We start from the raw sequence: 54,737 nt of genomic DNA, 5'->3' as shown, positions 1-54,737 counted from the left end.
GATCATCGGCGACGGTCCGGTGATCCCGCTGGATCACGCGATCGAGTACCGCTCCGCGGACGCTTTCGACGTCCGGGCCCCGCCCCTCGTGCGTACCGGGCTGCGGCGAAGCTCAGGCGGTCTTCTCGTGCGGCGCCGAGCCGGGCCCGCGCTGCTTGGTGAGCCGGGAACGCGGCACCAGCGTCGGGTTCACGTTGGACCTGACGACATCCTCGGTGATCACGACCTGGCCGACGTCCTGCCGCGACGGCACCTCGTACATCACCGACATCAGGACCTCCTCCATGATCGCCCGCAGGCCACGCGCCCCGGTGCGGCGCAGGATGGCCTGGTCGGCGATGGCCTCCAGCGCCGGGAGGTCGAACTCCAGCTCCACGCCGTCCAGTTCGAAGAGGCGCTGGTACTGCTTGACGAGCGCGTTGCGCGGCTCGACCAGGATGCGCAGCAGGGCCTCGCGGTCGAGGTTGTGCACCGAGGTGATGACCGGCAGGCGCCCGATGAACTCGGGGATCATGCCGTACTTGACCAGGTCCTCGGGCAGGACGTCCGCGAGCAGTTCGGCGGCGTCGCGGTCACGCTGGGACCTGATGTCGGCGCCGAAGCCGATGCCCCGGGCGCCGGACCGCGCGCGGATGATGTCGTCCAGGCCCGCGAAGGCGCCGCCGACGATGAACAGCACGTTGGACGTGTCGATCTGGAGGAACTCCTGGTGCGGGTGCTTGCGCCCGCCCTGCGGCGGCACGGCCGCCGTGGTGCCCTCCAGGATCTTCAGCAGGGCCTGCTGCACGCCCTCGCCGGAGACGTCGCGCGTGATCGACGGGTTCTCGCTCTTGCGGGCGACCTTGTCGATCTCGTCGATGTAGATGATCCCCTGCTCGGCCTTCTTGATGTCGTAGTCGGCCGCCTGGATCAGCTTCAGGAGGATGTTCTCGACGTCCTCGCCGACGTAGCCGGCCTCGGTGAGCGCGGTCGCGTCCGTGATGGCGAAGGGGACGTTCAGCATCCGCGCGAGCGTCTGGGCGAGCAGCGTCTTGCCCGAGCCGGTCGGGCCGAGGAGCAGGATGTTGGACTTGGCGATCTCGATGACCTCGTCACGCGAGCTGCCGGAGTCCGCCTCGCTGGCGCGGACGCGCTTGTAGTGGTTGTAGACCGCGACGGAGAGCGCCTTCTTGGCGTCCTCCTGGCCGACCACGTAGCTCTCCAGGAAGTCGTAGATCTCCCGGGGCTTGGGCAGCTCACCCAGCTCGGAGTCCGGCGACTCGGCCAGCTCCTCCTCGATGATCTCGTTGCACAGGTCGATGCACTCGTCGCAGATGTAGACCCCCGGGCCCGCGATGAGCTTCTTCACCTGTTTCTGGCTCTTGCCACAGAACGAGCACTTGAGCAGATCGCCGCCATCACCGATGCGTGCCACGAGGTGCTTCCCCTTCGCCTGCGCACCGCCGGGGAGACGGCGCACTGATGCTTTCTGAAGACGACGGTACCTTGTTGCCCCGGGGAGTGGCCCCCCTTGACGGGAATCCCCCTCCACGGGGCCTTCCCGTCAAAAGGGGGCGGCCAGTCACTGTCCTGGTTGGTGCTGGTGGTACCGGTCGTACCGGCTGCTTGCTGGGTCGTGCGGGTGGTGCTGGGTGGTCCTTGGTTGCGCTTGGTGGTGCTGGGTGCCGCTACGGGCACGGACGGTGAGCGGTCACCGCCCCGTACCCGGGTCCGTGCTCAGACCGCGGTCGAGGAGCGCGTCGTGACGATCTGGTCGATCAGGCCGTACTCCACGGACTCGCCCGCGGTGAGGATCTTGTCGCGCTCGATGTCGTCCCTGATCTGCTCGATCGGCTGGGTGGAGTGCTTGGCCAGCATCTCCTCCAGCTGCGTCCGCATGCGCTGGACCTCACGAGCGGCGATCTCCAGGTCGGACACCTGACCGCGTCCCGTCTCACTGTACGGCTGGTGGATGAGAATCCTGGCATTCGGCAGCGCCATGCGCTTGCCGCGGGTGCCCGCCGCCAGCAGGACGGCCGCGGCGGAGGCCGCCTGGCCCATGCACACGGTCTGGATGTCCGGCTTGACGAACTCCATCGTGTCGTAGATCGCCGTCAGCGCGGTGAACGAGCCGCCGGGGCTGTTGATGTAGATCTGGATGTCGCGGTCCGGGTCCATCGACTCCAGGCAGAGCAGCTGGGCCATGACGTCGTTGGCCGAGGCGTCGTCGATCTGCACGCCGAGGAAGATCACGCGCTCCTCGAAGAGCTTCGCGTACGGGTCGTACTCGCGCACGCCCTGCGAGGTGCGCTCGACGAAGCGCGGGACGACGTAGCGGGCCTCGGCCGGCAGCCGGTCGTAGAGGCCCGAACCGGGGAAGTTGTTCATCTGGTGTGTACCGCCTTGGGATGGGCTGACTGTCTCGGCTGGGATCTCGGCTTCGCGTGCGGGGTGGGCGGGCTCAGGCGCCCGTGCCGCCGCCGCCCGCGATGTCCGCGGCACTGGTGATCACGCGGTCGAGCAGGCCGTAGTCCCTGGCCTCCTCGGCACTGAACCAGCGGTCCCGGTCCGCGTCGCGCTCCCACTGCTCCTCGCTGACGCCGGAGTGGTAGGCGGACAGCTTGGCCATCTTGCGCTTGGTGCGCAGCAGCTGCTCGGCGTGGATCTTGATGTCCGTGGCGGAACCGGCCAGCCCGGCGGAGGGCTGGTGGATCAGGATCTCGGCGTTCGGCAGCGCGTACCGCTTGCCGGGGGCGCCCGCCGTGAGGAGGAACTGGCCCATGGACGCCGCGAGCCCCATGGCGATGGTCACCACGTCGTTCTTCACGTACTGCATGGTGTCGTAGACGGCCATGCCGGCGGAGATCGAGCCGCCGGGGCTGTTGATGTAGAGGAAGATGTCCTTGTCCGGATCGGCGGCCAGCAGGAGCAGCTGGGCCGTGATCCGGTTGGCGATGTCGTCGTCGACGGGCTGGCCCAGGAAGATGATCCGCTCGTCCAGCAGCCGGTTGTAGACCTGATCACCGAGGCCACTGTTCAGCGGTTCCGCCATGGCGGAAGGCATCGAGAGCGTCACGTATCCACCTGCTCATTCTCGGACGGCCGGCGGCATCCGCCTGGCCGTCACTCGACGTCCGGGTTGTATCTACGGACCCTAACGCGCGGGTTCGGCGGACCCATCCCGACCAGGGAACTGTTCGCTGTGAGCGCAGGGTCCCGGCCCCCGTGCGCTCCGGGGCCGGGACCTGGTCCGGCTCATGTCCGCGCCGGGCCCCGGCGGTGCGCCGGGCCCCGGGTCCGCGGGCGGGGGTCAGGACTTGTCGCTGTCCTGCTCGCCGCCCTCGGCGGCGGTCTCGGCGGTGTCCGCCGCGTCGGCGGTGACGTCGGCCTGCGCGTCGGCGTCGGTGGCGGCGTCCTCCTCCTCGTCGTCGAGGCGGACCGGCTCACCGTTGGTGTCCTTGACGGTGACGGACTCGACGACCGTGGCGAGCGCCTTGCCCCGGGTCACCTCGCCGACGAGCATCGGCACCTGGCCGCCCTCGACGACGGCCTTGGCGAACTGGTCGGGGCTCATGCCGGAGGACTGCGCGCGCCGCATCAGGTGCTCGGTCAGCTCGTCCTGACTGACGTTGAGGTTCTCGGTGCGGGCGATCTGGTCCAGGACGAACTGGGTCTTGATGCCCTTCTCGGCCTGCTCGCGCAGCTCCTCGTCGAACTCCTCGGCCGTCTTCTCCTGGAGGTTCAGGTAGGCGTCGAGGTCCATGCCGAGCTGGGGCAGCTGGTGGTGTTCCAGGTTGTGCTTGCGGGTCTGGATCTCGTCCGCGAGGAGCTTCTGCGGCATCGGGACCTCGACCAGTTCGAGCAGCGCGTCGAGCACCTTCTCCTGGGCCTCGGTGGCCTGCTGGTACCTGCGCTCGTCGGCCAGGCGGCGGCGGCTGTCGTCGCGCAGCGCGTCCAGGGTGTCGAACTCACTGGCGAGCTGGGCGAAGTCGTCGTCTAGTTCCGGGAGTTCGCGGGAGGAGACGGTCTCGACCGTGACGGTCACCTCGGCCTCGCGGCCGGCCGCGGAGCCGCCCTTCAGCTCGCTGGTGAACGTCGCGGTGCCGCCGGCCTCCAGGCCCGTGACGGCCTCGTCCAGACCGTCCAGCATCTGGCCGGAACCGATCGTGTAGTTGACGCCGTCGGCGACGCCGTCCTCCAGCACGTCGCCGTCGACGCGGGCCTCCAGGTCGATCTTCACGACGTCGCCCTCGGCGGCGGCGCGCTCGACCACGGTGGTGGTGGCGAAGCGGTCACGCAGGCGTTCCACGGCCTCGTCCACGTCCTCGTCGGGGATCTCGACGGCGTCCACCGTGACCTCGATGCCGGAGTAGTCCGGGATCGTCAGCTCGGGGCGGATGTCCACCTCGGCCGTGAAGGTCAGCAGTTCGTTGTCCCGCAGCTCGGTGATGTCCACCTCGGGCTGGCCCAGCGGGTTCAGCTCGCCCTCGGAGACCGCCTCGCTGTAGAACTTCGGCAGCGCCTCGTTGACGGCCTCCTCCAGCACGGCGCCGCGGCCGAACCGCTGGTCGATGATGCGGGCCGGGATCTTGCCCTTGCGGAAGCCCGGCACCGTCACCTGCTGGTTGATCTTGCGGTACGCCGCGTCGAGGCTGGGCTTGAGTTCCTCGAAGGGCACCTCGACAGTGAGCCGAACCCGGGTGGGGTTCAGGGTCTCCACGGCGCTCTTCACGGTCGGTCTCCTTGGGGCTGACATCAGGGGAAGCACTTTTTGGGAAAAATCCTGGGAGCGCGGCGGAGGGGCGAGGTCGGTGGGGCGCCGATCGCGCCCCGCACGCGGACACACCACAGGCGCGCAGGCAGGCTACTCATAGTACGTGGTCGGGGTGGCCGGATTCGAACCGACGGCCTTCCGCTCCCAAAGCGGACGCGCTACCAAGCTGCGCCACACCCCGTCCGGCTCACGATGCGACACGTAGCGTACAGGGCCGCGCGCGGTCGGGTCCCCCGGGGCGGCGCCGACGGGACAGCGGCACGGAGCGGGCTCGGCACCGGTACGGCGCCGGGGCGGCTGCTACGATACGTGTCGCGCGCCGGGCGGTTCGGCAGGCCGGAGGAGTCCGACCGACCGTCACCACGAAGCCGGCGCCAGGCGGGCGTAGCTCAATGGTAGAGCCCTGGTCTTCCAAACCAGCTACGCGGGTTCGATTCCCGTCGCCCGCTCTTCACCGAGGCCCGGTTCCCCCGCGGGGGAACCGGGCCTCCTGCGTGCGCCGGCGGCCCGCCTACTCGCCGCCGAAGGAGCTGTTGATGGAGTCGTCCACGGAGTTGACCCCGTCGGTGATCGACTCCAGGAAGTTGTTTATGGGGTCGGCGGCGCCCGTGGAGGCGAGGGAGAAGCCGAAGAGGATGGCCACGATCGCGGGGCCCCACTTCATGGACCCGCTCCTGATCATGAAGAACAGGATCACCCCGAACAGGAGGGCCAGAGAGAACGAGATAACCACAACTGATCACACCTTACGGAAGGTTCGCCTCTGCTCCATCAACAGCTTGACCACGGCCGCGGCCACGCAGGAACCATCGTGCCATCAACTACGCCCCAGGTGGAGTGCGGTGACACTCCGTCCACCGCGCTCCGGCCACCTGCGGGCCTCCGGGGGCCGGCGAGGCCGCGTTACCGATCCGTTAACAGGCGGGTGCGCGTAGCCGGGGAATACGGGGGCAACAGAGTGGGCTCGGTGAATTACCCCGAGGCGCTCCGGAGCATGATTTCCCGGAAGAACACCCGCCCGTCAACCGGGGCGGCCACACCGGCGATTACAGCCCTTTTACACCCTCTCTTCACGGGGCGAACCATCCCACAACGGGCACCTTCCCGCCGCAATCCACACCGGGGTCGCGAATCGTCACCGAAATCTCCATGGGAAACACCACACCCCGCGACGCGGAATGTACGGATGCCCGGAGAGCCGCTATCGTGCGAACAATGTTGCACGTCCGTAATCAACAAGCGTCGCCGCACGCCGCCACGGCGCGCGCGGCCGACCCCCCACCTGCTGTCGCGGACGACGGTGCACGGGCCAGGCGCAAGGAGCGCGATCCGTTCTTCGACAACGCGAAGTACCTGGCCATCGTGCTGGTGGCGATCAGCCACGCCTGGACCCCGCTGCGTGACGACTCCCGCGCGGCCTCCGCCCTCTACACGTTCGTCTTCACCTTCCACATGCCGGCGTTCGTCCTCATCGCCGGCTACTTCTCCCGCAGCTTCACCGCCAGGCCCGACCAGCTGAAGCGGCTGATCACCGGCGTCGGGGTGCCGTACCTGGTCTTCGAGGTGCTGTACATCCTCTTCGCGCGGGCCGGGTGGGGCGGCGGCGACTCCGACCTCCCGCTGAGCCTCCTCGATCCCTACTACCTGACGTGGTTCCTGGTCGCGCTGTTCATCTGGCGTCTGACGTCACCGGTCTGGCGGGTCGTGCGCGCCCCGCTGCCGGTCGCGCTGGCCGTCGCGTGCATCGCGTCGATGTCCCCCCACTTCGGCAACGACCTGAACATCCAGCGCGTCCTACAGTTCCTCCCGTACTTCGTCATCGGCATGCTGATGCGCCGCGAGCACTTCACGTGGATGCGGCGCACGGAGGTGCGGGTGCTCGCCGTGCCCGTGCTGCTGCTCGCGCTCGCCGTGTCCTACTGGTCCGTGCCGCGCCTGGACCAGAGCTGGCTGTACCGCACCAACTCGGCGCAGGAGATGGGCGAGGCGGCCTGGGCCGGGCCGGTGATGACGCTCGCGATGTTCGGCGCCGGGCTGCTGCTGACCGTGGCGTTCCTGTCCCTCGTGCCGACGCGGCACACCTGGTACACGACGCTCGGCGCGGGCACGATCTTCGGCTACCTGCTGCACGGCTTCGTCATCAAGGCGTCGCGCTGGTGGGACTGGTACGACGTGGACGGCATCGACTCCCCCGCCGGTGTCGCCGTGGTGACGGCTGTCGGCGCCGTCGTCGTGACCCTGCTGTGCACCGCGCCGGTCAGGCGGCTGCTGCGGCCCCTGGTCGAGCCGTCGATGGACTGGGCGTTCCGGCAGCCGCCGCCCGCGAGGCAGGGCGGTGAGCGCGCCGTGGGCGACGGTCCACTGGGCGAGCGCGCCGCGAGCGAGCGGCGGACGGTGAACGCGGGCGGCTGAGCCGCGTACGCCCGCCCGTCAGCCGGTGGTCACGCCGTGGTCCGCCAGGTACGCCAGCGGGTCCACGTCCGTGCCGTAGTCCCGTCCGGCCCTCACCTCGAAGTGGAGGTGGGGGCCGGTGCTGTTGCCGGTGTCGCCCGTCTCGCCGAGCGCGGTACCGCCCCTGACGTCCCGGCCCTCGGCGACGGCGATGTCCGACAGATGGGCGTAGAGCACGTGATGGCCGTCCTCCATGCGGACGGTGACGAGGTTGCCGTAGTCCCCCGACCACCCGGCGGTGACCACGGTTCCCGGGCCGACCGAGCTGACGGGGGTGCCGACGGGCGTCGCGAAGTCCACGCCGGTGTGGTAACCGGCCGCCCAGTCCCCCGGATCGCCGTACGAGGCGGAGACGGGGTGGCCGCTGACCGGGGCCGTCCAGCCGTCGGGCGCCGGCCCGTCGCCGGCCCGGCGTCCACGGGCGCGGCCGAACGGTTCCTCCCACCGCCCGTACGGCGCCCACCGCTCCGCCGGGGTGAAGGACCCGGGAGCGGCGGTGTCGGGCGGCGCGGGCAGCTCGGGGAACCAGGAGAGCGGCGGGAGTTGGGGAAGCGGGGGGAACCCGGGCGCGTCCGGTGTCTCCGGGAGGCTCGCCCGCGGCGGCCCGTACGCCCGCTCCGCCGTCACGGCGCTCCCCCGGGGCGCGCCGTCCTCGACGGCCCCTGCCGCGAGGGCGCCCCGGCTCCCGTCGCCGCCGTCGCCGCTCAGGAGCGTCCACGGCCCCGCTATCGCCAGCGCCCCGGCGAGCGTGCCGCCGACCACCCTGCGGGTCAGGCGCGCGGCGGACGGGGAGAGCCGCGCGGGGCGGCGCTCGTGACGGTGTCTCGGGAGTGGCCTCATGACTCCGAGCCAAGGCCAGCGCGGGGCCGCCCGCATCCGCCCGGACCGGCGCGGCACGGCCGATCGGCCGACAGGGGCGCGCGCGCCCGGCGCGCGGCGGTCCGGTATCCACCCTGTTCAGCCCGGCGGGTCGGGGCGGCGCGCCGTGGCGCGGGCAACCGCCCCGCCGGGTGATCACTCCCGCCCGGTCATCCGCGGCTGATCATTTCCGGCTGATCAGCAACAGCGCCCGGTCGTCGTTCACATCGCGGGCGACGGCCTCGACGAGGTGCCAGGCCGCGCCCTTGAAGCCGGTGGCGACATACCGGTCCGCCTCGCCGGTGAGGCGGTCGATGCCCTCGGTGAGGTCGCGGCCAGGACGCTCCACGAGCCCGTCGGTGAAGAGCATCAGGACGTCGCCCGGCCGCAGCGTGCCCTTGGCGGGGTGGAACTCGGCCTCGTCCCACACCCCGAGCAGCGGCCCCTCGGCGGCGATCTCCTGCCAGCGCCCGGTGCCCGCGCTGAGCTGGACGCCGGGGAGGTGCCCGGCGGACAGCAGCTCGTAGTCGCCGCTCTCCAGGTCGAGGACGAGGTGGACGGCGGTGGCGAAGCCCTCGTCCCAGCTCTGCCGCAGCAGGTAGCCGTTGGCGGCGGGCAGGAACGCGTGGGGCGGCAGCGAGCCGAGCAGGCCGCCGAACGCGCCGGACAGCAGCAGCGAACGGGACGCGGCGTCCATGCCCTTGCCCGAGACGTCGGCGAGGACCACTTCGAGGACGCGCCGGCCGGGGCCGGTGCGCGCGGCGACGACGAAGTCGCCGGAGAACGACTGGCCGCCCGCCGGGCGCAGCGACATCTCGCGGTGCCAGCCGTCCGGCAGGGCGGGCAGCGCGCTCTGCGTCCTGATGCGCTCGCGCAGGTCGAACAGCATGGTGCCGCCGCGGCGCCACGGGACGCCGACACGGCTGCGGAACTGGGCGATCAGCAGCCCGGTCAGCGCCACCGCCGCGACGACGAGGATGCTGCCCGGCGTCACCGGGTCGGGCGTGCGCCGGTCGGTCTCGATGAACGCGGTCTCCAGCACCAGCGCGGTGGCGACGACGGCGTACAGGCCGAGCAGGCTCGCGGGGCGCAGCAGGAGGCCGCCCGCGACGAGCGGCAGGACCAGCGATTCGGGCGGGCACCACTCGGGCCAGGCGACGGTGGCCCCGGCGAGGAGGGGGACGAGGAGGAGCAGCGCGGCGAGGGCGGGCCAGTCGGAGCCGCTGCCCCTGAACCAGTCCACGGCGACGCGGCGCACGGTCGTGCGCAGGCGGTGGACGGCCTTGTGCGCGCGGTCTCCGCGGGCGCTCCGGGGCCGTTTCTCGCTGCGGCGTGCCATGACCTGGGACCTTATCCACCCGTTCGGCGGCACGTCGAACCTTTGGGGCGATCCGGTGGAGATACGGCGTGGTGCCGGTACGGGAAATGCGTCGCCATCCGCCGTGGGCCCTGTTAGGGATGGCGGTATGACGACAGAGACGACGGGCACGACCGCGCTTCGTGTGCTCGGGGCGGCCGACTGGGAGTCCTGGTACCGCTCGCTTGAGTGGGCGTTCGGCGGAGGATTCGAGCCTGCGGAGGAGCGGGCGGCCTGGCGAGAAGTGACCGAATTTGATCGGTCGTTCGCCCTGTGGGACAAGGACCGGATCGTCGGGTCGTTCAGTTCATTCTCCTTTCAGCTTTCGGTGCCCGGGGGCACACAGGTGCCCGCGGCAGGTGTGACGATGGTGCACGTGGCCCCCACGCACCGGCGGCAGGGGCAGCTGCGGCGGATGATGCGCGCGGGGCTCGACGCGGCGCGGGACGCGGGGGAGCCGCTCGCCGTGCTGACGGCCTCGGAGCCCGCGATCTACGGGCGCTTCGGCTACGGCGTGGCGAGCCATGTCCTCGACGCGACGCTGGACGTCGCGCGGACAGGGCTGCGGCTGCCGCCCGGCACGGAGGACGTACGGCTGAGCCTCGCCGACCCGGCCGACGTCATGGACCGCTGCGAGGAACTCTACGCCCGCCTGGTGCCTGCCCGTCCCGGCATGATCGTCCGGCGGCCGGCCTGGCGCGGCATGATCCTGCTCGACGCCCCGGCCGCGCGCGGCGGCGCCTCCCCCCGGCGCTGCCTGCTGGCGGAGCGCGACGGCGAACTCGTCGGCTACGCCCGCTTCGCCACGACGGCGCGGTGGGAGGCGACGGTCCCGGACGGCACGGTCCTGGTGAAGGACCTCGACGCGGCCGACCCGGCGGCGTACGCGGCGATGCTGCGCTTCCTGACGGAACTCGACCTGATGTCGACGGTGCGGCTGCCCAACCGCCCGGTGGACGACGCGCTGCTGCACCTCGTGTCGGACCTGCGCCGCTCGCGGCTGCGCGTCTTCGACCGGCTGCACCTGCGCCCGGTGGACGTCGGCGCGGCGCTCGCGGCCCGCGCGTACACGGCGGACGTCGATGTCGTGCTCGACGTGACGGACGCCTTCTGCCCCTGGAACGGCGGCACCTGGCGGCTGGGCGGCGGGCCCGGCGGCGCGGTGTGCGAGCGGACGGGCGACGCGCCGGACCTCGCGCTGGACGTGCGGGAGCTGGGCGCCGCCTACCTGGGCGGCACGTCCCTGGCGTCGCTCGCCGCCGCCGGGCTGGTGCGGGAACTGCGGCCCGGGGCGCTGACCGCGGCGGCGACGGCGTTCTCGTCACCGATCGCCCCCTGGCTGCCGCACGCGTTCTGACGGCGGGTGACGGCAGGGCGCCGGCGGCCTGCCGGGCCGGTTCGGGCGACGCGGCGGAACGTGACATCGTGCCGGGCGTCTCGCGCACGGCGGGAGCGCCCGGACGAACCCCGGGCCTGCCAGGACGCCCGGCCACTCGCGGCCGCCGGCGCCCGCGCCCCGTTCGGGCAGGACGACGACACGACGGGCACACATGTCCAGGCGTCCCCATGCCGGACATCGCGAGACGGCGGGAGCGGCCGGCCGGACCCCCGGCTCCCGGGACGTCCGGCCGCCGGCGGTCGGCCGGGGCGTGCGAGCGCGGGACGCCGGATCGCGGCTCTGCCGACCGCGTTCGTTGAGGAAGACGAAGCGGCCGGGCAGGACATTCGGCGTCGAGGAAGCCTGGAGGCGCCCGTGTGCCGGGTGTCGTGGGAACGGCGGGAGCGGCGGGCGCACTCCCGAGCCCGTGCACCGGAACCGGGAGTGCGTACGCCGCCCGGTGGCCGGGCCGTTGGCGCGCCCCCGCGTCGCGGGTCCGGCCAGACGCGGGCGGGGCCGCGGGGGCCGTTCAGGGGCGATGCTGGCAGGCGGGGCACCAGAAGAGGTTGCGTGCGGCGAGGGGGGCCGTGCGGATCTCGGTGCCGCACAGGAGGCACGGCTGGGCGGCGCGCCGGTAGACGTAGACCTCGCCGCCGTGGTCGTCCACGCGCGGCGGGCGGCCCATGGCCTCGGGGGTGTGCTCGGGGCGCACGGTGTCGATGCGGTTGAGGCGTACGCCCTCCCGCATCAGCGCGACCAGGTCTGCCCAGACGGCGTCCCATTCGGCCCGGGTGAGATCGCGGCCCGCCCGGTAGGGATCGATCCCGTGCCGGAACAGGACCTCGGCGCGGTAGACGTTGCCGACGCCGGCGACCACCTTCTGGTCCATCAGCAGCGCGGCGACCGGCGTGCGGCTGGCGCTGATCCGGCGCCAGGCGCGGCCGGGGTCCGCGTCGGGCCGCAGCGGGTCGGGGCCGAGGCGGTCCTCGACGGCCCGCTTCTCCGCGTCGGTGATCAGGGCACAGGTGGTCGGGCCGCGCAGCTCTGCGTGGCCGGTGTCGTTCCACAGGCGCAGGCGGAGCTGGCCCACCGGCGGGGGCGGCGGGCCTTCGCCGAAGGCGACCTTGCCGTAGAGGCCGAGGTGGATGTGGACCCAGCTGGTGGCGTCGCCGCCCGCACCGCCGGGGGCGGGGGACCAGCCGAGGAAGAGGTGCTTGCCGTGTGCCTCGGCCGCCGCGAGGGGGCGGCCGTCCAGCAGCGCCGCCCCGTCGGCGAACCTGCCCTGCGGGCTGTCGGCGCGCACCGGCCGCCCGCCGCCGAAGGCATGGCCGAAGTCGGCGGCGAGGCGGTGGATGGTGTGGCCCTCCGGCATGCGCCCGTCAGCCCTGAGCCGCCTCGCCCGGCAGCGCCGGGAGGGTGCCGTCCGTCTCGTAGGCGGTCAGCATGGCGATGCGGCGGGTGTGCCGGGCGGCGCCGGAGTACGGGGTGCCGAGGAAGGCCGCGACGAACGCCGTGGCCTCCTCCTGGCTGTGCATGCGCGAACCGACGGCGAGGACGTTCGCGTTGTTGTGCTCGCGCCCGAGGCGCGCCGTCTCCTCGCTCCAGCCCAGGGCGCAGCGGACACCGGCGACCTTGTTGGCCGCGATGGCCTCGCCGTTGCCCGAGCCGCCGATGACGACGCCGAGCGAGCCCGGCTCCTGCGCGACGCCCTCGGCGGCGCGCAGGCAGAACGGCGGGTAGTCGTCCTCGGCGTCGAAGACGAACGGGCCGCAGTCGACGGGCTCGTGGCCGTTCTCCGTGAGCCACTCCGCGAGGTGGGACTTCAACTCGTAGCCGGCGTGGTCGGAACCGAGGTAGACGCGCATGGGGACGAGTCTGTCATGGCCGCCGGCCGGCGAGACGCCAGGCCGCCGGAAGGGCTCCCATGGCCAGCGCGGCCTTCAGGGCGTCGCCGATCAGGAAGGGGACGAGGCCGGTCGCGGCGGCCTCGGACAGGCTCATCCCGGCGTCGAGCGCGAGGTAGGGGACGCCGCAGCCATAGGTGATCGCGGTGCCGACGGCCATGGTGCCCGCGGTGCGCGGGACGGTGCGGTCGCCGCCGCGTCCGGCGAGGGCGCCGACCGCCCAGGCGGCGAGCGTCATGCCGATGATGTAGCCGAACGTCGCGCCGCCGGGGCCGGACGTGCCGCCCTGGAACCACGGGACGCCCGCCATGCCGACGAGGGCGTACAGCACCATCGACGCCAGGCCGCGGCTCGCGCCGAGCGAGGCGCCGACGAGCAGCGCGGCGAACGTCTGGCCGGTGACCGGCACCGGCGAGCCGGGCACGGGGAGGGTCAGCTGGGCGGCGATGCCGGTGAGGACCGCGCCGCCGACGACCAGTGCCGCGTCACGCACCCGCGCGCGGGGCGCCGTGGCGGCGGGGAGCAGGTCGGCCAGAACGGCAGTGCTCATGGGGACTCTCCTGGAGAACGGGGGAAGAACGGGGACGGTGACGGGAACGGGCACGGGCGGGCCGTGGACCGCCGACTTGACGTCATCGTGACGCTATCGGACGCGACGGCCCTCTCCGGCGTGAGTTTCACGACACCCGGCCGTTGCTGCTGCTAGCGTGTTGTTGCAACTGCTTCGCAACTAATGGAGATGGGCAACGGCATGGCCACCTACAGCCTCCCCGAACTCCCCTATGACTACGCTGCGTTGGAGCCGGTCATCAGCGGCGAGATCATCGAGCTGCATCACGACAAGCACCACGCGGGCTACGTCAAGGGCGCGAACGACACGCTGGAGCAGCTGGCCGAGGCCCGCGACAAGGACCAGTGGGGGTCGATCAACGGCCTGGAGAAGAACCTCGCGTTCCACCTCTCCGGCCACATCCTCCACACCATCTACTGGCGCAACATGACGGGCGACGGCGGCGGGGAGCCGCTGGAGAAGGACGGCACGGGCGAGCTCGCGGACGCGATCGCCGAGTCGTTCGGCTCGTTCGCCCGGTTCAAGGCCCAGCTGTCGAAGGCCGCCGCGACGACGCAGGGCTCCGGCTGGGGCGTGCTGTCGTTCGAACCGGTCAGCGCCCGGCTGATCATCGAGCAGGTGTACGACCACCAGGGCAACGTGGGGCAGGGCTCGATCCCGATCCTCGTCTTCGACGCCTGGGAGCACGCCTTCTACCTCCAGTACCGCAACCAGAAGGTCGACTTCGTCGAGGCCATGTGGCGCGTCGTGAACTGGCAGGACGTGCAGGACCGTTACGCCGCCGCCAAGGCGCGCGCCACCGGACTGCTGCTCGCTCCCTGACGCCCTTCCGGGAGCCCACGGACCCCCGGCCGTCTGGATCGTCTTCTCACGGATCGCCGATCCTTCGGACAGGCGGGCGGGAAAGCGGGCGGCCCCGCGCGGAGGCATCGCGCGGGGCCGCCCGTGTCTGTGGGGCCGGGCCGCTCGCTCAGTCGAACTGCGGGCCGACGTCCCGCGTCCGCTTGATCTCGTAGAAACCGGGCGTCGAGGCGACCATCAGGGTGCCGTCCCAGAGCCGCGCCGCGGCCTCGCCCCTGGGCGCGGGCGTCACCACCGGGCCGAAGAACGCGATCCGCTTCCCGTCGGACCCCGGCACCGCGATGACCGGCGTGCCGACATCCTGGCCCACCAGGTCGATGCCCGCCTTGTGCGACGCGCGCAGTTCGGCGTCGTACGCGTCCGTGTCCGCCGCGTCCGCCAGCCCGGCGGGAAGGCCCGCCTCGGCCAGGGCGGCGACCAGGGTGTCCCGGGTCCTCGGCAGGCCCCCCGGGTGGAAGCGGGTGCCGATCGCCGTGTAGAGCGGGCCGAGGACCTCGCTGCCGTGCTCCTGCTCGGCGGCGATGCACACGCGCACGGGTCCCCAGCCGGCGCGCATGGCGTCCGCGTACTCCTCGGGCATCTCGTCGAGCCGGTCCTCGTTGAGCACGGAGAGGCTCATCACGTGCCAGCGGACCTCGACCGGACGTACCTTCTCCACCTCCAGCATCCAGCGCGACGTCATCCACGCCCAGGGGCACAGCGGGTCGAACCAGAAGTCGGCGGGCGTCTTGTCGGACATGTCAGGCTCCTCAGCGGTACGGAAGCGGGCACGGAACTCGCGGGGTCAACGACGCCGCGCGCCGTCGCATTCCACCGTGCGGGCCCGGCGCCGCCCGTGACATGCTGGCACGCGCCGAAGCGCCGACGCGCCAGGAGCCACGAGAGGAAGCACCGCAGTGCCCGGAGAGAACCTGACACGCGACGAGGCCCGGGAACGGGCACGCCTGCTGCGCGTGCACGGCTACGAGGTGGCGCTCGACCTCCGCTCGGCCGTCGCGCCGGCGCCGGCGGCCGGGCCGCGGACCTTCAGGTCCACCACGACGATCCGCTTCGCGTGCGCGGAGGAGGGCGCGGACAGCTTCGCCGACCTGCTGGCGCCGCACGTCCACTCCGTGACGCTGAACGGCGAGCAGCTGCCCGTGGACCGCGTCTTCGACGGCGCGCGGGTGGCGCTGCGCGGCCTCGCGGCGGAGAACGAGCTGGTGGTCGACGCGAGTTGCGCGTACAGCAGGACGGGTGAGGGGCTGCACCACTTCTCCGACCCGGAGGACGGCGAGACCTACCTCTACACGCAGTACGAACCCGCCGACGCGCGGCGGGTGTTCGCGAACTTCGAGCAGCCCGACCTGAAGGCGCCGTTCCGCTTCCGCGTCACCGCGCCCGCGCACTGGACGGTGCTCGGCAACGGCGCCGAGGAGTCCCGCGAGGAGCTGTCCGGCGGGGACGCGGCCACCTGGACGTTCGCCGAGACGAAGCCGATCTCGACGTACATCACGGCCGTCGTCGCCGGGCCGTACCACTACGCCGCCGACCACTACACGCGCGAGCTGCCCGACGGCACGACGCTGGAGATCCCGCTCGGCGCGCTCTGCCGCAAGGGGCTGGCGCGGCACTTCGACGCCGACGACGTCTTCCTCGTGACGAAGCAGGGGCTCGACTTCTTCCACGACAACTTCGGCTACCCCTACCCCTTCGGCAAGTACGACCAGGCGTTCGTCCCCGAGTACAACCTCGGCGCGATGGAGAACCCGGGGCTCGTCACGTTCCGCGAGGAGTTCGTCTTCCGGGGCAGGACGACGCGCGCCGCCTACCACGGGCGGGCCAGCACGGTGCTGCACGAGATGGCGCACATGTGGTTCGGCGACCTCGTGACGATGGAGTGGTGGGACGACCTGTGGCTCAAGGAGTCGTTCGCCGACTTCATGGGCGCGTTGTCGCTGACCGAGGCGACCCGCTTCGACGAGGGCTGGATCTCGTTCGCCAACCGGCGCAAGGCCTGGGCGTACCGCGCGGACCAGCTGCCCTCGACGCACCCGGTCACCGCCGACATCCGCGACCTCCAGGACGCCAAGCTCAACTTCGACGGCATCACGTACGCGAAGGGCGCCAGCGTCCTCAAGCAGCTCGTCGCCTACGTGGGGCGCGACGCGTTCCTCGACGGCGCGCGCCGCTACTTCGAGCGCCACGCGTACGGCAACACCCGCCTCACCGACCTGCTGTCCGTGCTCGCCGAGACGTCGGGCCGCGACATGGCCGGCTGGGCCGAGTCCTGGCTCCAGACGGCCGGCGTCAACTCGCTGACCCCCGAGGCGCTGTACGGCGCGGACGGCCGGATCACCGAACTGGCCGTCCGCCAGGAGGCCCCGGCGTCCCACCCGACGCTGCGCCCGCACCGCGTGGCGATCGGCCTCTACCGCCGCGTGGACGGCGCGGGCCCGCTGCTGCGCTACGCGCGGGCGGAGACCGACGTGACCGGGCCGCGCACGGTCGTGGCGGAGCTGGCGGGCGAGGAGCGCCCCGAGCTGATCCTCGTCAACGACGAGGACCTCACGTACTGCAAGGCGCGCTTCGACGAGGACTCGCTCGACACGCTGCTCGCGCGCCTCGGCGAGGTCGAGGACCCGCTGGCCCGCGCCCTGTGCTGGTCGGCGCTGTGGAACCTCACGCGCGACGGGCTGCTGCCCGCCCGCGACTTCCTCGGCCTGGTCCGCGACTTCAGCGGCGCGGAGAGCCAGATCGGCGTCCTCCAGATGGTCCACGCGTGGGCGCTGTCGGCCCGCGACCACTACACCGCGCCGGAGCGGCGCGCGGAGGCGGGCGCCGGACTGTCCGCCGTCGCGCTGACCGAGCTGCGCCGCGCCGCGCCCGGCAGCGACCACCAGCTGGCCTGGGCGCGCTTCCTGGCGAGCGCGGCGGACTCGGACGCGGACTTCCAGCTGCTCGGCGGGCTGCTGGCCGGCACCGCGCGGATCGACGGCCTGGACGTGGACCAGGAGCTGCGCTGGACGTTCCTCGGCCCGCTGGCCGCCACCGGGCGGATCGGCGAGGCCGAGCTGGACGCCGAGCTGGCCCGCGACGACACGGCGTCCGGCAAGCGCCACCACGTCCGCTGCCTGGCCGCCCGCCCGTCCGCCGGGGTGAAGGCGCGGGCGTGGGAGGACGTGGTGGAGTCGGACGCGCTGTCGAACGCGCTGGTCGAGGCCACCATCGACGGCTTCGCGCAGCCGGGGCAGCATGAGCTGCTCGCGCCGTACACCGGCCGGTACTTCGAGGTCATCGAACGGGTGTGGCGGACGCGGACGATCGAGATCGCGATGGCGATCGTCCGGGGTCTGTTCCCCGCGCTCCAGGGCGACCGGGACACGCTGGACGCGGCCGACCTGTGGCTGACGGAGCACAAGGAGGCGCCGCCCGCGCTGCGCCGGCTCGTCCTGGAGGCGCACTCGGACCTGGCGCGCGCCCTGCACGCGCAGGCGGCCGACCGGCGCTGAGGGGTACCGGCGGGCGCGGCCTGCCGTGTGCGTCGCGGTTTGCCGACCGGTCCGTGACAGAGGTGGGCCCGCGGGTGGCGGCGGGGAATCGGCGGGGCATGAGCGAAGAACTCCCGCCGCGCTCCCCGCCGGCCGCCGCTCCCCCGTGGGCCCCCGGCGCGCGGGACGCGGGGAGCGCGGCGGACGAACGGGCGTTGTCCGCGCGTCAGTTGCGGGAGCGAGGCGTCCCGGCCGCCATGGCGCGCTGCCTGTGCCGGCCCGGCGGCCTGTGGCAGTGGTGATGCCGCGCTGACGGCGTACGCGCCGGGGCGCGCGGGTGCGTTGACATGCGGACCGTGTACACGGTCCGGGGGCGGAAGGGCGGGTTCCGGGGCGCTGTGCAATGCGCATTTCCCGGGGTTTCCCGGACAGACTTATCGTCAGATTATCCCGCCAAAGGAATATAACTTCATTCCCGATACAAGATCTTCTTCGTCAAGTCCCCCCATACTTTGATCACTTCCGTATGATGACCGGTCGTCCTGCTGAGGTAATTCCGAACAAGGATGCCCATGTCACTGAGACCACCCCTGAGACCCCTGTCCCGTGTATCCCTCGCGGCCGGCCTGGTGGCCGCGCTGGCCCTCACGGGCGCGGTCCCTGCTCTGGCGGCGGACGACACTCCCCGCTCGGTGCCGGACAAGCCGCTCGGCGAGAAGTTCTCCACCCAGGACGCGGCGCTCCTGGCCGAGGCCAAGACGGCGGGCGAACCGTTCGTCACCATGCTGATCGCCGCCGAGCCCGGGGAGACCGGGGAGGTGGCCGAGACGCTCGGCGACCTCTCCGGCGCCTCCGTCGGCTACACGCAGGACGACATCGGCTATGTGCGGCTCACCGTCCGCACCGGCAAGGCCGACGCCGCCATCGCGGAGGCCACGGCGCTCTCCTCGGTCCACGCCATCGACATGAACGACCACCTACAGGTCCCCGACCCGCAGCCCGAGCCCGCCCAGGGCCGCGGCCACGGCTCCGGCGGCTCGCGCGACTACCCGGGCCCGGACGAGGACACCCGCGCGGACAACCCGTACCAGCCCGCCGGGGAGACCGGCGCCGTCGACTTCGTGCGCCACAACCCGCGCTACGACGGCCGCGGCGTCACCATCGGCATCCTGGACACGGGCATCGACCTCGGGCACCCGGCGCTCCAGGAGACCACCACCGGCGAGCGCAAGATCACCGACTGGGTGACCGCGACCGACCCGATCATCGACGGCGACGCCACCTGGCGCGCGATGACGACGGCGGTGAACGGCCCCTCGTTCACCTGGTCGGGACGCCAGTACACCGCCCCGGCGGGCGCGTACTTCGTCAACCGCTTCAGCGAGTCCGTCGCGGGCGGCGAGGCGGGCGGCGACCTCAACCGCGACGGCGACAGCACCGACGCGTGGACGCTGCTGTACGACCCGGCCGCCGGGACCGTCCGCGTCGACCTCGACGACGACGGCGACTTCACCGACGAGACCGAGCTGTCCCCGTACGGCGAGGACCACCAGGTCGCGTACTTCGGCACCGACGACCCGGCGACGGAGATCGCCGAGGCGGTGCCGTTCGTCGTGGAGGTCCGCGAGGACGTCCCGATGGACCCGTACGGCGGCGACTGGGTCGGCCAGGTCCGCGACTTCGTGAACATCGGCATCGTCTCGGGACGCCACGGCACGCACGTCGCGGGCATCACGTCGGCGAACGGCCTGTTCGGCGGCGCCATGGACGGCGCGGCCCCCGGCGCCAACCTGGTCTCCGCGCGGGCCTGCCTGTTCGTCGCCGGCTGCACCTACACCGCGCTGTTCGAGGGCATGATCGACCTGGTCGTCAACCGGGACGTGGACCTCGTCAACGTCTCGATCGGCGGCCTCCCGGCCCTCAACGACGGCAACAACGCGCGCGCCAGGCTCTACACCGAGCTGATCGACACGTACGACGTGCAGCTCTTCATCTCGGCGGGCAACGACGGCCCCGGCACCAACACCATCGGCGACCCGGCGGTCGCCGAGAAGGTCGTCGCGGTCGGCGCGGGCATCTCCGACGACACCTGGGCCGCCAACTACGGCTCCGAGGTGCGCACCTCGTACGACATGATGCCGTTCTCCTCCGCCGGTCCGCGGGACGACGGCGGCTTCAAGCCCACCATCGTCGGGCCCGGCGCGTCGATCAACTCCATCCCCACCTGGCAGCCGGGCAGCGCGGTCGCCGAGGCGGGCTACTCCCTGCCGCCCGGCTACGGCATGCTCCAGGGCACCTCGATGGCGTCCCCGCAGGTCACCGGCGCGTCCGCGCTGCTGCTTTCCGCCGCGCGCCAGCGGGACATCGACCTGTCCCCCGCCGACCTGCGCACCGCGCTGACCAGCTCCGCCAAGCGCATCAGCGGCGTGCAGGCGCACGAGCAGGGCGCGGGCCTCATGGACACCGAGGCCGCCTGGCGCCTGATCACGCGGGGCGCGACGGCGCACGAGTACACCGTCACCGCGCCCGTGGACCACGCGCAGTCCGCGTACCTGGCCACGCCGCACTCCGGCGCGGGCGTCTACGACCGCGAGAGCGCGCCCGCCGTCGGCGAGCGCGAGAACTACCAGGTGACGATCACGCGCACCACCGGCCCGAACCGCCGCGTGCTGCACACCCTCTCGCTGGCCAACAACCACGACAGCACCTGGCGCCTCGCCAGCAGCCCGCTCGTGCTGCTGCCGCTGAACCGGCCGGTGACCGTCACGCTCCAGGCGCGCCCCGGCTCGGTCGGCGCGCACAGCGCCATCCTGAACGTGAACGACCTCACGACGTGGGGCACCGACCACCAGATCCTCGCGACGGTCGTCGTCCCCGAGGAGCTGGCGGCGCCCGGCTACGACGTGACGCGCACCGACACGGTCAGGCGCAACGGGAACGACTCGTGGTTCGTGACAGTCCCCGAGGGCACGCGGTCCCTTGAGGTCTCCCTCGGTGGCCTCGCCGACGGCAGCCAGACGCGGTGGATCGCCCTCAACCCGTACGGCATGCTGGAGGACGACTCGGCCAGCAACCAGTGCTACCCGAACTACGAGTCCCCCGCCAACACCTGCCGCCCCGACGTGCGGTCGTACGACAACCCGGTGCCGGGCGTCTGGGAGTTCGAGGTCGAGTCGCGGCGCACCACACCGCGGCTCGACAACCGGTACACGCTGACCGCCACCGCCCTGTCCACCACCTTCGACCCGGAGACGGCGCGGATCGAGGAGGCCGAGGCGGGCGTGCCCGTGCCGGTCGAGTGGACGCTGACGAACGAGCTGGCCCCGGTCGAGGGCAGCCTCTCCGCCGGTGAGCTCGGCTCGGTCCACGAGGAGACGCCGACGATCGGCGACGGCGAGCGGCAGACGTGGGAGGTCGAGCTGGGCGAGGGCGTGTCGCGGTTCGAGGCGGTGATCGGCAGCCCGTCCGACCCGGGCTCCGACCTGGACCTGTTCGTCTACCAGGACGGCGTGCTCGTCGGCGAGTCGACCAGCTCGGGCTCCGAGGAGACCGTCACGCTGCCCGACCCGGCCGCCGGGACGTACACCGTCGAGGTGCACGGCTACGCGGTCCCGACCGGCAGCACCGCGTTCGCCTACCGCGACGCGTTCCTGAGCCCGCTGCTCGGCTCGGTCGCGGTGGACGAGGACCAGGTGATCGCGCTGGGCACCGGTGAGTCGGCCGAGGCGGCGGCCGAGGTGACCGTCAGCGCGGCGGCGGCCGAGGCGGGCGCCGGCCGGCAGCTGTTCGGCCAGGTCCAGCTGCTCAACGCCCGGGGCACGCCCACGGGCAGCGGCGGCGTGGTCGTCGAGAGCGTCACCGGCTGACCCCCGGACGGTACGTCCCGCGGGGGCGGGTGGACGGCAGCCGGCCGTCCGCCCGCCCCCGCGGCGTTCCCCGTGGAAGGATGGCGGGGCGCAAGCCGTAGACGTAAGGAGACACCAGGTGCCTGGCACGAATCTGACCCGGCAGGAGGCCCAGGAGCGGGCACGGCTGCTGGGCGTGGACAGCTACGACGTCGCGCTGGACATCTCGGGTGCGCAGGAGGGTGGCACGTTCGGGTCCCGGACGACCGTGCACTTCACCGCCCGGTCGGCCGGCGCCACGTTCATCGACCTGATCGCGCCCGAGGTGCACGAGGTGGTGCTCAACGGGACGGCGCTCGACCCGGCGGAGGTCTTCGCCGACTCGCGCGTCGCGCTGCCCTCGGTGCTTGAGGGGCACAACGAGCTGCTGGTCGTCGCCTCCTGCGCGTACACCAACACGGGTGAGGGCCTGCACCGCTCGGTCGACCCGGTGGACCAGCAGGCGTACCTGTACACGCAGTTCGAGGTGCCGGACGCGCGGCGGGTGTTCGCGTGCTTCGAGCAGCCCGACCTGAAGGCGACGTTCCGCTTCACCGTGACCGCCCCCGAGGGCTGGACCGTGATCTCGAACTCGCCGACGCCCGAACCGAAGGACAACGTCTGGGAGTTCGGCGAGACGCCGCGCATCTCGACGTACATCACCGCGATCATCGCGGGCCCGTACCACTCGGTGCACAGCACCTGGGAGGGCGACGGCGGCAGGACCGTGCCGCTGGGCGTCTACTGCCGCCCCTCGCTGGCCGGGCACCTGGACGCGGAGGCGATCTTCGCCGTCACGCGGCAGGGCTTCGACTGGTTCGAGGAGAAGTTCGACCACCCGTACCCGTTCGCCAAGTACGACCAGCTGTTCGTGCCGGAGTTCAACGCGGGCGCGATGGAGAACGCGGGCGCGGTCACCTTCCGCGACCAGTACGTCTTCCGCTCCAAGGTCACCGACGCGGCGTACGAGGCGCGGGCCGAGACGATCCTGCACGAGCTGGCCCACATGTGGTTCGGCGACCTCGTGACCATGGAGTGGTGGAACGACCTCTGGCTCAACGAGTCGTTCGCCACCTACACGTCCGTCGCCTGCCAGGCGCACGCCCCCGGCAGCCGCTGGCCGCACGCGTGGACCAGCTTCGCCAACTCCATGAAGACCTGGGCCTACCGCCAGGACCAGCTGCCCTCCACGCACCCGATCATGGCGGAGATCAACGACCTGGACGACGTCCTGGTCAACTTCGACGGCATCACCTACGCCAAGGGCGCCAGCGTCCTGAAGCAGCTCGTCGCCTACGTCGGCATGGACGAGTTCTTCCGCGGCGTGGGGACCTACTTCAAGCGCCACGCCTGGTCCAACACGCGGCTGACCGACCTGCTCACCGCCCTGGAGGAGACCAGCGGCCGCGACCTGTCGGCCTGGTCGAAGGCGTGGCTGGAGACGGCCGGGATCAACGTGCTGCGGCCCGAGATCACGGTGGACGACGCCGGTGTCATCACCGGCTTCGCCGTCCGCCAGGAGGCCCCCGCGCTGCCCGCCGGGGCCAAGGGCGAGCCGACGCTGCGCCCGCACCGCATCGCGATCGGCCTGTACGACCTGCGCGACGGCGCGCTGACCAGGACCGACCGGATCGAGCTGGACGTGGACGGCGCGCTGACACCCGTCCCCGAACTGACCGGCCGCGCCCGCCCCGACGTCGTCCTGCTCAACGACGACGACCTGTCGTACGCCAAGGTCAGGCTCGACCCCGAGTCCACGGCCGTGGTGTCCCGGCACGTCGGCGACTTCGCCGAGTCGCTGCCCCGCGCGCTGTGCTGGGCGTCCGCCTGGGACATGACGCGGGACGGCGAGATGGCCACCCGCGACTACCTCGCGCAGGTCCGCTCCGGCATCGGCAAGGAGACGGACATCGGCGTCGTCCAGTCGCTGCACCGGCAGGTGCGGCTCGCGCTGGACCTGTACGCGGCTCCCGAGTGGCGCGAGGAGGGCCTGGCGGCCTGGTCGGCGGCGGCCCTGGAGCACCTGCGGGCGGCCGAGCCGGGCAGCGACCACCAGCTGGCGTGGGCCCGCGCGTTCGCCGCCAGTGCCCGTACCGGCGCGGAACTCGACCTGCTCGCCGGGCTGCTGGACGGCTCGGAGAGCCTGGACGGGCTGACCGTGGACACCGAGCTGCGCTGGGCGCTGCTGCTGCGCCTCGCGGCGACCGGGCGGGCGGACGAGCCGGAGATCGAGGCCGAGCTGCGCCGCGACCCGACGTCGGCGGGCGAGCGGCACGCGGCCACCGCGCGTGCGGCGCGGCCGACGCCGGAGGCGAAGGCGGCGGCGTGGGCGCAGGTCGTCGAGTCCGACGCGCTGCCCAACGCGGTGCAGGACGCGGTGATCGCGGGCTTCGTGCAGACCGACCAGCGGGAGCTGCTGGCGCCCTACACGGAGAAGTACTTCGCCGTGCTCAAGGACGTCTGGGCCTCGCGCAGCCACGAGATGGCGCAGCAGATCGCGGTGGGCCTGTACCCGGCCGTCCAGGCGGAGCGGGCGACGCTTGAGGTGACCGACGCCTGGCTGGCGACGGCGGAGCCGGGCGCGGCGCTGCGGCGGCTCGTCACCGAGTCGCGCGCGGGCGTCGAGCGGGCGCTGCGCGCCCAGGCGGCGGACGCGGCCGCCGCCTGACGCCCCCTCATGACGCGCCCAAGGGCGCCCGGGACACACCGTCCCGGGCGCCCTGTCGTCTGCCGGGGCGCGGATCGTATGCGATCCGCCGTGCGTCCGGGCCGGAACGCGCGGGTGCGGCGGGTTGCGACCGGGGCGCGAGGTGAAGATGAGGTGACAGGCGGTCAGGGGGCGCATGCGGCGCGTTGGTGAGGGGTACATGCCGGGAAAGCGCCGGCCACTGGGCGCCGGGAAGCACGTGCGGTCATCTGCAAGAGAGTTCGGGGGAACGTCTCGCCGTACTCCTGTGTCCAGGAGGTACACCCATGCCGATCCTCAGCTTCACCCGCGATGAGGTGGAGGCCGAGGCGGACGCGCGTCCGTGGCGGCGCCAGACCGAGTTCCGCGAGGAGATCCAGCCGGACGAGATGGCCGACACGGCCGCCGTCTACGCGCGCGCGGCCGGTGAGGCGGACGACGCGGGCGACCTCGCGCGCGGCGCGACCGAGGTGAGCGCCGAGTCCGGCAGCCTCGACGGCGACGCGCTGGTGGACGCGGACGGCCGCATCAGGACGACCGCGCGAGGCCTCCAGGGCAACGGCGAGGACATGGACGCCGTCGTCGGCTATGTCGTGCGCGCCATGAACCGGGCGCTGGACGCGGACGAGGAGGTGCACGACATCGTCCTCGCCGACGGCGGCCTCGACACCAAGTACATCGAGCACCTCAACGCGGCCATCACGGAGTGGAACGGCTGGCAGGCGGCGCTGGAGGCCAGGCTGCGCCCCGAGGGCGGCGTACTGCTCGGCCCGCCCGTGCCCCTCACCATCGAGTACGGCGGGGAGTACGCGATGGTGTGGCCGAGGATGGTCACCATCGGCACCTACCAGTACGACTTACCCGCCGGCTTCGACGGCCGCATACGGCAGAAGTACCTCAAGAAGGCCGCCGCCGACGCCACGGCGGCCGACGGCGAGATCACCGACGCGCTCGACGCCTACCGCAGCAAGCTCGCCGAGTACGGCCAGGAGCTGGGCGACCTGGGCTACGACCTGTCCGACGGGCCGCTCGGCCTGTGGACGACCCAGCCCATGGGCGAGTACGCCGCGGACCGCCTCGTCGAGGAGATGGACAAGGACCACCCCGACCCCGAGGCGCTCCTGCGCTGGACGGAGACGCTCGACGCCATCGGCCTCGGCATCTACGACCCGGACCAGCCGGACAAGCCCCTGCGCGAGATGACGGCCGCCGAACGCGACTACCTGTCGGCGTTCTACGGCCGCCTCGACAAGAACGAACTGGCGCTCCTCGGCAGCCTCGCCGACGGCAAGGGGCTCGACCCCGGCGTGGCCGAGACGCGCTTCGCGACCGCCCAGCGGGTCGCCGACGGCCTGATGATGCTGATGAACCCCGAGGACGGCGGCTACGACCCGTCCACGGCGGCGGGCCGCGAGCAGATGCCGGCGGGCGTGCGCGACTTCCTGTACGGCGACCAGCAGGCGTTCATCGACGGCTTCGTGGACGTCTCCGTGCCGAACCGCGGCGGCCCCGACGACGCGTACTGGGACGCGCTGCGCGACTTCAACGGCTTCGGGCAGCTGATGGGCGCGGCGTCCGTCGCCCCGGGCGACGCGTTCGCCAAGGACATGGCGCACACGGCCGTCAACGTCCAGGGCCTCACCCAGTACCACTACTTCGACGGCGGCTACGGCGACATCCCCAACACCGGCAGCAACGGGCTGCTGGAGGCCGTCTCCCTCAACACCGACGCGAGCGCGGACCTGCTGAACGACAAGGCGTTCCGCGAGGGCGCGCTCGGCGTCCACTGGGAGGACTCCACGGGCGTCGGCGCGCTCGTGCGCAGCGGCACGACGGTGCCCGAGGGCGTCGGCCACAACGACCCGGAGGCCGAGAAGTACGTCCACGCGGCCTACAACGTGCTGGAGTACGCGGCCGGGCACGACAAGGACATCCTCGGCACCAGGAACCACAACATCTCCGAGTACGGCCCGATCGACCACACCGGGCTCCAGGACGCGATCGGCGACACGGCGCTCCAGTACATGGACATGATCTCCAAGGGCGGCACGGCGTCCGGGTTCGCGTCGAGCGCGGACGGCTTCACCGACCTGAACCTGCACGGCAGGGACTACCGCTACTCGTTCGACCTGTCGGACGCCGACCGCGAGTCGCTCTTCACGATCATGAACCAGTCGGGCGGCGACGTCCGCGAGGAGTTCTTCGGCGGCGTCGGCCAGTGGCAGGAGATGGCGGCGCACGACGCGTTCCGCCGGGACATGGAGGCGCAGGGGCAGCCGGACGGGCAGCGGCGCGGCGAGTCGTCCGTCTTCGACCACATCGGCCGGATCGCGGGCACGGTGCAGTACGTGCAGGAGGTCGATCCGGTCGCGGACACCTCGAAGAACCAGTTCACCGGCTACGCGGCCATCTCGACAGCGGCCAGTGTCATCAACACGATCGGCGACTTCGGCAAGGGCAACCTCGTCGGCCAGCTCGCCGCGTTCGGCCTCACCGAGGGGCTGCGCTACACGCTGCCCGACGGCGCCGCGGCGGTGGACAAGGCGCAGTGGGAGGCGGTCAACTGGGGTGACGTGAGCGCCCGCACGACCGTCGCGTACGCGGCGCAGCGCGCGGAGTACGGCGGGGCGCAGGAGCACGAGATCCCCACCCCGTCGAAGGGCGGCTTCAACCAGACGGACGTCATCGAGAGCGTCAGGAACATCGAGGGCGACGCGTACGGCCACTACTCGCAGGCCCTCATCAACGCGTACAACCGCGCCGCCGAGCCGCGCGACTGACGGCGCCCGGCGCCGCCCGTACGGGCCGCCTCCCCCGTCGCGGCGGGAGCGGCCCGGCGGGGGTCAGCGCCTGCGCTCGCTCACGATCACGAGCCCGGCGATCACCGCGAACAGCGCGAGGGGCGCGATGACGAAGAGGCTGAGGGTCTGGATGACGCTCAGGCCTGAGCCCGGGTCGTCGCCGTCGTCCCGGTAGAGAGCGAAGGCGGACGGGGAGGACAGCAGCATCAGCAGCGCCGTACCCGCGGTGACGGCCGCCGCGCGCCTCGCGGTGCGCTTCTTGTTCACGTTGACCACGTGACCACACTAACGAACGCGCGCCGGCCGCTCCCTCACGGCCCCGCCATCTCCTCCCGCACGGCCCGCACGAGGGCCGCCACCCGCCCCGAGGTGGTCAGCTCCTCCAGCGTCACGGGGCGCCCCGAACCGTCCGCCATCGGCAGCCGCCAGTTGGGGTACTCGCGCCATGTCCCCGGCATGTTCTGCGGCCTGCGGTCGCCCACCGCGTCGGGCAGCCAGATGCCGATCATCTTGGCGGGCGTCCTGGCGAGGAAGCGGTAGGCGGCGGCGATCTGCCCCTCCTCGGTGGCGCCCGGCGTCAGCAGCCCGAGCCGGGCGAAGAGCGCCAGCCACTCGGCGGTCTCGGCCAGCGCGCCGTTCAGCTCGTCGGTGCCGGGCGGGAGCAGGCCGAGGCGTTCGCGCAGCCGTACGTGGTCCCCGGCGAGGCGGGCGGCGGTGGACGGCAGGTCGTGCGTGGTGACGGTGGCCAGGCAGTCGGCGCGCCAGCTGTCCGCCGGGAGCGGCGGCTGCCCGCGCGCGGCCCAGTCCCGTTCGAACCACATCACGGACGTGCCGGAGATGCCGCGCTCGGCGAGCTGCTCGCGCACGCCGGGCTCGACCGTGCCGAGGTCCTCGCCGACGACGACGGCGCCCGCGCGCCGCGCCTCCAGCGCGAGCACGCCGAGCATGGCGTCCGCGTCGTAGCGCACGTAGGTCCCGTCGGCGGGCGAGGCGCCCTCGGGAATCCACCACAGGCGGAACTGGCCCATCACATGGTCCACGCGCAGCCCGCCCGCGTGCCGCAGCAGCCCGGCGAGCAGCTCGCGGTAGGGCGCGTACCCCTGCTCGGCGAGCGCGCCGGGCCGCCAGGGCGGCAGGCCCCAGTCCTGGCCCTTGGCGTTGAACGCGTCCGGCGGCGCCCCGGCGGTGATGCCGGAGGCCAGGACGTCCTGCTGGGCCCAGGCGTCCGAGCCGTGCGGGTGGACGCCGAGCGCCAGGTCGTGGACGAGGCCGATGGACATGCCGGACGCCTGGGCGCTGCGGTGCGCGCGGCGCAGCTGGATGTCGGTGAGCCAGGCGAGCCAGCTGTGGAAGTCGATGCGGTCGAGGTGGTCGCCGCGGGCGCGGGCCGTCTCGGGCGATCTGGGGTCGCGCAGCCCCGGCGACCAGGACCGCCAGTCGGGCCCGTACAGCTCGGCGAGCGCGGACCAGGTCGCGTGGTCCTCCAGCGCCTGGCCCTGGTCGGCGAGGAACGCCCAGTACGACGCGTACCTGCCGGGGCTCAGCGGGACGGCGCGGACGATCTCCAGCGCCTGCCGCTTCAGCGCCCACACCGCGTCGCGGTCGATGGGCGCGCCCTTCTCCAGGACGGCGGCGCGCAGGGCGGCGGCGCGGCCGAGGAGGCGGTCGGTGTGGTGGCGGGCGTCGGGGCCGAGGTACGCGTACTCGGGGATGTCCTCGATGCGCAGGTGGACGGGGTCGGCGTAGCGGCGCGTGCCGGGCCTGTAGGGGGACGGGTCGGTCGCCTCGCCCGACGCGCCGGGGACGGCGGCGTGCAGCGGGTTGAGCTGGATGAATCCGGCGCCGAGCACGTGGCCCGCCCAGGTGGCGAGGTCGGCGAGGTCCACGAGGTCGCCCATGCCCCAGGAGCGGGTGGACAGGAGCGAGTAGAGCTGCACGAGGAGGCCGTGGCTGCGCCCCGGGGGGCCGGGGAGGCGTCCTGGCGCGGCGATCAGGGTGGCGCTGCCGGTGCGGCCGTCGGGCGCGGTGGCGCGCAGGGTGTGGTAGCCGGGGGCGGGCGGCCCGTCGTCCCAGGCGAGGGTGCGCCCGTCGGCGGTCTCGATCCGCAGCTCGGTGCCGGGCGGGACGCCGGGGGGCGGTTCCTGGGGGGCGCCGCCGCGCAGGACGACGGTGGGCGGCAGGAGGCGGGCCGCGCCGGGGGCGGCCTGGTCGGGGTCGGCGCCGGGGTCGGCGCCCAGGGCGGTGAGGACGGCGGTCACCGTGTCCTCCGGAACGGTGACGTGGTTGCCTGGCGAGGGTTCGTAGGACGTGGCGACGCCGTGCGCCGCGGCGAGCCGCGCGAGCCGCTCTTCCATCAGATGTCTGCTGCCTCCGCGCCGGTGCCCACGGGGCCGCCGGTCTCCGACGTCAGCGGCGGCTCGGCGGCGAGCGGCGACTCGGACGTCAGGGGGGCGGCGGCGCCGAGCGGCGGTTCGCTGGTCAGCGGGGCCTGCGGTGCGCCGTTCTGGCTGGGCAGCGGACCGGGGTCCAGGCCGTACACCAGGTGTTTCAGCAGGTCGGCTTCCCTGTCGGGCGCGTCGATCCGGGCGGCTCCGGCCACGGGCTGACTCCGTTCACTGGGGGTGCGCAGGGGTTCACGCGCTGCGGCGCGCGCGGTACTGCTTGCTCTACCCCAGTGAACGCCAGGACACCCCTCCATGCGACAGGAAAGCGACGCAGCTCACCCCCCGTACGCCGGAGATTTTGCCGCCGCGTCCCGTACCCGGCGGCAACTTCTCCCGCCGGGGCCCGGCCACGGCGCTCACGCGGAGCGGCCCTCGATGCGGGCGAGGGCGTCGTCGGCGCCGTACGGGCGGAGGTAGGGCAGCCAGCGCGGGTCGCGGTGGCCGGTGCCGATGATGCGCCAGGCGAGCCCGGACGGAGGCCCCGGCGTGTGGCGCAGCCGCCAGCCCAGCTCGGCGACGTGCCGGTCGGCCTTGATGTGGTTGCAGCTGCGGCAGGCGGCGACGACGTTCTCCCACGCGTGCTGGCCGCCGCGGCTGCGCGGGATGACGTGGTCGACGCTGGTGGCGACGCCGCCGCAGTACGCGCACCTGCCGCCGTCGCGCGCGAACAGCGCCCTGCGGGTGAGCGGCACGGCGGTGCGGTACGGGACGCGGACGAACCGCTTGAGGCGGACCACGCTCGGTGCGGGGATGGCCTGCGTGGTGCTGCGCAGGAGCGCGCCCGATGTCTCCAGGCTGACGGCCTTGTCGTTCAGCAGGAGGATGAGTGCGCGGCGGACCGGTACGACGCCCAGCGGCTCGTACGACGCGTTGAGGACCAAGACGTGTGGCACGGACGCCCTCCGTTTCCGTCGGCGGCACGTGGCTCGCGCCGGGACGATCTCCCTCAGTGTGTCCCGCGGACGGCCCTTACCGCCACCACGATCGGCAATTGCGCCGTTTGTGTCGTTCGGCACACCCGTCCCCGGCGCTCCTCGCGCCCCCGGCGTGCCGTGCGGCGGGAGCGGCGTGGTCGGCGGAGGCGGCCCGCGCTGTCTACGGTGGACGACCGGGGCGGACAGCGGAACGAAGGGATCGAGTAGGCACCGTGCGCGACAACTGGGAGTCCTGGCTCACACACGGACTGCGGATCGCGCTGATCGTCGCGGTCGCGCTCGCCGTGCGGTTCGTCGTCCGGCGGGCGATCAGCCGGCTGATCTCGCGGCTCAACAAGGAGGAGACGACCACGCGCCGGTCCGCCACCAGGGGCGGCCCGCCGCTCACCTCGGAGCGCCGCCGCCAGCGCTCGGAGACGATCGGCTCGGTCCTGCGCAGTACGGCGTCGGTGGTGGTGCTCGGCACGGCGGCGCTGATGGTGCTGTCCGAGCTGGGCGTGCAGCTCGGGCCGCTGATGGCCAGCGCGGGGATCGCCGGTGTGGCCATCGGCTTCGGCGCGCGCAGCCTCGTCGCGGACGTGCTCAGCGGCATGTTCATGCTGCTGGAGGACCAGTACGGCGTCGGCGACACGATCGACGCGGGCGAGGCGAAGGGGACGGTCCTGGAGATCGGCCTGCGCATCACGACGCTGCGCGGCGAGGACGGCGAGGTCTGGTACGTGCGCAACGGCGAGATCAAGCGCGTCGGGAACCTCAGCCAGGGCTGGTCCACGGCCGGGGTGGACGTGGAGGTCCCGGCGGACGCGGACCTGGACCAGGTGCGGAAGCTGATCGACGCGGTCGGGCACGACCTGTCGCAGACCGCGCCGTTCGACGAGCTGCTGTGGGAGCCGGTGCGGGTGCTGGGGCTCGACGCGGTGTCTCGGGAGGCCATGGTCGTGCGGGTGGCGGCCAGGACGCTGCCGGGCGCGGGCGTCGAGGTGGAGCGTGAGCTGCGCTGGCGGATCAAGCGGACGCTGGGCGAGGCGGGGATCACGCGGGTCGCCGAGCCGGCGCGGCAGGGCGCCGTCCCGGCGCAGCCGGGCGCGGCCGCACCGCCGGGCGAGGCGGCCGGGGGCGGCGAGGGAGCGGCGCAGTGAGACGCCGCCGCCGGGGCGCGCCGCCCCGCCACCCCGGGCCGGCCGCCGGCCGGCCCGCGTAGCCGGACACGGACCGGCACCGCTCGCACCCGGCCATCACCACACGGCGCGGCGGGACTCCCCCGTACGACCGCTCACGGCATCCGATGTCCCCGCCCTTGGGACGTTCCGGACGCCGGGGTCGTGCGTCCGCGAGGCCCGCCCGCCGCGACCGGCGCGGCGGACATGTAGACGCCGGATCGCCTGGCGGGCCACGGACCGGCACCGCTCGCACCCGGGCCGCCCGCCGCGCCCCCTCGGCGCAGCAGGACTCCCCCGGGCCGACGCAACGGTCCGGGCAGGACGCGTACGGCCGCTGACGGCCCCGGGGCGTGCCGGACGCCGGGAGCGTGCGTCCGGGAGGCCGTCCGGCCGCCCGCCGCGACCGGCGCGGCGGGCGGGTGCAGCGGCCCCCACCGCGGACGGCCGGGCCGTGACCGTCACGCGGTGTGACCGTGAGTGTCGCCGAAAGGGCATGGCCGTGGCGTGCCCTCCTCGGCGAGAATGCCGCGCATGACGACCACGGCACCCGCCCGTATACGCGGCTACCGGCCAGGCGACCACGACGCGCTGCACGAGATCTGCATCCGCACCGGCAAGGGCGGCCAGGACGCGACCGGGCACTACCGCGACCCGGGCATCCTGCCCGCGATCTTCGCGTCGCCCTACGCGGAGCTGGAGCCAGGTCTCGTCTTCGTCGCCGACGACGGCGGGCCCGTGATCGGCTACATCGTCGGCACCGCCGACAGCACCGCGTTCTTCGCCGCCTTCCGCGAGCGCTGGCTGCCGACCGTGGCCGCCCGCTACCCGGCGCCGGAGGGCACTCCCGAGGGACCCGACGCGCACCTGCGCGACCTCCTGCACCACGCCGAACGCATGTTGGTACCGGAGATCGCCGCCGAGTACCCGGCGCACCTGCACATCGACCTGCTGCCCGAGGGCCAGAAGCGGGGTCTCGGCCGCAAGCTGATGGAGACGTACCTCGGCGCCCTGCGCGAACGCGGCGTGCCCGGCGTGCACCTCGGGATGGACCCGGCGAACACCAACGCCCTCGCGTTCTACGAGCGCATGGGCTTCGAGCGGCTGCCCGAGCCGCCCGGCCGGGAGGACGGCTTCCACCTGGGCCTGCGCCTGTGACCCGTCCGAACCAGGACTGAACCAGGACTGGACCAGCGCACGGCGCGCCGCCGCACTCCCCCACGCCACGGCGCGCGCCGGGAACCGTACGCTCCCGCCACGCGTGATCCCCGGCAGGGAACGGACAGTTCCGGAAGATCGCGATAGTGACAAGATCAAGGCCCGGACCTACGGGCCGGTCCCGTCGGGCGGCATACTGCTCGCCGTGGCCCCGTGCCGGACTTCGTGAGGGGGAGGGCCCGCACTGTGACTCACCCGTCCACCGCGCCCCCGGCGTCACCGCCGGGCACGGCGGCGACGGCCGCTCCCGTGCCGCCGTCGGCGCCGCCACCACCACCCGCGTCGCCACCGCCGCGCACGGCGCCGGACGCGCCCCGGCAGGCCGTGCCGCCCCGGCGCGGCGTCTGGGCGGAGTGGGTGGGACGGACGCGCCGCGCGGCCGGGACGGAACCCGGCAGGCTGCGGATCATCGGCGCGCTGCTCGCCGGACTGCTGCTGCTCTTCGGCACGGTGACGGCGTATCAGGTGCACGCCAGGGCGGCCGCCGCCGAGTCCGTGCGGGACAACGGCCAGCCGATGAGCGCCATCGCGGCCGACCTGTACCGCTCCCTCGCCGACGCGAACACGACGGCGGCCACCGGCTTCCTGGCGGGCGCGGCCGAGGACCCGGCGGTCAGGCAGCGGTACGAGACGGACATCGCCAACGCCGGTGCCCAGCTCGCGCGCGCCGCCGCCGACACGGACGGCACGCCGGAGACGCGCCGGTACCTGGAGTTCCTCAGCCGTGAACTGCCGGTCTACACCGGCCTGGTGGAGACCGCGCGCGCCAACAACCGGCAGGGCTTCCCGCTCGGCGGCGCCTACCTGCGCTACGCCGACGAGCAGATGCAGCGCGACGACGGCCTGCTGGACGCGGCCGAGGCGCTGTACCGGCTGGAGACCGAGCGGTTCCGCGACGACATGGCGGACGCGGCGAGCAGGCCGTGGGCCGCCCTGGTGCTCGGCGTCCTGGTGCTGGCCGCCCTCGCGTGGGTGCAGCGGCGGCACTTCCTGCGCACCAACCGCGTGCTGAACCCCGGGCTGCTCGCCGCGAGCGCCGCGTCGCTCGTCCTGCTGCTGTGGCTGGGCGGGGCGCACGCGATGTCGCGGACGGCGCACGACGGCGCCGACGACGGCGCGCGGTCCCTGTCCGCGCTGAACAGCGCGTGGATCGAGACGCTGAAGGCCCATGGCAGCGAGAGCCTGACGCTGGTGGCCAGGGGCGGGAGCAGCGAGTTCGAGGACAGCTACCAGCAGAGCATGACGGCGCTGCGCGGCGACGGCGACAGCGACGGCGGCGACGAGGGGCGGCCCGGCCTGCTGGCCGAGGCGGCCGGGCTCGCCGGTGACGGCGCGGTCGCCGCGATCGTCGCCGAGGCGGCCGAGGCCACCGACGAGTGGCACACCCGGCACGGCGAGGCGCGCGAGGCGGAGCTGCTCGGCCGTTACGACGACGCCGTCCGGCAGGTCATCGGCGCCAGCGACTCGACGGGCGAGACGTTCGACAGGGTGGACGACGCGCTGCGGCGCGCGGTGGCGCACGAGCAGGAACGGTTCGACTCGGCGGCCGGGCGCGCGCACGGCACGCTGAAGGGGCTGACGCCCGGGGCCGGGGTGCTCGCGCTGCTGGGCACGGCGGCGGCCGGGATCGGCATCGGCCGCAGGCTGTCGGAGTACCGGTGAGGAGGCGCGCTGCGATGAACAGCACGGAGGACACCGCGAAGGACACCGCGAGGACCGGAGGACGCGACGGGGGGCGCGCCCGGCTCACGCTGCGCGGCACGCTGTCCCTCGCCCTGTCCGCCGGGCTCATCCTCGCCATGGCCGTCACCGCCAGCCCGGCGCCCCCGCCCGACGACGACCACGGCGACGGGACGGGCGACCAGGACCCGACGACCCTGACCGCCCCCCAGGCCGCCGAGGGCCCCTGCGACGACGGCTACCGGCCCGAGCAGAGCCGCCCCGCCGCGCGCGTGCCGGGCCGGGCGGTGCAGGAGATCCGCGAGCGCGGCTCCCTCACCGTCGGCGTCGACCAGAACAGCTACCTGTGGGGCTACCGCGAGCCGGGCACGGGCGACATCGTCGGCTTCGACATCGACCTGGTCGAGGCGATCGCGCGGGACGTCCTGGACGACCCGGCGCCCGACATCATCTACCGCGCCATCCCCACCGACCAGCGCGAGGAGGCTGTGCTGAGCGGCCGGGTGGACATGGTGGTCCGCACGATGTCCATCACGTGCAGACGGCTGGAGAACGTGGCCTTCTCCACCGCGTACTTCGAGACGGGCCAGCAGCTCCTCGTGCCGCAGGGCTCGGAGATCACCGGCTTCGACGACTCCCTCGCGGGCGAACGCGTGTGCAGCGCCGCCGGGTCGACCGCCGAGGCGCTGCTGCGGGACGAGCCGCACGGCGCGCACCTGGAGACGGAGGCGAACCATCTCGACTGCCTGGTGCTCGTCCAGCTCGGCCTGGCCGACGCGCTGGTGACGGACGCCGCGCTCGCCGCCGGGCACATCGCGCAGGACCCGTCGATGCGGCTCGTCGGCGAGCCGCTGCGCGGCGAGTTCTACGGTGTCGCGATGAGCCAGGAGAGCCCCGACCTGGTCTCCTGGGTCAACGCGGTGCTGGAGGACTTCCGCGCGGACGGCTCCTGGCAGGCGGCCTACCGGCAGTGGCTCGCCGACTACCTGGGCGACGCGTCCCCCGCCCCGCCCGAGCCGCGTTACCGCGACTGAGCGATCCGTGGAGCGGACCGGCGGTGAACGGGGAAGGGATGCGGCACGACCGACAGCGAGACGACCAATCGAGGGGAGAGCGATGGCCCCGGACGCCGGCGGCAGGACGCTCAGCCGTGAAGAGGTGGACCGCGCGCTGGCGCGGCTCGGCGCCGAGCACGAGGCGATCGAGTCGTCTCTGCTCGCCCTCCAGGACCACGCGGGCCGCAGACTGCTCGACGGCGCCGAGCTGACGGGCACGACCCGCGAGCGCTGGTCGCACGCCGAGGAGACCGTCACCGCCCTGTGGAGCTGGTTCGACACGGCGACGGCCGCGCTGGCGGACGCCCGCAGACTGCGCGCGCGCCGCCGCCACCCGTCGGCCGACGAGCTGGCGGAGCTGACGTCGGTGCTGACCGGCGACGGCATCGTCCTGGCGGGCAGCGGCGGGCGGTTGGTCGAACGGGTCGGCTGGGCCGAGCTGGTGGAGCGGATGAACGCGGGGTACGCGCGCGTCCTCGACATGGTGATCGCCGCCGACGCCGTCTGGTCGGCGCTGCCCGCCCGCATAGACTTCCTGGCCGCCGAGCAGCACCGGCTGCGCGACCTGGCGCACTCGGCGGGCGTCCGCCCCGGCACGCACCCGGCGGGCGACGAACTGGCCCGCGTCACCGAGGAGTTGACAGCTCTGCGCGCCGAGGTGATCGCGGACCCGCTGGCGTTCTGGCTCCCGGCGGGCGGCAGCAGCGCGCCGGGCGGCGGCCGCCCCGACACGGCGCGCTACGACCGGGCGGCGCGGGCGCTGGACGACATCAGGCGCGAGGTGGAGGCCGTCATCGACGTGCGCAAGGACGCCGAGGCGCGGCTGATGCGGCTGCGGGACGTCCTCTCGCGCGCGGACCGCACGCTCGCCGAGGCGCGGACGGCGCGCGGCGAGGTGCTGGCGAAGATCGCCGCGTCCGAGGTCCCGGCCGTCTCCGGGCCGTCCACCGTGCTGCACGAACGGCTCGCGCAGGCCGCCGACTTCAGGCGCCGCGCGCTGTGGCACCGCCTGTCGCCGCTCCTGGAGGACCTGGAGGTGCGGGCCGAGGAGGAGCTGCAACGGGCCCGCGCGTCCCTCTCGGCCGTGACGGCGCCGCTCGCGGTGCGGGCGGAACTGCGCGGCAGGCTGGACGCGTACAAGGCGAAGGCCGCGCGGTTCGGCAAGGCGGGAGAGCCGATCCTCGTGGAACGCTACGACGTGGCGCGGCGGATGCTGTGGTCGGCGCCCTGTGACCTGCGAGCGGCGGAGGACGCCGTGCTGCGCTATCAGCGGGCGACGGCCGAGGCGCTGGTGTCGGGGCCCGTCGGGTCCGGCGAGGTGAGAGGTGGTGACGCGTCATGAGCGGTGAGCGCCCGGCGGGGTGCCAGCGGCCGGGCTGCCCGGGGCGGTACGAGGACGTGGGCGGCGGCGCGCTGTACTGCGACGTGTGCGGTCTCGCGCCCGTGGTGTCGGCCGAGGGGATGATCGGGCCGACCTCCACCACCACGACGGGCCGGCAGGCGTCCGGCCGGTCGGTGCCGTCCCAGCGGTCCCAGGAATCACAGGGTTCACAGGAGACACAGGGTTCGCAGGAGTCACAGCCCTCCGGCTGGTCCCTGCGGTCAGGCGGGTCAGGATCCGCGCGCTCGCAGTACTCGCGGCGCTCGGTCTCCGGGCGGCTCGCGCGGGCCAAGTCGGGCGGCCAGCCCAGCCGTTCGGTCTCCGTGCGCAGCTCACGCTCGTCGGCCGGCGCGTCGGGCCGCACCCGCCTGGGCGCCGGGCTGGTCGCCATGCCGCCCGAGCCACGCCCCGAGCCGCTGACCGCCGTGCTGGAGAACCCGGAGGTCCCCGAGCGCAAGCGGTTCTGCGGGAACGCCGAGTGCGGCGCGCCGGTGGGCCGTTCGCGCGGCGGCAGGCCCGGCCGTACGGAGGGCTTCTGCACCAGGTGCGGCCACCCGTACTCGTTCCTCCCGAAGCTCCAGCCGGGCGACGTGGTGAAGGGGCAGTACGAGATCGCGGGCTGCCTCGCGCACGGCGGCCTCGGCTGGATCTACCTGGCCATCGACCTGGCCGTCTCGCGCCGCTGGGTGGTCCTCAAAGGCCTGCTGGACGCGGGCGACGAGGACGCGCGGCAGGTCGCCATCTCGGAGCGCCGCTTCCTGGCCGAGATCGAGCACTCCAGCATCGTCCGCATCTACAACTTCGTGGAGCACCTCGACCAGCGCACCGGCAGCGTGGACGGCTACATCGTCATGGAGTACGTCGGCGGCAGGTCGCTCAAGGAGATCGCCAACGACCGGCGGACCCGCGACGGCCGCCGCGACCCCATGCCGGTCGAACAGGCCTGCGCCTACGGCATCGAGGCGCTGGACGCGCTCGCCTACCTGCACAGCCGCAACCTGATCTACTGCGACTTCAAGGTCGACAACGCCATCCAGCAGGGCGACCAGCTGAAGCTGATAGACATGGGCGCCGTGCGCCGGATGGACGACGAGGTCAGCAACATCTACGGCACGCCGGGGTTCCAGGCGCCCGAGGTGGAGGACCTCGGCCCGTCCGTGGCGTCCGACCTGTACACGGTGGCGCGGACGCTGGCCGTCCTCACCTTCGACTTCCAGGGCTACACGACGATCTACCGGGACAGCCTGCCCGACCCGGAGTACATCGACGTCTTCCGGGAGTACGAGTCGTTCTACCGGCTGCTGGTGCGCGCGACGGACCCCGATCCGCACCGGCGTTTCGCGTCGGCGCAGGAGATGGCCGAGCAGCTCACCGGCGTGCTGCGGGAGATCGTCGCGACGCGGACGGCGCAGCCGCAGCCCGCGGTCTCGGCGCTCTTCGGCCCCGAACCGCGCGTGGTGGACCACGAGTTGGTGCCGCGCGCCGAGGGGCCCGTCTCGCGGCTCGGGTGGCGGGCGGCGCACCGTCGGCGCCGCGCCGCCGCCCCGCCGCCGCTCCCCGCGCCGCCGCCGGGACCGGCGCCGATGCCGGGCGCGCCCAGGACCGTGGCGCTCGGGCTGCGGGAGACCGTGCTGGCCCTGCCCGCGCCGAAGGTGGACCCGGACGACCCGAACGCGGGCTTCCTCGCCGGCCTGGCGACCAGCGGCCCGGCGGACACGCTGGCCGCGCTCGCCGGGGCGCCGGGCGAGTCCGTCGAGCTGCGGCTGCGCGAGCTGCGCGCCCAGCTGGAGACGCCGGGCGACGAGGCGCTCGCGGCGGCGCGGGCGCGGCTCGACGCGCTGGCGAAGCGGCACGGCTCGGACTGGCGCGTGGTCTGGTACCGGGGCCTGGTGGCGCTGGCCGCCGAGGACTGGGAGACGGCCGCGCTGTCGTTCGACGCGGTGTACGACGCGTTCCCCGGCGAGATCGCGCCGAAGCTGGCGCTCGCCGTGTGCGCGGAGGTGCTCGGGCAGCTGGACAACGCGGCGGACTACTACGCCGTCGTGTGGGCGACCGACCCGAGCCATGTGAGCGCGGGCTTCGGCCTGGCCCGGGTGCGGCTCGCCACGGGCAACAGGCACGGGGCCGTACGGGCGCTGGAGTCGGTGCCCGAGACCTCGGCGCACTGGACGGCGGCGCGGGTCGCGACCGTACGGGCGCGGCTGCGCGAGCGCGACCCGGCGGAGGACCTGCTGCCGGACCTGCTGGCGGCCGGTGCACAGGTCGAGCGGCTGCGTGCCGCCGGTCTGGAACCATGGCTGGGCGAACAGCTGTCCTGTGAGGTGCTGGGGTCCGCGCTCGACTGGGTACTCACCACCGCCGGGGAGCCGTCCCGGCCGGGGACTGATCCTTCCGGGCGGCTGCTCGGCGGACCGCTGGACGAGACCGGGGTCAGGCTGGGCCTGGAACGGTCCTACCGGCGGCTCGCCCGGCTGGCGCCGACCAGCAGTGAACGGACCGAACTGGTGGAGGCGGCCAACCGCTTCCGCCCGAAAACATGGGTGTGACGATGCCGCAGCTCGACCAACTCTCCGCCTGCCCCGGCTGTGGGGAGCCGCTGGAGGACGACGACCGCTTCTGCGGGGTCTGCGGCACGGACGTGCAGACCGTCGCGCGCGGCACGCGTCCGCCGGGCGCCGGCGGCACCGAGCCGGACTTCCGGCTGCCGCCGCCGCAGGACACGGTGGCGTCGCGGATCGAGGCCCAGATCGAACCGGACCCGGCGCCCCAGGGCCAGGCGCCCGACCCGCGCCAGGCGCCCGACCCGCGCGCGGCCGCGCGGCCCGCGGACCCGCGTTCCCCGGCACCGCCCGCGCCGCCCGCGCCGCCCGCACCGCCCGCGGCCCCGGCTGCCGCACCCGCCGCGCAGACCAGCGGCGCGCAGGGCACCTCCGCCTACGCGGCCCCGCCCTCCCCGCCCGCCCCGCAGCCGCCCGCCGACCCCCGGCGCGCGCACCAGGCCGCCGCGCCCCCGCGCGAGGCCCCCCGCCGCGTCTGCGCCGTCTGCGGCAACGGGCACGTGGACCAGGACGGCTTCTGCACCGAGTGCGGCCGGTCCCAGCCGGGCGACCGCGACCACGTGGAGCGCGCCCTCGGCGGCGTCGCCGCCGTCAGCGACCTCGGGCACCGGCACCACCGCAACGAGGACGCGTTCACCGTCTCCACCACCGCGCTGCCCGACGGCTCCCCCGCCGTGCTCGCCGTGGTCTGCGACGGCGTCTCGTCGTCCACCCGCCCCGACGACGCCTCCGCGACCGCCGCGCGCGCCGCGCTCGACGCGCTGCTGACCCTGCTGCCGCAGGGCGTCCCGGGACCGCGCGCGATGAACGACGCGCTGGTGTCGGCGGCGCACGCCGTGACCGCGCTGGCCGAGACGACCGCGCCCGAGCCGGGCCGCAACTCCCCGGCGTGCACGATCGTCGGCGCCGTCGCCTCGGGCCGTCTGCTGACGGTCGGCTGGATCGGCGACAGCCGCGCGTACTGGGTGCCCGAGGACCGCTCGGCGCCGTCGGCGCGGCTGACGGAGGACGACTCGTGGGCCGCGCAGATGGTCGCGGCCGGGCTGCTCAGCGAGGCCGAGGCGATGACGGACCACCGGGCGCACGCGATCACCGCCTGGCTCGGCGCCGACGCGGTCGAGATCGAGCCGCACACCGCCTCGTTCGAGCCCGACAGGCCGGGCGTCGTCATCGTCTGCACGGACGGTCTGTGGAACTACGCGGACGGCGCCGAGCAGATGGCGGCCGTCGTCCCCGCCGACGCCGCCGCCGAGCCGCTGGCCGGGGCGCGCCACCTCGTACGCCACGCCCTCGACTCGGGCGGCCACGACAACGTGACGGTCGCCGTCATCCCGTTCCCGGCCCCCACCGCCTGACGGCCCGTCCGGCGCTCCCCCACCGCAGCACCGCAGCACCGCACCGCACAGCCGCAGCGCAGCACGGGCAGTCCCCCACTCCGTCGCCGTCCACGACACCCGAAGGAGGGACCGCGCGTGATGGACAGACCGGGACGTTTCGCCGTCGAGGTGTTCCAGAACGAACACCTCCCCGCCGCGGGCCGCGAGGTGAACGCCGTGGTGACCGTCACGGCGGCCGCCGGCCCCGCGCCACCGCCCGCCGCCGTCGTGCTGCTGCTCGACACGTCGGGCTCCATGCAGTACCCGCCCGGGAAGCTGTGGCAGGCGGCGCGGGCGGCGGCCGCGGCGATCGACACGCTGCGCGACGGCGTGGAGTTCGCCGTCGTGACCGGCACGCACGAGGCCGCCGAGCTGTTCCCGGGCGGCGGGCGGCTCGCCGTCGCGGACCCGGCGGCCAGGGCGGCGGCCAAGGAGGCGCTGCGCCGGCTGCACGCGTCGGGCGGCACGGCCATCGGTACCTGGCTCACCCTGGCCGAGCGCCTTCTGCGCACCACCGCCGCAACCGTGCGGCACGCGGTCCTGCTGACGGACGGGCGCAACGAGCACGAGTCCCCCGAGGCGCTGCGCGCGGCCCTGGACGCCTGCGCGGGCCGCTTCACCTGCGACGCGCGGGGCGTCGGCACGGACTGGAAGGTCGCGGAACTGACCGGCATCGCCCACGCGCTGCTGGGGACCGCCGACATCGTGGCGGGACCCGAGGGCCTCACCGACGACTTCACGGCCCTCATGGGGACGGTCATGGGCAAGGGCGTGGGTGACGTGTGGCTGCGCGTGTGGACGCCGCGTGACGCGGTGGTGCGCTTCGTGAAGCAGGTCGCGCCGTCCGTCGTGGACCTGACCGAGCGGCGTGCCGAGGTGCCGCCGCGCGCGGGCGACTACCCGACCGGCGCGTGGGGCGACGAGAGCCGGGACTACCACCTGTGCGTGGAGGTGCCCGCGGCCGGGATCGGCGAGGAGATGCTCGCGGCGCGGGTGATGCTGGTCGTGCCCGACCCGGCGGCGCCGGACGGCCGGCCCGCGGTGACGCTGGGGCAGGGCCTCGTCCGCGCGGTGTGGACGGACGACGTGTCGGCCGTGACGGCGATCAGTCCGCAGGTGGCGCACTACACCGGGCAGGAGGAGCTGGCCGGGGCGATCGACGAGGGGCTGCGGCTGCGGAAGGCGGGTGACGGCGCGGGCGCGACGGCGCGGCTCGGCCACGCGGTGCGTCTCGCGCACGCCTCCGGCAATGTGGCGACCGCGAAACTGCTGGCGACGGTAGTGGACGTGCAGGACGCGGCGACGGGTACTGTTCGACTGAAGACTGCGGTCAGCCAAACCGATGAGATGACTTTGGCGACCCGGTCGACACGGACCGTCCGAGTGAAGCAGTCGCACGACGCGAGAGAAGAAGCCGAGCCGAGCAGCGAAGCCGAGTGACGACGTGAGGTAAGGGGAGGCAGTCACATGCCGACGTGCCCGAACGGCCACCAGTCGGTGGCCGAGGACTGGTGCGAGGTGTGCGGGCACCGTATACCGGCGCCCGCCGCCGGTATGCCCCCGCCCCCGCCGCCGCCCGGCGGCGGGTACGGCGGCGGTGCCACCGGCGGCCACGCGGCGCCGCCGCCGTGGCCCGGGTCCCCCGGCCACCAGCCGCCCCCGCAGCCCCCGTACCCGGGGCAGGGCGGGCACGGCGGGCACGGTGCGCACGGCGGCCCGCAGTACGGCGACGTGAACCAGGCGACGGCCGCGATGCCGCCCGTTCCCCCCGCGGGGCAGCAGGGCGGCGAGACGTGCCCCCAGTGCGGCACGCCGCGCGAGGGCCGGGCGCCGTTCTGCGAGGAGTGCCGCTTCAACTTCCTGACCAACTCGCCGACGGCCTACCTCCCGCCGGTCCCCGGCCAGCGGCAGCCCGACTTCGGGCAGCAGCAGGGCGGCGCCCCCGCGCAGCAGTTCCCGCCGCAGGCGCCGCAGCGCCCAGCGGACGACTGGACGCTGCCGCCGCCCTCGCACCAGCCCCCGGCCCACCAGCCGCCGCCGTACCCCGGCATGCCGGGCGCGGGCCCGCGCCCCGACGACAGATCCGGCTCCTGGCTGGTCGCCATCGGCGCCGACCCGCAGTACTTCACCGCGATGATGCGCCGCTCCGGCCCCGAGGCCGCCCAGCTCAGCCTGCCCGCGTACGCGCCGGACCAGCAGATGCCGCTGACCGGCCCGCAGGTGACGATCGGCCGCCGCCGCCAGTCCACCGGCGAGTCGCCCGACATCGACCTGTCGCGCCCCCCGGAGGACCCGGGCGTCTCGCACCAGCACGCCGTGCTCGTGCAGCAGGGCGACGGCGGCTGGGCCGTGATCGACCAGGACTCGACCAACGGCACGACGATCAACATGGCCGAGGACCCGATCCAGCCGTTCGTGCCGGTGCCCCTCAACGAGGGCGACCGCGTCCACATCGGCGCCTGGACGACGCTCACGCTCTACCGCAACCAGTCCTGACGGCGGCCGTGACCGGCTGTGACCCGTCACGGAAGGTCACGGCCCGTCCCGCCCTTCCGTTCCGACTGCAACGGACCCTTTACCCACCCGCCCGCCCCCGCCGCCTACCATCACTCGTGTGACTGGAGAAATACCCGCGATAGCGGTCGAGGGACTGCGCAAGCGGTACGGGGATGTACAGGCCGTGAACGGCGTGACGTTCGAGGTGGCGCGGGGCGAGTTCTTCGGCATCCTCGGCCCGAACGGGGCGGGCAAGACCACCACGCTGGAGATCGTCGAGGGCCTGCGCGAGCCCGACGAGGGCACCGCGCGGCTGCTGGGCGAGCCGTCCTGGCCGCGCGACCCGAAGCTCCTGCGCCGCATCGGTGTGCAGTTGCAGGCGTCCGCGTTCTTCGACAAGCTCACCGCCCGCGAGCAGATCCACACCTTCGCGGCCCTCTACGGCATCGCGCCCGAGCGCGCCGACGCCATGCTGGAGAGCGTCGGCCTGACGGAGAAGCGCGACGTCCGCGACGACAAGCTCTCCGGCGGCCAGGCCCAGCGCCTGTCGATAGCCTGCGCCCTCGTGCACGACCCGGAGCTGGTCTTCCTCGACGAGCCCACCACGGGCCTCGACCCGCAGGCCAGGCGCAACCTGTGGGACCTGCTGCGCGAGATCAACTCCTCGGGCCGCACCGTCGTCCTCACCACGCACTACCTGGACGAGGCAGAGGTCCTGTGCGACCGCGTCGCCATCATGGACAAGGGCCGCGTGCTCAAGGAGGGCACCCCCGCCGCGCTGATCGCCGAGGCCGGGGTCGCCACCCTGGAGGACGTCTTCCTCCAGCTGACCGGACGGGAGTACCGCGGATGAACCCCGGAGCGTTCCGGGCACTGTCCCGGGCCATGCTGAAGGGCCTGCTGCGCGACCGCACGGCGCTGTTCTTCACCGTCCTGTTCCCCCTGATGTTCCTCGCCCTGTTCGGCCTGCTGTTCCAGAAAGACGAGGGCGCGAGCGTCACGGTCGTCGAGGTCGGCGACGTGGCGGTGCTCGACGACATGCCGCAGGAGCAGCTGGCCGCCCTGTCGGACGCGCTGACGATCGAGCGCTCGGCCGACCGCGCGCAGGCGCTGGAGGACGTGCGCCAGGGCGACGTGGACGCCGCCGTCTGGGAGGAGGACGGGGAGATCCAGCTGCGCTACTCGGCGGCGGACGCCACGGCGGCCGGCACCGTGCAGGGCCTCATGCAGTCGATCGTGCAGTCGGCGAACGTCGCCGCGACCGGCCAGGAGCCCGCGCACACCCTGGCCACCGACCGGGTCGAGGACGAGTCGACCAAGCCCATCCAGTTCCTGACGCCCGGCCTGCTCGGCTGGGCGGTCGCGACGGGCGCCGCGTACTCGTCGGCGTTCACCCTGGTCACCTGGCGGAAGAAGCGCATCCTGCGGCGGCTGTGGCTTGCGCCGGTCAGCCCGGCGGCCGTGGTCGGGGCGCGCGTCGGCGTCAGCCTGGCCGTGGCCCTCGTGCAGGCGGCGATCTTCATCGGCGTCGCCTCGCTGCCCGCCTACGGCCTCCAGCTCAGCGGGAACTGGTGGCTGACGATCCCGCTGGTCGTGTGCGGCACGCTGGCGTTCATGTCGATCGGGCTGCTGATCGGCGCGCTGGTCGGCTCCGAGGAGGCGGCGAACGGCGCGCTCCAGGTCGTCGTGCTGCCGATGGCGTTCCTGGCCGGCTCGTTCTTCCCGACCGACATGATGCCCGGCTGGCTGCGCGCCGTCTCGAACGTGCTGCCGCTCAAGCACCTCAACGAGGCGGTGATGGACGTCCTCAGCCGCGACGGCGGGTGGGGCGAGGCGCTGCCGACGATGGGCGGGCTGCTGCTGTTCGCGGCCGTGCTGACGGCGGTCGCCGCCCGCTTCTTCCGCTGGGACAACGCGTGAGCGCCCGCGTCAGCCGGGCGTGTTGACCATGGACGCGGCGGCGTACACGAGGTAGTTCCACAACTGGGTCTCCTGCTCCGGCGGGAGGCCCAGTTCGTCGAGGGCGGCGCGCATGTGCCGCAGCCAGGCGTCGTGCGCCTCGCGGTTCACGGCGAACGGCGCGTGCCGCATGCGCAGCCGCGGGTGCCCGCGGTTGTCGCTGTAGGTGCGCGGTCCGCCCCAGTACTGCATGAGGAAGAGCGCGAACCGCTCCTCGGCAGGACCGAGGTCCTCCTCCGGGTACATCGGCCGCAGGACCGGGTCCCCGGCGACCCCCTCGTAGAACCGGTGGACGAGGCGGCGGAACGTCGGTTCGCCCCCGACCTGTTCGTAGAACGACTGCTGCTCGGTCACCGTTCCATCGTCGCAGACGCCCGCGCGGCCGGGGCGGCGGGAGTCCGGCGGGCACCGGCACCGGCTCGCCCCCTCGTCGCGGCCGGTGACACGGCGCCCTTCGGCGTCGGCGGCTCCCGGGACCCGCCCGGCGGCCGGTTCCGGGGCGCCACGGCGAGGTCACGCCTGTCTCCGCGGGGACGGCCGTGCTCCGGCGGGGCTCGACGCACGCCAGGTGACCATACGAGCAGGTATGTGCCGCCGCAAGCCCACCGCCCTGGCAGGTTCCCGCCGCTTTCCGGCGCCCCGCCGCGGCGTCTTCGGCACCCGGTGTCCAGGGTCTGTCCGGCGGATCTTGTCACGGCTCACGGCTCCCCCGGATGCGGTGCGTCGCAAGGCGCCGCATCGCAGCTCATACCCGGCCGTATTCGCGCGATGCGGCAACACAGCGAGGTTCCCCCAGGCCCGGAGGCCTGGGAGGTACCCCCATGCCGGCGTCGTGAGACAGGCAAAGTCCGCCGGACGCCCCCGTTGAAGACGGACCCTAGTGCGCCGGGGACGCCAGCGGCGTCACGCCGAGGCCTGGCAGGCCGCCCGCGCGGCGGACGGCGGTCGAGCCGAGGGCCGTGCGCAGCCGCAGCCACGGGCCGCTGGCCAGGACGGCGGACGGGCCGGGGGCGCGGAGGAAGCCGAGGGCGTGCGCGGCGTGGACGGCGCGCAGCGGCAGGGACGTGCCGGGCAGGTGCCGGGACCATATCTCCTCGGCCAGCGCGTCGAGCGCGGTCCGCGTACGGCCCTGGTCGGGCAGGGCCTCCGTGCGGCGGCGGAACTCGGCGATCACCGACGCGGCGGCGTCCCGCGCGGTGCCGTCGGGCAGGTCGGCCAGCGGGCGCCAGGCGCCGCGCGGCGGCAGCATTCCGGCCCACGACGGACCGGTCACGGCCGCGGGGACGGGGACGGCGCCCCGTTCGGTGTCGAGCGTCTCCAGCAGCTCACCGGCCGAGACGGTGGTGTCCAGCTCGGCCGGCGCGCGCAGCGCGACGACGCGGACGGCCAGCACGCCGAAGCGCGCGGGCCGGGTGAAGAGGGCGAGGGCGGGCCCGTCGGCGCGCAGCCGGGCGGCGGCCGTGCGGTCCCAGCGGAGCTGGCGGCCGAGGAAGGCGGCCAGGTCGGCGGCCTCCCCCGGCACGGCCAGCTCCAGCGGTTCCGGTGCGCTCATGCGGCGGGCGCACCGGCCGGGCCGGCGGTGTCGGCCGAGTCGTCCATGTACGCCTGGAGGAAGGAGCGTTCCTCCCCCGTCAGCCGCCGCGGCCTGGCCGCCTCCAGGTCGTACGGCACCACCACGGTGACGGCCCGCGCGTACACGGCGGTGTCGTCCTTGACCTCGTACGCCACCGTCGCGGACGCGCCGCCCAGCTTGGCCACCCACGTCTCGATCGTGACCGGCGTGTGCCGGTGCGTGAGCGGCTTCAGGTAGTCGATCTCGTGCCGCGCCACGACCGAGCCGCCGGTGAACGCGCCGGACGCGGCCTCCCGCGCCAGCCGGAACATGAAGTCGATCCTGGCCTCCTCCAGGTAGCGGAGGAAGACCACGTTGTTGATGTGCCCGAAGGCGTCCATGTCCGACCAGCGCAGGGGGCACTGGTAGATGTGCCGCACGCCGCTCAGCCCCGCGTCAGCTTCTTGTAGGTGGTGCGGTGCGGGCGGGTGGCCTCCGGGCCGAGGCGCTGGATCTTGTTCTTCTCGTAAGACTCGTAGTTGCCCTCGAACCAGAACCAGCGGGAGTCGCCCTCGTACGCCAGGATGTGCGTCGCGACGCGGTCCAGGAACCACCGGTCGTGGGAGACGACGACCGCGCAGCCGGGGAACTCCAGCAGCGCGTTCTCCAGCGAGGAGAGCGTCTCGACGTCCAGGTCGTTCGTCGGCTCGTCGAGGAGCAGCAGGTTGCCGCCCTGCTTGAGGGTGAGCGCGAGGTTGAGGCGGTTGCGCTCGCCGCCGGACAGGACACCGGCGAGCTTCTGCTGGTCCGGTCCCTTGAAGCCGAAGGCGCTGACGTACGCGCGCGACGGCATCTCGACCTGGCCGACGCTGATGTGGTCGAGACCGTCCGAGACGACCTCCCACAGCGACTTCTTCGGGTCGATGTTGCCGCGCGACTGGTCGACGTAGCTGATGTCCACCGTCTCGCCGACGCGGACCTCGCCGCTGTCCACGGACTCAAGGCCGAGGATCATCTTGAACAGCGTGGTCTTGCCCGCGCCGTTCGGGCCGATGACGCCGACGATGCCGTTGCGCGGCAGGGTGAACGACAGGCCGTCGACCAGCACCTTGTCGCCGAACGCCTTGTGCAGGTCGCTGACCTCCACCACGACGTTGCCCAGGCGCGGGCCCGGCGGGATCTGGATCTCCTCGAAGTCCAGCTTCCTGGTCTTCTCGGCCTCGGCGGCCATCTCCTCGTAACGGGCGAGGCGGGCGCGGGACTTGGCCTGGCGGCCCTTCGCGTTGGAGCGGACCCACTCCAGCTCGTCCTTCAGGCGCTTGGCGCGCTTGGCGTCCTTCTGGCCCTCGACCTTGAGGCGCGCCTCCTTGGTCTCCAGGTACTTGGAGTAGTTGCCCTCGTAGCCGTGCAGGCGGCCGCGATCGACCTCGCAGATCCACTCGGCGACGTTGTCGAGGAAGTAGCGGTCGTGGGTGATGGCGACGACGGTGCCGGGGTACTTCGCGAGGTGCTGCTCAAGCCACTGGACGGACTCGGCGTCGAGGTGGTTGGTGGGCTCGTCGAGCAGCAGCAGGTCGGGCTGCTCCAGCAGCAGCTTGCACAGCGCGACGCGGCGCTTCTCGCCGCCGGAGAGGGTGGTGACGGGCCAGTCGCCGGGCGGGCAGCCGAGGGCGTCCATGGCCTGTTCGAGCTGGGCGTCGAGGTCCCAGGCGTTCGCGTGGTCGAGCTGCTCCTGGAGGGTGCCCATCTCCTCCATCAGCTCGTCGCTGTAGTCGGTCGCCATGAGTTCGGCGATCTCGTTGAAACGGTCGAGCTTGCCCTTGATCTCGGCGACACCCTCCTGGACGTTCTCCAGGACGGTCTTCGTCTCGTCGAGCGGCGGCTCCTGGAGGAGGATGCCGACGCTGTAGCCGGGGGTGAGGAACGCGTCGCCGTTCGACGGCTGCTCGATGCCGGCCATGATCTTCAGCACCGTGGACTTGCCGGCGCCGTTGGGACCCACGACGCCGATCTTCGCCCCGGGCAGGAAGCTCTGCGTGACGTCATCGAGGATGACCTTGTCGCCGTGCGCCTTGCGCGCCTTGCGCATGGTGTAGATGTACTCAGCCAAGAGAAACCGTCCGGCAGATCAGTCAGTGGGTGTGTGGTCGTCGGCGCCCGGCAGCGGGGCTGCGGCTTCCATCCTGCCGCATGGCACCGGGGCGGCGGAAACCGGTGGCGCCGGAACGCCGGAGGGGCGGACCCGTACGGGCCCGCCCCTCGTGGGCGTCAGCGCGTGGCGGCCGGTCGTGCCGGACGGTCACGCGGCTGCCGCGGCTGCGTCAGTCGTCGCCCCGGGCGCCGCGGCGGCGGACCAGGAAGACGACGGCGCCGCCGACGACGAGCAGACCGACCGCGATGCCGCCGAACAGCGCCGGGTTGGTGCTGCTGCCGGTCGCGGCGAGGTCCTCGGAGTCGTCCTCGGTGCCACCCGCGGGCGCCGGGGTGTTGCCGGTCTCGTCGGCGGGCGGCGCGGCCGGGGTCTCGGTCTGCGCGGGCGCGCAGTCCACGGTCACGGTGTGCTCGCCCACGACGCCGCCCTCGGCGTCGGTGACCTGCACGGTCAGCTCGGTGTCCTCCTCGCCCTGCACGAAGACGGGCGCGGACGTCTCACCGGGCGCGACCTCGACGGTCTGGCCGCCGACGGTGTAGGTGCCGGGCGCGTCACCGCCGTTGGTGATCGTCACCTCGATGCCGCCGCCGCCCTCGGCGCACTTCTCCTCGAAGTGCGCGGCGGGCGCCGGGCTGCCGGGGGAGGTCCAGGTGACGCCGGCGCCGGCCTCGATCGAGGTGCTCTCGGTCCCGGCCAGGATCATCGTCTGGGTGACCTGCCCGATGCCGGTGAAGACGCGGCCGATGGAGACGGCCGACGACGCGGTGGCGGTCAGGGCGCCCGCGCCGTCCTCGGCGCCCTCGGGCACCGAGAAGAACAGCTGGTCGCCGTCGTGCAGGTTCTCCAGCTCGACGGGCGCGCCGCCCGCGTCCACCACGCTCAGGCCCGCGGCGGTGGCCGCCTCGTCGAGGACCGCGGTGACCGTGTCGGCGGTGGTGTCCACCGTGACGGGGCCCGCGAGGCCGCCGGGCTGGCCGGCGACGGTGGCGGGCGTCAGGGAGAGCGAGGCGCCCGGCTCCTCGGTGTCCGTCGCGTTCTCCAGCAGCCACTCGGTGACCTCGGCGGCGGCGGCGTCCTGCGGGACGGCGTCCACGCCGTCGGACAGCTCCCAGATGGCGGCCTGTGTGGCGGCGGCGGCCTGGGCGTCCTCAAGGGACTCGACCCCGGCCGCGCCGGCCAGCTCGTCGGCGCTCACGACGGGGAACGCGTGCTGGAGGACCCACTGGATCTTCCCCGCGTCCGCGTTGTCGTGCAGCTTGGAGGCGTCCCAGTCCACCTCCTGGTAGCGGGCCTCGGGCTTGGTCTTCGTGAACAGGTCGATGCAGTAGGTGAGGAACGTGCCGCCCGAGTCGGACGTCAGCTCGAACAGACCACCGTTGTAGTCGTCCGTCTCGCCGTTCTGCGTGGTGACGTCGATGGAGCCAAAGGTGACGAGGCCGCCCAGCGTGGCGGTGGCGCCCTGGGGCTGCTGGGGTGTCTCGTCGGCCGTGGCCGTCGTCGCGGTGACGAGCGCGCCGGCGCCCAGCAGACCGGCCGCGATGGCCGTTGCCGCAACGCGGGTGAGGCCCCGCTTGCGCACTAGGTTCATGGTGTGTGTGCCCCTCCGGATAACGCACGGGGCCAAGGGAGCGCGGACGCGAGGTCCGGCTGCCCCTTCGACATCTCCGGAGTCCCCGTGCGTACGGGCGATCGTAGAGAGGGCGTGCGGCGGTGCACCCGGCGGGGTGCCAACTGCCGTGCGGTGAGGTCGAATCGTTACGAACCGGGATCACCTGATGTCGGGCGTCGCCCGCCAACACCCCAGGGATCACCTGAAATCACCCCAAGTCGCTCTCAGTCCCCTGAGTCGCCCGAGTCCCGCCCCGTCGGCCCCGTGCGTGACGGCGCGGCGTCAGCGGATGGTACGGGACAGTTCGGCCTCACCGGTGGGGGACGCGGCGACGACGTACCGTTCCCGCACCTCGCGGTAGCGCAGGAGTTCGGCGGCGACGGGTTCGAGGACGTGCGTGTGGCCGCACTCGGCGGCGATCCGCCGCAGCCGCCACTCCTCCTGCGACCCCGACGCGCGGGCCGGGCCGCGCGCCGCCATCCGGCAGCCCCACGCCAGCAGCGGCGCGCCGCACGAGCCGCAGGCGAGCAGCAGCACCGGCAGCCAGCCCGCGACCACGGGCCGACCGGTCAGGGCGAGCACGAGCCAGCACAGGCCGAGGATCTGGGCGGCGAGCAGGAACGCCTGGCCCGCCCCGGCGGCGGACCACCAGCGGGGGCGCGGGAGCCGTTCGGTGGGCTGGCCGACGAGCGCGGCGGCGAGTGCGCCGGGGAGGGCGGCGGCGCCGCGGCGGGCGGCGTCGCGGACGGCCCTGGCCCACGGTTCGGGGAGGCCGTCGGCGGCGTCGTCGGCGAGGCGGCGGACGGCCTCCTCGACGGCGGGCGCGGCGACGGCGGGCGGCCCGGCCTGGGCGCGCTTGGCGGCGAGGGCGGCGGGCTCGCCGCGCCGTTCGGCCTGGCGGCCCGCGAGGTGGCGCAGGGCCTGGGCCCAGGGGGTGCCGCAGGCGCGGTCGGCGCGGCGCAGCCAGGCCCGTTCGGCGTTCTGCCCGGCGGCGGGCGCGCCGACGGCGGCGGCGAGGCGGTCCTCGAAGTCCTCGCGCGCCTGCGGGGTCAGGCCCGCGGGCGCCTCGGCGCCGTCGGCGATGTACAGCGGGCCGAGGCGGCGGGCGACGCCGTCCACGTCGGCGGCGAGGCGGCGGGCGGCGGCCGTGCGGGGGGCGACGAGTTCGCCGACCGCCTGGCGCAGTTCGGCGATGCCGTCGCCGGTGAGCGCGGAGACGGGCAGGACGCCCGCGCCGGGCTCGCCGTGCTCGCCGAGGGCCACGCCGTGGTCGTCCAGCAGGCGGCGCAGGTCGTCCAGGACGGCGTCCACGGCCTCGGCGGGCAGGCGGTCGGTCTGGTTGAGGACGATGATGCTGACGTCCGCGTGCCCGGCGAACGCGCGGAGGTACCGCTCGTGGAGCAGCGCGTCGGCGTACTTCTCCGGGTCCACGACCCAGATCACCGCGTCCACGAGCGTCAGCAGCCGGTCCACCTGCTCGCGGTGCGCGGGGTCCACGGAGTCGTGGTCGGGCAGGTCGAGGAGGATCAGGCCGCGCAGCCCGGGGTCGAGGACGTGGGCGCGGCGGCGGGCGCGGGCGGGGACGCCGAGGCGTTCGAGGAGCCCGTCGGCGGGGAGTTCGCGGCCCGCCTCCCAGGTGCAGGAGACGGCGGTGGCGGTGGTGGGGCGGCGCACGCCGGACTCGGACAGCTGGGCCCCGGCGAGCGCGTTGAAGAGCGTGGACTTGCCGCTGCCGGTGGCGCCCGCGATGGCGACGGCGGTGTACGCGGTGGGGAGCCGGTCGCGGGCCGCCGCCTCGTCGAGGACGCGGCCCGCCTCGGTGAGGACGGCGTCGTCGAGGCGGGTGCGGGAGAGGCCGACGAGTTCGCGCAGCGCGCCGAGCCGGACGCCGAGGGGGCCGTGGTGGATCGTGCTGGCGGTGGTGTCGGTCACCGGGTCCCTCCGGGGGCTGTCTGGGCGGTGGGGGCGGCTTCTGCGGGGGCGCGGGTGCGGCCGGTGTGCAGCGCGTGGACGGCGGAGAGCGCCGCGACGAGGGCCACCTGCGGCTCGGCCGTCACGGCGAGGTCCTGGAGGGGGGCGGCGCGGCGTTCGCGTTCGGCGCGCAGGGCGCGGTCCACGCAGCGGTTCAGCTCCTGGCGGCCCTGGTCGCGCAGCCGGGCGGCGGCGCGGGTGCCGAGGACGCCGGTGAGCGACTGGTGGGCGAGGGCGCCGCCGGTCCTGCCGCCGAGGAGCGCGGCGGCGAGCAGGGCGGCCGTCTCGCCGTCGTCGCCGCCCGCGCCGCCGCTCCTGCGGCGGCCGGTGGTGTCGCCGCGCAGCCCCGCCGAGATGCGGGCCTCGTCGGTCAGTTCCTCGACGCAGCGGCGCAGGCGGCGGACGAGGACGCCGACGCGTTCGCGTACGGCCTCGGGGGTGTCCACGCCGCCGGGCGGTGCGCCGCGTTCGTCGCGCCAGGCGGCGGCGACGCGTTCGTCCGCCGTGGCGACGGCTTCGGCGAGCAGGGCGGTGAGGGCGGTGGTGAGCGCGTCGAGCAGTTCCTCGGCGCTGGCGTCGTCGGGGAACGCGAGCCAGTGCGCGCGTGCCTCGCCGGCGAACAGCCCGCCGTCCGTCAGGCAGGCGCGTACGGTCTTCGCGGCCTCGGCGTACGCCTCCGTGACGCGCTGGCCGAGCCGGACGGCGGTGGCGTACTGGGCGGCGCTTTCCCCGGCCAGCGCCGCGACGCGCGGGCGCAGCGAGGCGACGGCGCCGCCCGCCGTACGGGTGACGGTGGCGGCGCGGGTCGCCGGGTCCTGCGCGCAGCGGGCGAGCCACTGCCGCAGGGCGGCCACGGCGGTGCCGGGCAGGAGCCCCGAGCCGCCCCCGGCGGACTCGGGCAGTTCCGGCACGGTGAAGCGGGGGACGCCGCCGAGCCCGGCGCGTTCGAGCAGCGCGGCGTAGTGGCGTGACACCTCGCCGGCGATCTGGTGCGGCACGCGGTCGAGGACGGTGGCGAGGGTGACGTCGTACTCCTGCGCGCTGCGCAGCAGGTGCCAGGGGAGCGCGTCGGCGTAGCGGGACGCGGTGGTGACGAGGACCCAGATGTCGGCGGCGCAGAGGAGATCGGCGGCGAGGTCGCGGTTGGCGGCGACGAGGGAGTCGATGTCGGGGGCGTCCAGGAGGGCGAGTCCCGGGGGCAGGGACCTGACGGTCTGTACGGCCAGCGCGGGCGGTGCGTCGCGGGGCGGCGGCGGTGGCTGCTCGGCGTCCTGCCGGGGCATCCGAACGCGGCCGAGCTGCGGGATGACGTGGCCGCCGGCGAACCAGTCGCGGTCGTCGGGGTGGCAGACGAGGACGGGCATGCGGGTCGTGGGGCGCAGGACCCCGGCCTCGGTGACGCGGCGGCCGACGAGGGAGTTGACCAGCGTGGACTTGCCCGCGCCGGTGGAGCCGCCGATGACGGCGAGGAGGGGCGCGGTGGGTTCGCGCAGGCGTGGCAGCAGGTAGCCGTCGAGCTGCGCGAGCAGTTCGGCGCGTGACCGCCGGGCCCGTTCGGCACCGGGCAGGTCCAGCGGGAAGCGCGCGGCAGCGAGGCGCTCCCGCAGTACGGTCAGCGCGTCCAGCAGTTCGGGCCGTGCGTCCAAGATCGCCACATGCGCAGAATGCCCAATTTGAAGCCGTTTCCCAAGCATATTCGCCCGTCTCCACGGCATAACGAGTGCGCAACACCCCTCGCGGGAGCCTGCAAAATCGCTGCGCTCCTCGCACTCGCCTGCGATTATCGGGGCTGCTTCACCGAACCTCCACACGGCGGCGCTGCCGTGAAGCAACCGGGACGAACCCCTCGAAGCCCTATCCTGTGCGCTGGCGAGGTCACCGAGGGGGCACCGTCCCACGCCATGACCACCACCCAGCCCCCGTAGCTCAGCGGATAGAGCAGGTGCCTTCTAAGCACTTGGCCGCAGGTTCGAGTCCTGCCGGGGGCACCACCGCCGCGGCGCTGGCGTTTGAGCAGGTCAAGCGGGGCGGCAATGACTACCGAGGCGAAGTGGACTCCCCCCTTCCACTGGGTGGCGAGTCCGGCTGACACCGGCTTGAACCGGAGCTCCACGGGCGCTCGTCCCATATTCGTCCCAGGGAACCGGGTGTCGGCCACAGGTCTTCGGCCCACAGCGAAACGGCCCCGGGGGGGGGGGGGGGGGGGGGCCAGGGGAAGGG

General features: G+C 73.7%; 41 protein-coding genes and 3 tRNA genes. 21 read left to right on the top strand and 23 right to left on the bottom strand.

Annotated features, from left to right (window positions below; genetic code table 11):
• Window positions 1-112: 112 nt before the first annotated feature.
• The 5 genes from clpX to ACL02R_RS24580 all read right to left on the bottom strand — a co-directional run bounded on the left by clpX (window position 113) and on the right by ACL02R_RS24580 (window position 4,934).
• A complete protein-coding gene (gene clpX / locus ACL02R_RS24600) occupies window positions 113-1,414 on the bottom strand; it encodes an ATP-dependent Clp protease ATP-binding subunit ClpX (protein WP_362955476.1) in 1,302 nt (433 codons plus the stop codon).
• A 302-nt stretch (window positions 1,415-1,716) separates the two neighbouring features.
• Complete coding sequence (locus ACL02R_RS24595; protein WP_412799149.1) at window positions 1,717-2,367, bottom strand: ATP-dependent Clp protease proteolytic subunit; 651 nt, start codon at window positions 2,365-2,367, stop codon at window positions 1,717-1,719.
• A 73-nt stretch (window positions 2,368-2,440) separates the two neighbouring features.
• Entirely contained in the window at window positions 2,441-3,055 is a 615-nt protein-coding gene (locus tag ACL02R_RS24590) for an ATP-dependent Clp protease proteolytic subunit (protein WP_398840722.1), read from the bottom strand.
• A gap of 234 nt (window positions 3,056-3,289) precedes the next feature.
• Window positions 3,290-4,711 (bottom strand): trigger factor, encoded by a 1,422-nt coding sequence (gene tig, locus ACL02R_RS24585; protein WP_412799148.1) that lies wholly within the window; start codon window positions 4,709-4,711, stop codon window positions 3,290-3,292.
• 146 nt (window positions 4,712-4,857) lie between these two features.
• Window positions 4,858-4,934, bottom strand: a tRNA-Pro gene (locus ACL02R_RS24580).
• Window positions 4,935-5,131: 197 nt separating this feature from the next.
• On the opposite strand from ACL02R_RS24580, the gene ACL02R_RS24575 reads away from it, so the two are divergent.
• Window positions 5,132-5,202: transfer RNA gene (locus ACL02R_RS24575), tRNA-Gly, on the top strand.
• A 62-nt stretch (window positions 5,203-5,264) separates the two neighbouring features.
• On the opposite strand, the gene ACL02R_RS24570 is transcribed toward ACL02R_RS24575, so the two are convergent.
• Window positions 5,265-5,486: a hypothetical protein gene (locus tag ACL02R_RS24570; protein WP_362955468.1), complete on the bottom strand. Its 222-nt coding sequence runs from the start codon at window positions 5,484-5,486 to the stop codon at window positions 5,265-5,267.
• A gap of 482 nt (window positions 5,487-5,968) precedes the next feature.
• On the opposite strand from ACL02R_RS24570, the gene ACL02R_RS24565 reads away from it, so the two are divergent.
• Window positions 5,969-7,165, top strand: coding sequence for an acyltransferase family protein (locus ACL02R_RS24565; RefSeq protein WP_412799147.1), 1,197 nt, complete (start codon window positions 5,969-5,971; stop codon window positions 7,163-7,165).
• Between the two features lie 18 nt (window positions 7,166-7,183).
• Here ACL02R_RS24565 and ACL02R_RS24560 read toward each other — a convergent pair whose 3' ends face one another.
• Together ACL02R_RS24560 and ACL02R_RS24555 are read right to left on the bottom strand one after the other, a co-directional pair.
• Window positions 7,184-8,044 (bottom strand): M23 family metallopeptidase, encoded by an 861-nt coding sequence (locus ACL02R_RS24560; protein WP_412799146.1) that lies wholly within the window; start codon window positions 8,042-8,044, stop codon window positions 7,184-7,186.
• Between the two features lie 202 nt (window positions 8,045-8,246).
• A complete protein-coding gene (locus ACL02R_RS24555; RefSeq protein ID WP_412799145.1) occupies window positions 8,247-9,401 on the bottom strand; it encodes a PP2C family protein-serine/threonine phosphatase in 1,155 nt (384 codons plus the stop codon).
• Window positions 9,402-9,528: 127 nt separating this feature from the next.
• Here ACL02R_RS24555 and ACL02R_RS24550 point away from each other — a divergent pair, with 127 nt between their 5' ends.
• On the top strand, window positions 9,529-10,776 hold the full coding sequence (locus tag ACL02R_RS24550) for a GNAT family N-acetyltransferase (RefSeq protein ID WP_412799144.1): 1,248 nt from the start codon (window positions 9,529-9,531) through the stop codon (window positions 10,774-10,776).
• A 550-nt stretch (window positions 10,777-11,326) separates the two neighbouring features.
• Here ACL02R_RS24550 and ACL02R_RS24545 read toward each other — a convergent pair.
• The 3 genes from ACL02R_RS24545 to ACL02R_RS24535 are packed head-to-tail and all read right to left on the bottom strand — an operon-like array spanning window position 11,327 to window position 13,251.
• Window positions 11,327-12,169, bottom strand: a complete 843-nt coding sequence (locus ACL02R_RS24545; protein WP_412799143.1) for an Fpg/Nei family DNA glycosylase — start codon at window positions 12,167-12,169, stop codon at window positions 11,327-11,329.
• A gap of 7 nt (window positions 12,170-12,176) precedes the next feature.
• Window positions 12,177-12,662 carry a ribose-5-phosphate isomerase gene (locus ACL02R_RS24540; protein ID WP_412799142.1) on the bottom strand — a complete coding sequence of 162 codons (486 nt, stop codon included), beginning with the start codon at window positions 12,660-12,662 and terminating at the stop codon, window positions 12,177-12,179.
• Window positions 12,663-12,675: 13 nt separating this feature from the next.
• On the bottom strand, window positions 12,676-13,251 hold the full coding sequence (locus ACL02R_RS24535) for a biotin transporter BioY (protein WP_412799141.1): 576 nt from the start codon (window positions 13,249-13,251) through the stop codon (window positions 12,676-12,678).
• Between the two features lie 201 nt (window positions 13,252-13,452).
• Between ACL02R_RS24535 and ACL02R_RS24530 the strand changes: the two genes are divergently transcribed.
• Complete coding sequence (locus ACL02R_RS24530; protein WP_412799140.1) at window positions 13,453-14,094, top strand: superoxide dismutase; 642 nt, start codon at window positions 13,453-13,455, stop codon at window positions 14,092-14,094.
• A gap of 148 nt (window positions 14,095-14,242) precedes the next feature.
• On the opposite strand, the gene ACL02R_RS24525 is transcribed toward ACL02R_RS24530, so the two are convergent.
• The gene (locus ACL02R_RS24525; RefSeq protein WP_412799139.1) at window positions 14,243-14,872 is read right to left on the bottom strand and encodes a DsbA family protein; all 630 of its coding nucleotides are present in this window, start codon (window positions 14,870-14,872) and stop codon (window positions 14,243-14,245) included.
• A gap of 157 nt (window positions 14,873-15,029) precedes the next feature.
• Here ACL02R_RS24525 and pepN (ACL02R_RS24520) point away from each other — a divergent pair, with 157 nt between their 5' ends.
• The 5 genes from pepN (ACL02R_RS24520) (at window position 15,030) to ACL02R_RS24500 (ending at window position 26,953) form a co-directional block, all read left to right on the top strand.
• The gene (gene pepN, locus ACL02R_RS24520) at window positions 15,030-17,624 is read left to right on the top strand and encodes an aminopeptidase N (protein ID WP_412799138.1); all 2,595 of its coding nucleotides are present in this window, start codon (window positions 15,030-15,032) and stop codon (window positions 17,622-17,624) included.
• 98 nt (window positions 17,625-17,722) lie between these two features.
• Window positions 17,723-17,905: a hypothetical protein gene (locus ACL02R_RS24515; RefSeq protein ID WP_412799137.1), complete on the top strand. Its 183-nt coding sequence runs from the start codon at window positions 17,723-17,725 to the stop codon at window positions 17,903-17,905.
• Between the two features lie 270 nt (window positions 17,906-18,175).
• Window positions 18,176-21,469, top strand: a complete 3,294-nt coding sequence (locus ACL02R_RS24510) for a S8 family serine peptidase (RefSeq protein WP_412799136.1) — start codon at window positions 18,176-18,178, stop codon at window positions 21,467-21,469.
• A gap of 118 nt (window positions 21,470-21,587) precedes the next feature.
• Window positions 21,588-24,155, top strand: a complete 2,568-nt coding sequence (gene pepN / locus ACL02R_RS24505) for an aminopeptidase N (RefSeq protein ID WP_412799135.1) — start codon at window positions 21,588-21,590, stop codon at window positions 24,153-24,155.
• A 305-nt stretch (window positions 24,156-24,460) separates the two neighbouring features.
• The gene (locus ACL02R_RS24500; RefSeq protein WP_412799134.1) at window positions 24,461-26,953 is read left to right on the top strand and encodes a hypothetical protein; all 2,493 of its coding nucleotides are present in this window, start codon (window positions 24,461-24,463) and stop codon (window positions 26,951-26,953) included.
• A gap of 63 nt (window positions 26,954-27,016) precedes the next feature.
• On the opposite strand, the gene ACL02R_RS24495 is transcribed toward ACL02R_RS24500, so the two are convergent.
• The 4 genes from ACL02R_RS24495 to ACL02R_RS24480 form a co-directional block, all read right to left on the bottom strand.
• On the bottom strand, window positions 27,017-27,250 hold the full coding sequence (locus ACL02R_RS24495; RefSeq protein WP_412799152.1) for a hypothetical protein: 234 nt from the start codon (window positions 27,248-27,250) through the stop codon (window positions 27,017-27,019).
• A gap of 35 nt (window positions 27,251-27,285) precedes the next feature.
• The gene (gene malQ, locus ACL02R_RS24490; protein ID WP_412799133.1) at window positions 27,286-29,328 is read right to left on the bottom strand and encodes a 4-alpha-glucanotransferase; all 2,043 of its coding nucleotides are present in this window, start codon (window positions 29,326-29,328) and stop codon (window positions 27,286-27,288) included.
• Entirely contained in the window at window positions 29,328-29,573 is a 246-nt protein-coding gene (locus tag ACL02R_RS24485) for a hypothetical protein (RefSeq protein ID WP_412799132.1), read from the bottom strand. Before ACL02R_RS24485 ends, malQ begins: the two co-directional genes overlap by 1 nt.
• A 201-nt stretch (window positions 29,574-29,774) precedes the next feature.
• Window positions 29,775-30,311 carry an HNH endonuclease gene (locus ACL02R_RS24480; RefSeq protein ID WP_412799131.1) on the bottom strand — a complete coding sequence of 179 codons (537 nt, stop codon included), beginning with the start codon at window positions 30,309-30,311 and terminating at the stop codon, window positions 29,775-29,777.
• A gap of 254 nt (window positions 30,312-30,565) precedes the next feature.
• On the opposite strand from ACL02R_RS24480, the gene ACL02R_RS24475 reads away from it, so the two are divergent.
• From ACL02R_RS24475 to ACL02R_RS24425, 11 genes are all read left to right on the top strand, one after another.
• Window positions 30,566-31,492 carry a mechanosensitive ion channel family protein gene (locus tag ACL02R_RS24475; protein WP_412799130.1) on the top strand — a complete coding sequence of 309 codons (927 nt, stop codon included), beginning with the start codon at window positions 30,566-30,568 and terminating at the stop codon, window positions 31,490-31,492.
• Window positions 31,493-32,044: 552 nt separating this feature from the next.
• A complete protein-coding gene (locus tag ACL02R_RS24470) occupies window positions 32,045-32,668 on the top strand; it encodes a GNAT family N-acetyltransferase (RefSeq protein ID WP_412799129.1) in 624 nt (207 codons plus the stop codon).
• A 246-nt stretch (window positions 32,669-32,914) separates the two neighbouring features.
• Entirely contained in the window at window positions 32,915-34,390 is a 1,476-nt protein-coding gene (locus ACL02R_RS24465; RefSeq protein WP_412799128.1) for a hypothetical protein, read from the top strand.
• Window positions 34,391-34,404: 14 nt separating this feature from the next.
• Window positions 34,405-35,442, top strand: a complete 1,038-nt coding sequence (locus ACL02R_RS24460; protein WP_412799127.1) for a glutamate ABC transporter substrate-binding protein — start codon at window positions 34,405-34,407, stop codon at window positions 35,440-35,442.
• An 82-nt stretch (window positions 35,443-35,524) separates the two neighbouring features.
• Window positions 35,525-36,805 carry a hypothetical protein gene (locus tag ACL02R_RS24455; protein WP_412799126.1) on the top strand — a complete coding sequence of 427 codons (1,281 nt, stop codon included), beginning with the start codon at window positions 35,525-35,527 and terminating at the stop codon, window positions 36,803-36,805.
• Complete coding sequence (locus tag ACL02R_RS24450) at window positions 36,802-39,390, top strand: tetratricopeptide repeat protein (protein ID WP_412799125.1); 2,589 nt, start codon at window positions 36,802-36,804, stop codon at window positions 39,388-39,390. The genes ACL02R_RS24455 and ACL02R_RS24450 overlap by 4 nt, the downstream gene beginning before the upstream one ends.
• Window positions 39,391-39,392: 2 nt before the next feature.
• On the top strand, window positions 39,393-40,757 hold the full coding sequence (locus tag ACL02R_RS24445) for a protein phosphatase 2C domain-containing protein (protein ID WP_412799151.1): 1,365 nt from the start codon (window positions 39,393-39,395) through the stop codon (window positions 40,755-40,757).
• A gap of 120 nt (window positions 40,758-40,877) precedes the next feature.
• Entirely contained in the window at window positions 40,878-42,218 is a 1,341-nt protein-coding gene (locus tag ACL02R_RS24440) for a VWA domain-containing protein (protein ID WP_412799124.1), read from the top strand.
• A 27-nt stretch (window positions 42,219-42,245) separates the two neighbouring features.
• On the top strand, window positions 42,246-43,274 hold the full coding sequence (locus ACL02R_RS24435) for an FHA domain-containing protein (RefSeq protein ID WP_412799123.1): 1,029 nt from the start codon (window positions 42,246-42,248) through the stop codon (window positions 43,272-43,274).
• A 118-nt stretch (window positions 43,275-43,392) separates the two neighbouring features.
• On the top strand, window positions 43,393-44,127 hold the full coding sequence (locus ACL02R_RS24430) for an ABC transporter ATP-binding protein (protein WP_412799122.1): 735 nt from the start codon (window positions 43,393-43,395) through the stop codon (window positions 44,125-44,127).
• Window positions 44,124-45,194: an ABC transporter permease gene (locus tag ACL02R_RS24425; RefSeq protein WP_412799121.1), complete on the top strand. Its 1,071-nt coding sequence runs from the start codon at window positions 44,124-44,126 to the stop codon at window positions 45,192-45,194. Before ACL02R_RS24430 ends, ACL02R_RS24425 begins: the two co-directional genes overlap by 4 nt.
• Window positions 45,195-45,203: 9 nt before the next feature.
• On the opposite strand, the gene ACL02R_RS24420 is transcribed toward ACL02R_RS24425, so the two are convergent.
• The 7 genes from ACL02R_RS24420 to ACL02R_RS24390 all read right to left on the bottom strand — a co-directional run bounded on the left by ACL02R_RS24420 (window position 45,204) and on the right by ACL02R_RS24390 (window position 54,163).
• Window positions 45,204-45,587, bottom strand: coding sequence for a globin (locus ACL02R_RS24420; RefSeq protein ID WP_362955391.1), 384 nt, complete (start codon window positions 45,585-45,587; stop codon window positions 45,204-45,206).
• 523 nt (window positions 45,588-46,110) lie between these two features.
• Window positions 46,111-46,785, bottom strand: a complete 675-nt coding sequence (locus tag ACL02R_RS24415; protein ID WP_412799120.1) for a hypothetical protein — start codon at window positions 46,783-46,785, stop codon at window positions 46,111-46,113.
• The gene (locus ACL02R_RS24410) at window positions 46,782-47,225 is read right to left on the bottom strand and encodes an acyl-CoA thioesterase (RefSeq protein ID WP_412799119.1); all 444 of its coding nucleotides are present in this window, start codon (window positions 47,223-47,225) and stop codon (window positions 46,782-46,784) included. The genes ACL02R_RS24415 and ACL02R_RS24410 overlap by 4 nt, the downstream gene beginning before the upstream one ends.
• Before the next feature lie 5 nt (window positions 47,226-47,230).
• Window positions 47,231-48,895 carry an energy-dependent translational throttle protein EttA gene (gene ettA, locus ACL02R_RS24405; protein WP_412799118.1) on the bottom strand — a complete coding sequence of 555 codons (1,665 nt, stop codon included), beginning with the start codon at window positions 48,893-48,895 and terminating at the stop codon, window positions 47,231-47,233.
• 211 nt (window positions 48,896-49,106) lie between these two features.
• The gene (locus tag ACL02R_RS24400) at window positions 49,107-50,525 is read right to left on the bottom strand and encodes a Cys-Gln thioester bond-forming surface protein (RefSeq protein WP_412799117.1); all 1,419 of its coding nucleotides are present in this window, start codon (window positions 50,523-50,525) and stop codon (window positions 49,107-49,109) included.
• Window positions 50,526-50,828: 303 nt separating this feature from the next.
• Window positions 50,829-52,478 (bottom strand): GTPase, encoded by a 1,650-nt coding sequence (locus tag ACL02R_RS24395; RefSeq protein WP_412799116.1) that lies wholly within the window; start codon window positions 52,476-52,478, stop codon window positions 50,829-50,831.
• A complete protein-coding gene (locus ACL02R_RS24390; RefSeq protein WP_412799150.1) occupies window positions 52,475-54,163 on the bottom strand; it encodes a dynamin family protein in 1,689 nt (562 codons plus the stop codon). The genes ACL02R_RS24395 and ACL02R_RS24390 overlap by 4 nt, the downstream gene beginning before the upstream one ends.
• Before the next feature lie 269 nt (window positions 54,164-54,432).
• Between ACL02R_RS24390 and ACL02R_RS24385 the strand changes: the two genes are divergently transcribed.
• A tRNA-Arg gene (locus ACL02R_RS24385) sits at window positions 54,433-54,508 on the top strand.
• Window positions 54,509-54,737: the final 229 nt, after the last annotated feature.

Source organism: Streptomyces sp. MS19 (assembly GCF_047200595.1).
Classification (GTDB): Bacteria; Actinomycetota; Actinomycetes; order Streptomycetales; family Streptomycetaceae; genus Streptomyces.
Note: the sequence above shows the minus strand (reverse complement) of the source record. Positions and strands in the feature narration are given on the sequence as shown.

What these genes read in the sequence shown, in the direction of transcription:
- ACL02R_RS24595 (WP_412799149.1), bottom strand. Translation starts at nt 2,367, where the DNA reads ATGAACAACTTCCCCGGTTCGGGCCTCTACGACCGGCTGCCGGCCGAG.
- ACL02R_RS24565 (WP_412799147.1), top strand. Translation starts at nt 5,969, where the DNA reads ATGTTGCACGTCCGTAATCAACAAGCGTCGCCGCACGCCGCCACGGCG.
- ACL02R_RS24560 (WP_412799146.1), bottom strand. Translation starts at nt 8,044, where the DNA reads ATGAGGCCACTCCCGAGACACCGTCACGAGCGCCGCCCCGCGCGGCTC.
- ACL02R_RS24555 (WP_412799145.1), bottom strand. Translation starts at nt 9,401, where the DNA reads ATGGCACGCCGCAGCGAGAAACGGCCCCGGAGCGCCCGCGGAGACCGC.
- ACL02R_RS24550 (WP_412799144.1), top strand. Translation starts at nt 9,529, where the DNA reads ATGACGACAGAGACGACGGGCACGACCGCGCTTCGTGTGCTCGGGGCG.
- ACL02R_RS24545 (WP_412799143.1), bottom strand. Translation starts at nt 12,169, where the DNA reads ATGCCGGAGGGCCACACCATCCACCGCCTCGCCGCCGACTTCGGCCAT.
- ACL02R_RS24540 (WP_412799142.1), bottom strand. Translation starts at nt 12,662, where the DNA reads ATGCGCGTCTACCTCGGTTCCGACCACGCCGGCTACGAGTTGAAGTCC.
- ACL02R_RS24535 (WP_412799141.1), bottom strand. Translation starts at nt 13,251, where the DNA reads ATGAGCACTGCCGTTCTGGCCGACCTGCTCCCCGCCGCCACGGCGCCC.
- ACL02R_RS24530 (WP_412799140.1), top strand. Translation starts at nt 13,453, where the DNA reads ATGGCCACCTACAGCCTCCCCGAACTCCCCTATGACTACGCTGCGTTG.
- ACL02R_RS24525 (WP_412799139.1), bottom strand. Translation starts at nt 14,872, where the DNA reads ATGTCCGACAAGACGCCCGCCGACTTCTGGTTCGACCCGCTGTGCCCC.
- ACL02R_RS24515 (WP_412799137.1), top strand. Translation starts at nt 17,723, where the DNA reads ATGAGCGAAGAACTCCCGCCGCGCTCCCCGCCGGCCGCCGCTCCCCCG.
- ACL02R_RS24510 (WP_412799136.1), top strand. Translation starts at nt 18,176, where the DNA reads ATGTCACTGAGACCACCCCTGAGACCCCTGTCCCGTGTATCCCTCGCG.
- ACL02R_RS24500 (WP_412799134.1), top strand. Translation starts at nt 24,461, where the DNA reads ATGCCGATCCTCAGCTTCACCCGCGATGAGGTGGAGGCCGAGGCGGAC.
- malQ (WP_412799133.1), bottom strand. Translation starts at nt 29,328, where the DNA reads ATGGAAGAGCGGCTCGCGCGGCTCGCCGCGGCGCACGGCGTCGCCACG.
- ACL02R_RS24470 (WP_412799129.1), top strand. Translation starts at nt 32,045, where the DNA reads ATGACGACCACGGCACCCGCCCGTATACGCGGCTACCGGCCAGGCGAC.
- ACL02R_RS24460 (WP_412799127.1), top strand. Translation starts at nt 34,405, where the DNA reads ATGAACAGCACGGAGGACACCGCGAAGGACACCGCGAGGACCGGAGGA.
- ACL02R_RS24455 (WP_412799126.1), top strand. Translation starts at nt 35,525, where the DNA reads ATGGCCCCGGACGCCGGCGGCAGGACGCTCAGCCGTGAAGAGGTGGAC.
- ACL02R_RS24450 (WP_412799125.1), top strand. Translation starts at nt 36,802, where the DNA reads ATGAGCGGTGAGCGCCCGGCGGGGTGCCAGCGGCCGGGCTGCCCGGGG.
- ACL02R_RS24445 (WP_412799151.1), top strand. Translation starts at nt 39,393, where the DNA reads ATGCCGCAGCTCGACCAACTCTCCGCCTGCCCCGGCTGTGGGGAGCCG.
- ACL02R_RS24440 (WP_412799124.1), top strand. Translation starts at nt 40,878, where the DNA reads ATGGACAGACCGGGACGTTTCGCCGTCGAGGTGTTCCAGAACGAACAC.
- ACL02R_RS24435 (WP_412799123.1), top strand. Translation starts at nt 42,246, where the DNA reads ATGCCGACGTGCCCGAACGGCCACCAGTCGGTGGCCGAGGACTGGTGC.
- ACL02R_RS24425 (WP_412799121.1), top strand. Translation starts at nt 44,124, where the DNA reads ATGAACCCCGGAGCGTTCCGGGCACTGTCCCGGGCCATGCTGAAGGGC.
- ACL02R_RS24415 (WP_412799120.1), bottom strand. Translation starts at nt 46,785, where the DNA reads ATGAGCGCACCGGAACCGCTGGAGCTGGCCGTGCCGGGGGAGGCCGCC.
- ACL02R_RS24400 (WP_412799117.1), bottom strand. Translation starts at nt 50,525, where the DNA reads ATGAACCTAGTGCGCAAGCGGGGCCTCACCCGCGTTGCGGCAACGGCC.